The 55,677-nt window shown below is 72.7% G+C and carries 56 protein-coding genes and 1 pseudogene (1 of these 57 running past the window's edge); 32 read left to right on the forward strand and 25 right to left on the reverse strand.

From position 1 onward, the window contains the following. Nucleotides 1-284, reverse strand: the 5' end (the start) of a protein-coding gene (locus tag AB0E07_RS19470) for a lysozyme (protein ID WP_362253142.1). The gene continues 466 nt to the left of window position 1, outside the view; only the first 284 of its 750 coding nucleotides appear in the window; it begins with the start codon at nt 282-284; the stop codon falls past the left edge of the window. 124 nt (nt 285-408) lie between these two features. Here AB0E07_RS19470 and AB0E07_RS19475 point away from each other — a divergent pair, with 124 nt between their 5' ends. The 3 genes from AB0E07_RS19475 (at nt 409) to AB0E07_RS19485 (ending at nt 3,889) form a co-directional block, all read left to right on the forward strand. After that, on the forward strand, nt 409-1,128 hold the full coding sequence (locus AB0E07_RS19475; RefSeq protein WP_362253145.1) for a class II aldolase/adducin family protein: 720 nt from the start codon (nt 409-411) through the stop codon (nt 1,126-1,128). Nucleotides 1,129-1,184: 56 nt separating this feature from the next. Continuing rightward, nucleotides 1,185-2,312 (forward strand): alpha/beta fold hydrolase, encoded by a 1,128-nt coding sequence (locus tag AB0E07_RS19480; protein ID WP_362253148.1) that lies wholly within the window; start codon nt 1,185-1,187, stop codon nt 2,310-2,312. Between the two features lie 176 nt (nt 2,313-2,488). Further along, on the forward strand, nt 2,489-3,889 hold the full coding sequence (locus tag AB0E07_RS19485) for a hypothetical protein (RefSeq protein WP_362253151.1): 1,401 nt from the start codon (nt 2,489-2,491) through the stop codon (nt 3,887-3,889). An 18-nt stretch (nt 3,890-3,907) separates the two neighbouring features. On the opposite strand, the gene AB0E07_RS19490 is transcribed toward AB0E07_RS19485, so the two are convergent. Together AB0E07_RS19490 and AB0E07_RS19495 are read right to left on the reverse strand one after the other, a co-directional pair. Then, nucleotides 3,908-4,321: a VOC family protein gene (locus AB0E07_RS19490; RefSeq protein ID WP_362253154.1), complete on the reverse strand. Its 414-nt coding sequence runs from the start codon at nt 4,319-4,321 to the stop codon at nt 3,908-3,910. A 76-nt stretch (nt 4,322-4,397) separates the two neighbouring features. Next, nucleotides 4,398-5,288, reverse strand: a complete 891-nt coding sequence (locus AB0E07_RS19495; RefSeq protein ID WP_362253157.1) for a neutral zinc metallopeptidase — start codon at nt 5,286-5,288, stop codon at nt 4,398-4,400. A gap of 261 nt (nt 5,289-5,549) precedes the next feature. On the opposite strand from AB0E07_RS19495, the gene AB0E07_RS19500 reads away from it, so the two are divergent. From AB0E07_RS19500 to AB0E07_RS19510, 3 genes are all read left to right on the forward strand, one after another. Beyond that, a complete protein-coding gene (locus tag AB0E07_RS19500) occupies nt 5,550-7,148 on the forward strand; it encodes an ABC-F family ATP-binding cassette domain-containing protein (protein ID WP_362253160.1) in 1,599 nt (532 codons plus the stop codon). Between the two features lie 335 nt (nt 7,149-7,483). Continuing rightward, on the forward strand, nt 7,484-7,702 hold the full coding sequence (locus tag AB0E07_RS19505; RefSeq protein WP_019758351.1) for a helix-turn-helix domain-containing protein: 219 nt from the start codon (nt 7,484-7,486) through the stop codon (nt 7,700-7,702). Nucleotides 7,703-7,841: 139 nt separating this feature from the next. Then, nucleotides 7,842-8,633 (forward strand): enoyl-CoA hydratase/isomerase family protein, encoded by a 792-nt coding sequence (locus tag AB0E07_RS19510; protein WP_362253165.1) that lies wholly within the window; start codon nt 7,842-7,844, stop codon nt 8,631-8,633. A gap of 374 nt (nt 8,634-9,007) precedes the next feature. Here the strand turns inward: AB0E07_RS19510 and AB0E07_RS19515 are convergent, their stop codons facing one another. Beyond that, nucleotides 9,008-9,736 carry a nucleopolyhedrovirus P10 family protein gene (locus tag AB0E07_RS19515; RefSeq protein WP_362253168.1) on the reverse strand — a complete coding sequence of 243 codons (729 nt, stop codon included), beginning with the start codon at nt 9,734-9,736 and terminating at the stop codon, nt 9,008-9,010. Between the two features lie 87 nt (nt 9,737-9,823). Here AB0E07_RS19515 and AB0E07_RS19520 point away from each other — a divergent pair, with 87 nt between their 5' ends. The 5 genes from AB0E07_RS19520 to amaP are packed head-to-tail and all read left to right on the forward strand — an operon-like array spanning nt 9,824 to nt 12,224. Next, nucleotides 9,824-10,315 carry an Asp23/Gls24 family envelope stress response protein gene (locus AB0E07_RS19520; RefSeq protein WP_362253171.1) on the forward strand — a complete coding sequence of 164 codons (492 nt, stop codon included), beginning with the start codon at nt 9,824-9,826 and terminating at the stop codon, nt 10,313-10,315. 31 nt (nt 10,316-10,346) lie between these two features. Then, the gene (locus AB0E07_RS19525) at nt 10,347-10,538 is read left to right on the forward strand and encodes a hypothetical protein (protein ID WP_362253174.1); all 192 of its coding nucleotides are present in this window, start codon (nt 10,347-10,349) and stop codon (nt 10,536-10,538) included. A 5-nt stretch (nt 10,539-10,543) separates the two neighbouring features. Further along, complete coding sequence (locus AB0E07_RS19530) at nt 10,544-10,948, forward strand: Asp23/Gls24 family envelope stress response protein (protein WP_362253177.1); 405 nt, start codon at nt 10,544-10,546, stop codon at nt 10,946-10,948. Then, the gene (locus tag AB0E07_RS19535) at nt 10,945-11,640 is read left to right on the forward strand and encodes a DUF6286 domain-containing protein (protein WP_362253180.1); all 696 of its coding nucleotides are present in this window, start codon (nt 10,945-10,947) and stop codon (nt 11,638-11,640) included. The genes AB0E07_RS19530 and AB0E07_RS19535 overlap by 4 nt, the downstream gene beginning before the upstream one ends. After that, nucleotides 11,637-12,224: an alkaline shock response membrane anchor protein AmaP gene (gene amaP / locus AB0E07_RS19540; RefSeq protein WP_362253183.1), complete on the forward strand. Its 588-nt coding sequence runs from the start codon at nt 11,637-11,639 to the stop codon at nt 12,222-12,224. The genes AB0E07_RS19535 and amaP overlap by 4 nt, the downstream gene beginning before the upstream one ends. Nucleotides 12,225-12,257: 33 nt before the next feature. Here amaP and AB0E07_RS19545 read toward each other — a convergent pair whose 3' ends face one another. From AB0E07_RS19545 to AB0E07_RS19565, 5 genes are all read right to left on the reverse strand, one after another. After that, a complete protein-coding gene (locus AB0E07_RS19545; protein ID WP_362253185.1) occupies nt 12,258-13,013 on the reverse strand; it encodes an SDR family oxidoreductase in 756 nt (251 codons plus the stop codon). A 5-nt stretch (nt 13,014-13,018) separates the two neighbouring features. Further along, on the reverse strand, nt 13,019-14,803 hold the full coding sequence (locus tag AB0E07_RS19550; RefSeq protein ID WP_362253188.1) for a glycoside hydrolase family 15 protein: 1,785 nt from the start codon (nt 14,801-14,803) through the stop codon (nt 13,019-13,021). A 64-nt stretch (nt 14,804-14,867) separates the two neighbouring features. Next, a complete protein-coding gene (locus tag AB0E07_RS19555) occupies nt 14,868-15,662 on the reverse strand; it encodes an SURF1 family protein (RefSeq protein ID WP_362253191.1) in 795 nt (264 codons plus the stop codon). A gap of 49 nt (nt 15,663-15,711) precedes the next feature. Further along, entirely contained in the window at nt 15,712-15,945 is a 234-nt protein-coding gene (locus AB0E07_RS19560) for a hypothetical protein (protein ID WP_362253193.1), read from the reverse strand. 79 nt (nt 15,946-16,024) lie between these two features. Beyond that, nucleotides 16,025-17,005, reverse strand: a complete 981-nt coding sequence (locus AB0E07_RS19565) for a DEDDh family exonuclease (protein WP_362253196.1) — start codon at nt 17,003-17,005, stop codon at nt 16,025-16,027. 159 nt (nt 17,006-17,164) lie between these two features. Here AB0E07_RS19565 and AB0E07_RS19570 point away from each other — a divergent pair, with 159 nt between their 5' ends. The 4 genes from AB0E07_RS19570 (at nt 17,165) to AB0E07_RS19585 (ending at nt 20,627) form a co-directional block, all read left to right on the forward strand. Continuing rightward, complete coding sequence (locus tag AB0E07_RS19570) at nt 17,165-17,875, forward strand: VIT family protein (RefSeq protein WP_362253200.1); 711 nt, start codon at nt 17,165-17,167, stop codon at nt 17,873-17,875. Between the two features lie 127 nt (nt 17,876-18,002). After that, on the forward strand, nt 18,003-18,869 hold the full coding sequence (locus AB0E07_RS19575; RefSeq protein WP_362253202.1) for a sterol desaturase family protein: 867 nt from the start codon (nt 18,003-18,005) through the stop codon (nt 18,867-18,869). A gap of 14 nt (nt 18,870-18,883) precedes the next feature. Next, nucleotides 18,884-19,549, forward strand: coding sequence for a lysoplasmalogenase (locus AB0E07_RS19580; protein WP_362253205.1), 666 nt, complete (start codon nt 18,884-18,886; stop codon nt 19,547-19,549). 34 nt (nt 19,550-19,583) lie between these two features. Further along, nucleotides 19,584-20,627 (forward strand): zinc-dependent alcohol dehydrogenase family protein, encoded by a 1,044-nt coding sequence (locus AB0E07_RS19585; RefSeq protein WP_362253208.1) that lies wholly within the window; start codon nt 19,584-19,586, stop codon nt 20,625-20,627. A gap of 19 nt (nt 20,628-20,646) precedes the next feature. Here the strand turns inward: AB0E07_RS19585 and AB0E07_RS19590 are convergent, their stop codons facing one another. From AB0E07_RS19590 to AB0E07_RS19605, 4 genes are all read right to left on the reverse strand, one after another. Further along, nucleotides 20,647-21,648 (reverse strand): CopD family protein, encoded by a 1,002-nt coding sequence (locus tag AB0E07_RS19590; protein ID WP_362253210.1) that lies wholly within the window; start codon nt 21,646-21,648, stop codon nt 20,647-20,649. Nucleotides 21,649-21,692: 44 nt separating this feature from the next. Next, complete coding sequence (locus tag AB0E07_RS19595) at nt 21,693-23,054, reverse strand: CoA transferase (RefSeq protein WP_362253213.1); 1,362 nt, start codon at nt 23,052-23,054, stop codon at nt 21,693-21,695. Between the two features lie 141 nt (nt 23,055-23,195). Next, entirely contained in the window at nt 23,196-24,704 is a 1,509-nt protein-coding gene (locus AB0E07_RS19600; protein ID WP_362253216.1) for a S8 family serine peptidase, read from the reverse strand. Nucleotides 24,705-24,729: 25 nt separating this feature from the next. After that, on the reverse strand, nt 24,730-26,253 hold the full coding sequence (locus AB0E07_RS19605) for a S8 family serine peptidase (protein WP_362253219.1): 1,524 nt from the start codon (nt 26,251-26,253) through the stop codon (nt 24,730-24,732). Nucleotides 26,254-26,626: 373 nt separating this feature from the next. Here AB0E07_RS19605 and AB0E07_RS19610 point away from each other — a divergent pair, with 373 nt between their 5' ends. The 3 genes from AB0E07_RS19610 (at nt 26,627) to moaA (ending at nt 29,739) form a co-directional block, all read left to right on the forward strand. Further along, nucleotides 26,627-26,983, forward strand: coding sequence for a DUF485 domain-containing protein (locus AB0E07_RS19610; RefSeq protein ID WP_362253222.1), 357 nt, complete (start codon nt 26,627-26,629; stop codon nt 26,981-26,983). Beyond that, the gene (locus tag AB0E07_RS19615) at nt 26,980-28,602 is read left to right on the forward strand and encodes a cation acetate symporter (protein ID WP_362253225.1); all 1,623 of its coding nucleotides are present in this window, start codon (nt 26,980-26,982) and stop codon (nt 28,600-28,602) included. Before AB0E07_RS19610 ends, AB0E07_RS19615 begins: the two co-directional genes overlap by 4 nt. A gap of 147 nt (nt 28,603-28,749) precedes the next feature. Beyond that, nucleotides 28,750-29,739, forward strand: a complete 990-nt coding sequence (moaA, locus tag AB0E07_RS19620) for a GTP 3',8-cyclase MoaA (protein WP_362253228.1) — start codon at nt 28,750-28,752, stop codon at nt 29,737-29,739. A 10-nt stretch (nt 29,740-29,749) separates the two neighbouring features. On the opposite strand, the gene AB0E07_RS19625 is transcribed toward moaA, so the two are convergent. Next, entirely contained in the window at nt 29,750-29,962 is a 213-nt protein-coding gene (locus tag AB0E07_RS19625; protein WP_362253231.1) for a hypothetical protein, read from the reverse strand. 215 nt (nt 29,963-30,177) lie between these two features. Beyond that, nucleotides 30,178-30,576 carry a DUF3099 domain-containing protein gene (locus tag AB0E07_RS19630; RefSeq protein WP_362253233.1) on the reverse strand — a complete coding sequence of 133 codons (399 nt, stop codon included), beginning with the start codon at nt 30,574-30,576 and terminating at the stop codon, nt 30,178-30,180. A 200-nt stretch (nt 30,577-30,776) separates the two neighbouring features. Between AB0E07_RS19630 and AB0E07_RS19635 the strand changes: the two genes are divergently transcribed. Further along, complete coding sequence (locus AB0E07_RS19635; RefSeq protein WP_362253236.1) at nt 30,777-31,055, forward strand: GlsB/YeaQ/YmgE family stress response membrane protein; 279 nt, start codon at nt 30,777-30,779, stop codon at nt 31,053-31,055. Nucleotides 31,056-31,114: 59 nt separating this feature from the next. Here the strand turns inward: AB0E07_RS19635 and tyrS are convergent, their stop codons facing one another. The 3 genes from tyrS to AB0E07_RS19650 all read right to left on the reverse strand — a co-directional run bounded on the left by tyrS (nt 31,115) and on the right by AB0E07_RS19650 (nt 35,415). Continuing rightward, entirely contained in the window at nt 31,115-32,383 is a 1,269-nt protein-coding gene (gene tyrS, locus AB0E07_RS19640; protein WP_362253239.1) for a tyrosine--tRNA ligase, read from the reverse strand. A gap of 43 nt (nt 32,384-32,426) precedes the next feature. Then, on the reverse strand, nt 32,427-33,809 hold the full coding sequence (locus AB0E07_RS19645) for a metallopeptidase TldD-related protein (RefSeq protein ID WP_362253241.1): 1,383 nt from the start codon (nt 33,807-33,809) through the stop codon (nt 32,427-32,429). A gap of 82 nt (nt 33,810-33,891) precedes the next feature. Further along, entirely contained in the window at nt 33,892-35,415 is a 1,524-nt protein-coding gene (locus tag AB0E07_RS19650; RefSeq protein ID WP_362253244.1) for a TldD/PmbA family protein, read from the reverse strand. A 244-nt stretch (nt 35,416-35,659) separates the two neighbouring features. On the opposite strand from AB0E07_RS19650, the gene fabG reads away from it, so the two are divergent. The 3 genes from fabG to AB0E07_RS19665 all read left to right on the forward strand — a co-directional run bounded on the left by fabG (nt 35,660) and on the right by AB0E07_RS19665 (nt 37,649). Next, complete coding sequence (gene fabG, locus AB0E07_RS19655) at nt 35,660-36,364, forward strand: 3-oxoacyl-[acyl-carrier-protein] reductase (protein WP_362253247.1); 705 nt, start codon at nt 35,660-35,662, stop codon at nt 36,362-36,364. 5 nt (nt 36,365-36,369) lie between these two features. Continuing rightward, nucleotides 36,370-37,137, forward strand: coding sequence for an enoyl-ACP reductase FabI (gene fabI, locus AB0E07_RS19660; RefSeq protein WP_362253250.1), 768 nt, complete (start codon nt 36,370-36,372; stop codon nt 37,135-37,137). Between the two features lie 167 nt (nt 37,138-37,304). Continuing rightward, the gene (locus tag AB0E07_RS19665) at nt 37,305-37,649 is read left to right on the forward strand and encodes a hypothetical protein (RefSeq protein WP_362253252.1); all 345 of its coding nucleotides are present in this window, start codon (nt 37,305-37,307) and stop codon (nt 37,647-37,649) included. Here the strand turns inward: AB0E07_RS19665 and AB0E07_RS19670 are convergent. Then, a complete protein-coding gene (locus AB0E07_RS19670; protein WP_362253255.1) occupies nt 37,630-38,319 on the reverse strand; it encodes a FadR/GntR family transcriptional regulator in 690 nt (229 codons plus the stop codon). The two genes, AB0E07_RS19665 and AB0E07_RS19670, sit on opposite strands and share 20 nt — an antisense overlap. Before the next feature lie 82 nt (nt 38,320-38,401). On the opposite strand from AB0E07_RS19670, the gene AB0E07_RS19675 reads away from it, so the two are divergent. The 4 genes from AB0E07_RS19675 to AB0E07_RS19690 all read left to right on the forward strand — a co-directional run bounded on the left by AB0E07_RS19675 (nt 38,402) and on the right by AB0E07_RS19690 (nt 40,955). Continuing rightward, complete coding sequence (locus AB0E07_RS19675) at nt 38,402-39,733, forward strand: MFS transporter (RefSeq protein WP_362253257.1); 1,332 nt, start codon at nt 38,402-38,404, stop codon at nt 39,731-39,733. A 49-nt stretch (nt 39,734-39,782) separates the two neighbouring features. Then, nucleotides 39,783-39,902, forward strand: coding sequence for an SGM_5486 family transporter-associated protein (locus tag AB0E07_RS19680; RefSeq protein ID WP_362253260.1), 120 nt, complete (start codon nt 39,783-39,785; stop codon nt 39,900-39,902). Between the two features lie 258 nt (nt 39,903-40,160). Continuing rightward, a complete protein-coding gene (locus AB0E07_RS19685) occupies nt 40,161-40,367 on the forward strand; it encodes a hypothetical protein (protein WP_362253263.1) in 207 nt (68 codons plus the stop codon). A 66-nt stretch (nt 40,368-40,433) separates the two neighbouring features. Further along, a complete protein-coding gene (locus AB0E07_RS19690) occupies nt 40,434-40,955 on the forward strand; it encodes a histidine phosphatase family protein (protein WP_362253266.1) in 522 nt (173 codons plus the stop codon). 58 nt (nt 40,956-41,013) lie between these two features. On the opposite strand, the gene serB is transcribed toward AB0E07_RS19690, so the two are convergent. Both serB and AB0E07_RS19700 read right to left on the reverse strand, forming a co-directional pair. Then, nucleotides 41,014-42,222, reverse strand: a complete 1,209-nt coding sequence (serB, locus tag AB0E07_RS19695; RefSeq protein ID WP_362253269.1) for a phosphoserine phosphatase SerB — start codon at nt 42,220-42,222, stop codon at nt 41,014-41,016. Between the two features lie 1,460 nt (nt 42,223-43,682). Beyond that, nucleotides 43,683-45,110: pseudogene (locus AB0E07_RS19700) on the reverse strand (streptophobe family protein); the annotation flags it as partial. Between the two features lie 239 nt (nt 45,111-45,349). Between AB0E07_RS19700 and AB0E07_RS19705 the strand changes: the two are divergent. Next, a complete protein-coding gene (locus tag AB0E07_RS19705) occupies nt 45,350-47,896 on the forward strand; it encodes an FHA domain-containing protein (RefSeq protein ID WP_362253271.1) in 2,547 nt (848 codons plus the stop codon). An 81-nt stretch (nt 47,897-47,977) separates the two neighbouring features. Here AB0E07_RS19705 and AB0E07_RS19710 read toward each other — a convergent pair whose 3' ends face one another. The 3 genes from AB0E07_RS19710 to AB0E07_RS19720 all read right to left on the reverse strand — a co-directional run bounded on the left by AB0E07_RS19710 (nt 47,978) and on the right by AB0E07_RS19720 (nt 50,814). Beyond that, entirely contained in the window at nt 47,978-48,733 is a 756-nt protein-coding gene (locus AB0E07_RS19710; RefSeq protein ID WP_362253274.1) for a transglycosylase SLT domain-containing protein, read from the reverse strand. Nucleotides 48,734-49,030: 297 nt separating this feature from the next. Beyond that, nucleotides 49,031-50,119 (reverse strand): S-adenosylmethionine:tRNA ribosyltransferase-isomerase, encoded by a 1,089-nt coding sequence (locus tag AB0E07_RS19715; protein WP_362253277.1) that lies wholly within the window; start codon nt 50,117-50,119, stop codon nt 49,031-49,033. Continuing rightward, a complete protein-coding gene (locus tag AB0E07_RS19720; protein ID WP_362253281.1) occupies nt 50,116-50,814 on the reverse strand; it encodes an SDR family oxidoreductase in 699 nt (232 codons plus the stop codon). Before AB0E07_RS19720 ends, AB0E07_RS19715 begins: the two co-directional genes overlap by 4 nt. Before the next feature lie 219 nt (nt 50,815-51,033). Here AB0E07_RS19720 and AB0E07_RS19725 point away from each other — a divergent pair, with 219 nt between their 5' ends. The 3 genes from AB0E07_RS19725 to chpE all read left to right on the forward strand — a co-directional run bounded on the left by AB0E07_RS19725 (nt 51,034) and on the right by chpE (nt 53,236). Then, nucleotides 51,034-52,197, forward strand: coding sequence for a GAF domain-containing sensor histidine kinase (locus tag AB0E07_RS19725; protein ID WP_362253284.1), 1,164 nt, complete (start codon nt 51,034-51,036; stop codon nt 52,195-52,197). After that, nucleotides 52,190-52,831: a response regulator transcription factor gene (locus AB0E07_RS19730; protein WP_362253286.1), complete on the forward strand. Its 642-nt coding sequence runs from the start codon at nt 52,190-52,192 to the stop codon at nt 52,829-52,831. The genes AB0E07_RS19725 and AB0E07_RS19730 overlap by 8 nt, the downstream gene beginning before the upstream one ends. A 156-nt stretch (nt 52,832-52,987) precedes the next feature. Beyond that, on the forward strand, nt 52,988-53,236 hold the full coding sequence (gene chpE / locus AB0E07_RS19735; RefSeq protein WP_351929548.1) for a chaplin ChpE: 249 nt from the start codon (nt 52,988-52,990) through the stop codon (nt 53,234-53,236). A 111-nt stretch (nt 53,237-53,347) separates the two neighbouring features. Here chpE and AB0E07_RS19740 read toward each other — a convergent pair whose 3' ends face one another. Then, complete coding sequence (locus AB0E07_RS19740; RefSeq protein WP_362253290.1) at nt 53,348-54,136, reverse strand: hypothetical protein; 789 nt, start codon at nt 54,134-54,136, stop codon at nt 53,348-53,350. A 138-nt stretch (nt 54,137-54,274) separates the two neighbouring features. Here AB0E07_RS19740 and AB0E07_RS19745 point away from each other — a divergent pair, with 138 nt between their 5' ends. Then, nucleotides 54,275-55,066 (forward strand): ABC transporter ATP-binding protein, encoded by a 792-nt coding sequence (locus AB0E07_RS19745; RefSeq protein WP_362253293.1) that lies wholly within the window; start codon nt 54,275-54,277, stop codon nt 55,064-55,066. Nucleotides 55,067-55,190: 124 nt separating this feature from the next. Next, nucleotides 55,191-55,622, forward strand: coding sequence for an NfeD family protein (locus AB0E07_RS19750; protein ID WP_362253297.1), 432 nt, complete (start codon nt 55,191-55,193; stop codon nt 55,620-55,622). The last annotated feature ends 55 nt before the right edge of the window (nt 55,623-55,677 follow it).

The raw sequence follows: 55,677 nt of genomic DNA on the forward strand, positions 1-55,677 counted from the left end.
CCGCGGATCAGGCCCGCCTCGCGCGAGCCGTTGTACTGCCGGGCGAAGTAGGGGTTGCGGTAGGTGTGCGACTCGGTCGCCTTGACGTAGACGAACCGGGCCCCCTTCGCCCTGGCGCCCGGCCAGTCCACGTCCCTCTGGTGGGACGAGACGTCGTGGCCCTCGGGCCGGCTCGCCGCCGCGGCCGGGATCTCCGCCAGCGCGCTGCCGCCGATGGCCAGTACGGCCACCGACGCCGCCAGCAGGCGGGCGCGACGGCGGGGCGGTTTGTGATCAGGAACCATGTTTCCCCCCGAATAACGGTGTGTGCGGCAAATCAGCCAGAGAGTAGTGGAAGGCCGGACTCTGTCCGGCGATCTCCGGCCAACCGTCCGTGCCGCACGCCGTCCGGCCTGGCAGGATCGCGGCATGGCTGAGCGGCGAGGTGACCGGCGGGACACGGGGGAAGCGGGGGAAGCGGGCGAGCCGTGGCGCGCCGGTGCGCGGCCCGAGGAGGCGGACGCCTGGGAGGAGCTGATCGCCACCGCCCGCCGGACCGTGTCCGAGGGGCTGGTCGTGGGCACCTCCGGCAATGTCTCGGTGCGCGCCGGGGAGACGGTCCTGGTCACCCCCACGGGGGTCCCGTACGACCGGCTCACGCCGCGGGACGTGACGGGCGTCGACCTCACCGGCCGGCAGGTGCTCGGAACGCTCCGGCCGACCAGCGAACTCCCCATGCACCTCGCCGTGTACCGCGCCACCGACGCGCGCGCCGTCGTCCACACCCACGCGGTGCACGCCACGGCCGTCTCGACGCTGGTACCGGAGGTCCCGGCGATCCACTACGTCACCGCCGACCTCGGCGGCCCCGTCCGGGTCGCCCCGTACGCGACCTACGGCACCGAGGAGTTGGCCGAGAACATGCTGCGGGCCCTGACCGGCCGCACCGCCTGCCTCCTCCAGAACCACGGCACGGTGGCGTACGGCACGAGCCTCACGCAGGCCCACGACCGCACGGCACAGCTGGAGTGGATGTGCCGGGTCTGGCTCGCGGCCTCCTCGGTCCCCGGCCTGACCCCGAGCCTCCTCGGCGCCGACCGGCTGGACGAGGTGGCCGACCGGCTCAGGGGCTACGGCCAGCCGACCTGACGGCGCCGCCGTCCCCTCCACTGGCCGCTCGCGGGGTCCGACAGGACACTGGTCTCGTGCGCACTGTCACCGCGACGGCCGCTGCCGTCACCATGACCCTGGCCGCCGGTGCGGCGAGCGTGGCCGCCGGGCGGCTCGCCAGCGACGCCGCCCTCAAGGCGCCCCCCGGCAGGCCGCTGCCGACCGAACCCCGGCTCACCGTGCACCGCACCGAGGCCGACCGGATCACGCTCACCCGTGACCTGGCCGCCCTGCGCCCCGGCACCTACGGCCTCGGCGGCGACGGCTCCCACGCCGTCGTCGGCTCCGTCCTCGACGACGCGCCCCACACCGCCGACACCGTGGTGCGCCGCCTGGAGCGCGTCACCCATGGCGACCTCAGCCCCGGCGACCACGTCTGGCTCACCCCGAACGTCCACGTCGGCGACCCGGGCGCGGCACTCGGCCTCGACCACGCCGACGTCGACATCCCCGGCGAGCTGGGCTCACTGCCCGCGTGGTTCGTCCCCGGCACCCGCACCACTTGGATCATCGCGGTGCACGGCCTGGGCACCACCCGCGAACTCGCCATGAACGTGATGGGCTTCCTCGCCGGCCGCAAGTTCCCGGTGCTCGCCCTCGCCTACCGCGGCGACCTCGGCGCCCCCCGCTCCCCGGACGGCCTGAACCACCTCGGCGAGACCGAGTGGCGCGACCTGGACGCCGCGATGCGCTACGCCGTGCGCTACGGCGCCGAACAGATCGTCCTGCTCGGCTGGTCGACCGGCGCCACGATGGCCCTGCGCGCCGCCGCCCGCTCCGGGCTGCGCGACCGCGTCTCCGGACTGGTCCTGGACTCCCCGGTCCTCGACTGGGAGGACACCCTGCGCGCCCTCGCCTCGGCCCGCCACACCCCCGCCCCGCTGCTCCCGCTCGCGGTCCGCGCCGCCCAGGGACGCACGGGCCTGTACGGAGACCGCGCCGGCCCCGACGGCAGCCCGGACCGGCTCACCGTCCCCACCCTGATCTTCCACGGCCCCGACGACACGGTCGCCCCCTGGATCCACTCCCGCCGCCTGGCCCAGGCCCGCCCCGACCTGGTCGCCCTCCAGACCGTCCGGCGCGCCCCGCACAGCGCCATGTGGAACCCCGACCCCAAGTCCTACGAGGAATCCCTGCGCCGCTTCCTGACCCCCCTCATGTGAGGACCGCCAACGGGAGGACCCCCGCCGGACCAGGTCCCGGACCTTCCGTTTAAAGCGGTACGACTGGCCTGTTACCGGTCCTCCGGCGCCCGCGAGGACCCGTGCGTTGGCCAGTCCCGTCGCCGCTCGTGACATTCCGTTTGGGATTTCGGACCGTCAACCGGAAGACTGCACCCGTGACGTCCCGTATCCCGCGCGACTCCAGGCTTCGACTCGTCCGCCCGCGACCCCTGGCCGCCGCCCCCAGAGCTGTCAATCAGCGGCGCCCGCGCCGTGCCGCCCCCCGGCCTCCGGAGGGCACCCCGGCCCCCGCCGAACTGGCCGGAATGGCTCGATCCGGCCTGGCCGCCGCCGCCCGTGTCGCCCGCTGGGCCGACGCCACCCTGCGCCCCGCCCGCGACGGCGCGCGCCCCGACGGCAAGGGCACCCTCTCCGACGCGACCGCCGAACGGGCGGCCGCCGACCTCGCCCTGACCGTGGCTCAGGTCCGCGCGGACTGGGACACCGCCCGCCTCGCCGGTCTGATCGAGGTGCACGGCGACACCGCCCGCCCCGGCTGGCGGTTGCGCGCCTGGGACCGGGACGACAGCGCCGTACTGCGCGGCTGGGTCGCCCTCTTCGACGCCTGGTCGCTCGCCTACCCGGAGTCCGCCGACCACCGGCCCGCCGCGGTCGCCGAGGTCGTCTCGGCCATGCCGCAGCTGCTCTCCTTCCTCCAGCTGTCCGCCGGACCCGTCCCGGTGGCCCAGCTCCTGGACCTGCTGGAGCAGCGCGTCACGGAACTGCGCACCGAGCGCTGCGAGATCCCCTACGGCCCGCAGCCCGAGCCGGACCCCGAGGCCCGCGACACCGACACCCCGCTCGCCCCGCTCCTCGACTGGGCCCTGCACGCCCTCGCCTCCGTCGGCGCCCTCACCTGCGGCGACGGCCAGGCCACGCTCACCCCGCTCGGGAGCTGGGCGGTCTGGGTCAAACTGGAGCAGATCTGCGTCGCCGCGCAGAGCCCCGCCGGGAACATCGAGCAGGCCGCCGAGGACATGCTCCGCGGCTGCGCCCAGCTCCGCCCCAACGCCGCCCGCGCCGAGTACCGCGCCTGGCTGGCCGCCCGCCCCGTCGGCGGTGCCGTCACCGAGCTGATCCAGGCCGCCCGCGGCGAGGACGCCCTGCTGCGCGGCCTCGCCTTCGAGGCCCTGCGCGTGGTCGGCGCCCCCGCCGAGCCCGACGTACGGTCCGTGGCCGAGGAGCCCGCGCTCCGGCCGTACGCGCTGCTGTGGCTGGCCGAGCACGACGGGGTGGATCCCGAGGACGCGCACGAGGTGCTCACCCGCCACGAGGCCACCTGGCTCTGGGTCGACACCGCCGCCGCGGTCGCCGACCACGGCGAGGCCCCCATGCTGGTGCGCCACCTGGAGTCCGCGCTCCAGCCGACCGTCCCCGCCCTCCTCGACGAGGTCCGCGCCGTCGGTCACCCCCGCACCGTGCAGGTCCTGGTCGCCCTCGCCGCGGCCCACCCCGACCCGGCGCTGGCCAAGGCCGTCCGCCGCGCCGCCTTCCAGGTGCACACCGGCGGCAGCTAGGCCGCCGCCGACCCCGGGCTAGCCGCCCAGCTCCGGTGTGTACGTGCCGAAGCTCCAGATGTTGCCCTCGGCGTCCCGGGCCATGTAGTCCCGCGAGCCGTAGTCCTGGTCCGTCGGGGGCATCAGGATCTCCACGCCGTGCTCCACCGCGCGCCGGTGGTGGTCGTCCACGTCGTCCACGACCACGTACACCCCCACCGGTCCCGCGCCCTTCATCGCGGTGTCGAACACCCCGCCGCGGCCCTTGGAGCCCACCATGATCGCGCCGTTGCCCTGGGTCAGCTCGGCGTGGAAGACCGCGCCGTCCTCACCCTCGTAGACCGTCAGCTCGGTGAAGCCGAGGCCCTCGGTGAGCTGCTTGAGCGCCGCGCGCGCGTCCGCGTACAGCACCGTCGGATAGATGCTCGGACGCCCGCTGTCCGTGCCTGCCATGGAGACCACTCCCTCGCGACCGACTGTCCGGGATGACCGTTCCCGCCAGTGTGGCAGCGCCCGCCGGCGCCGACGGCTACCGGAAGGTGTCGCAGCGCGCCATGTCCCCGCTCTCGTACCCCCGCAGGAACCACTCCTGGCGCTGCGCCGCCGACCCGTGCGTCCAGGTCTCCGGGGTCACCCGGCCCTGGAACCGCTCCTGGATGCGGTCGTCGCCGACGGCCGCCGCCGCGCTCAGACCGTCCCGGATGTCGGCGTCGGTGAGGCTGGTGATCAGCGGCCGGCCGGTCGACTCGTCCTTCGTCGTGGTCGCGTGGTGCGCCCACACCCCGGCGTAGCAGTCGGCCTGGAGCTCCACCCGCACCGCGTCGCTGCCGGCCCCCGTCCGGCCGTCCCGCGACCGGCCCAGCGTGCCCGTCAGGTCCTGTACGTGGTGCCCGTACTCGTGCGCCACGACGTACGCCGCGGCGAAGGGGCCCCCGTCGGCGCCGAACTTCGTGCGCAGCTCGTCGAAGAAGCCGAGGTCGAGGTAGACCTTCCGGTCGCCGGGACAGTAGAAGGGCCCCACCGCGCTGGTCGCCGACCCGCACGCGGTACCGACCCGCCCGCCGAAGAACACCGTGGGGGAGCGGCTGTAGGTGCCGCCGCGCCGGGCGAACTCCTCGTCCCAGTAGTCCTGCACGCTGTTGACCACGGCGACCACCCGGCAGTCGTCCCGGGCGTTCGCGTCCCGCCCCGTCCGGCACTCCTGCTGGACCTGCGCCAGCGACGACGCCGTGGCCGCGGGCTGCTCCGAGCCGTCGGTCAGGCCCAGCTGGTCGGGGCCGACCCCGAGGAGGAGCGCCAGGACCAGGGCGATCAGTCCGGCCAGCCCGCCGCCCACGGTGGCCCGCCCGCCGGGGATCCGGCTGCCGCGCACGTCCTGCACCTCGGAGGTGTCCAGCCTCGCGTCGTCGTCGAACTGCATCGGCCCGCGCCCTCCGCCGGTGTCGTCCCCCGCGGCCATCCTCACCGGCACCCCGCGCCGGACGCCGGACGAGGCGGCCGAACGGGGGACGACGGGCCGGGGGAGGGCCGCGGCCCAGGTGGGACGCGGTGCGGGACGGAGCCGGAAAAGCGCTTGCACAGCCCCGTTAGAATGGCTCCATGGCCATTCTCCTCGCGCATTAGACGGCGGGAACGTCCTCAGCCGCCCATCCCGCCAACGACCCCGCCCTGGAGTCTGTCCGTGATTTCCGCCACCGGCATCGAGCTGCGCGCCGGCGCCCGCGTCCTCATCGAGTCCGCCACCTTCCGCGTCGCCAAGGGCGACCGCATCGGCCTGGTCGGCCGCAACGGCGCCGGCAAGACCACCCTCACCAAGTGCCTCGCCGGGGAGGGCATCCCCGCCGGCGGCGCCATCACGCGCTCCGGCGAGGTCGGCTACCTCCCGCAGGACCCGCGCACCGGCGACCTCGACGTGCTCGCCCGTGACCGCGTCCTCTCCGCGCGCGGCCTGGACGTCCTGATCCGCAAGATGCGCGAGAACGAGCAGCGCATCGCCACCGGCACGGGCGCCACCCGCGACAAGGCGATGCGCCAGTACGAGCGCCAGGAGACCGAGTTCCTCACCAAGGGCGGCTACTCCGCCGAGGCCGAGGCCGCCACCATCGCCGCCGCGCTCAACCTGCCCGACCGGGTGCTCGGCCAGCCGCTGCACACCCTCTCCGGTGGTCAGCGCCGCCGTATCGAGCTGGCCCGGATCCTGTTCTCGGACGCCGACACCCTGCTGCTCGACGAGCCGACGAACCACCTCGACGCCGACTCCATCGTCTGGCTGCGCGACTACCTCAAGACCTACCGCGGCGGCTTCATCGTCATCTCCCACGACGTCGACCTGGTCGAGACGGTCGTGAACAAGGTGTTCTACCTGGACGCCAACCGCGCCCAGATCGACGTCTACAACATGGGCTGGAAGCTCTACCAGCAGCAGCGCGAGGCCGACGAGAAGCGCCGCAAGCGCGAGCGGCAGAACGCCGAGAAGAAGGCGGCGGCCCTCAACGCCCAGGCCGACAAGATGCGCGCCAAGGCCACCAAGACGGTCGCCGCGCAGAACATGGCCCGGCGCGCCGAGCGTCTGCTCTCCGGCCTGGACGAGGTCCGCCAGTCCGACAAGGTCGCCAAGCTCCGCTTCCCCGAGCCCGCGCCCTGCGGCAGGACCCCGCTGACCGCCGAGGGACTGTCGAAGTCCTACGGCTCGCTGGAGATCTTCACCGATGTCGACCTGGCTATCGACAAGGGCTCCCGCGTCGTCATCCTCGGCCTCAACGGCGCCGGCAAGACGACCCTGCTGAGGCTGCTGGCCGGGGTCGAGCAGCCGGACACCGGTTCCGTGGTCCCGGGCCACGGCCTGAAGGCCGGCTACTACGCCCAGGAGCACGAGACCCTGGACGCCGACCGCACGGTCCTGGAGAACATGCGCTCGGCCGCGCCCGACATGGACCTCGTCGAGGTCCGCAAGGTGCTGGGCTCGTTCCTGTTCTCCGGCGACGACGTCGACAAGCCCGCCGGGGTCCTCTCCGGCGGCGAGAAGACCCGGCTCGCCCTTGCGACCCTCGTGGTCAGCTCGGCGAACGTGCTGCTCCTGGACGAGCCGACCAACAACCTCGACCCGGCGAGCCGCGAGGAGATCCTCGGCGCGCTGCGCACCTACAAGGGCGCGGTCGTCCTGGTCACCCACGACGAGGGCGCCGTGGAGGCGCTCCAGCCCGAGCGGATCATCCTGCTGCCGGACGGCGTCGAGGACCTCTGGGGCTCCGACTACGCGGATCTTGTCGCCCTGGCTTGATCGAATGGTTGATCCACGGCGTATGGATCATTCGGCCGATCGGTGATCCATCATCTGTGTGAGATCTCCTCGTACCGAGGTGTGTCCTACATCCATTTCACGGCCGAGCCCTTTGTCGACAAGGGCTCGGCCGTGGTGCATCCCTGACCAGGAAGTTCGCGGAACGACCCGTTCGGCGGTACGGATTCGCCACCCCGGAATCATCGCTTCCCCTTGTGTGGACCTGCTCCTGTCGTCAAATCCGTGTCTCACGGACCTTGCCGAATGGGTGGCCATCAGGCCCGGGAGGGGTGATCATGAGGAGACCAGAGCGCACTTCCCATGAGGAGGCACGGGTGGCCGAGACTCTGAAGAAGGGCAGCCGGGTAACCGGCGCCGCGCGCGACAAGCTCGCGGCAGACCTGAAGAAGAAGTACGACTCCGGTGCGAGCATCCGGGCGCTGGCCGAGGAGACCGGCCGCTCGTATGGCTTCGTGCACCGGATGCTGAGTGAGTCGGGCGTCACGCTGCGTGGGCGTGGCGGGGCGACCCGCGGCAAGAAGGCCGCGGGCTGATCACGGGCGGCCCATCGGCTCCGACGGTGGCCATCCGGTCGTTCTCCTCCTGGGTCCCGCAGGGACCCGGGGGGACTCCAGACCGGCCGGTTGGTTACTGTGCAGTCACTTAGCTGACCGCACCCCTCGGAGGCACCGCATGGCTTCGCTCGACCCTGCTCTCGACAAGGACGGCGTACGACTCACCGTCGACGACGCGGTCGCCACGGTGACGCTGACCAACCCGGCCAAGCGCAACGCGCAGAGCCCCGCTCTGTGGCGCGCGCTGGCCGAGGCCGGTCGGCTGCTGCCCGGATCCGTCCGGGTCGTCGTGCTCCGGGCCGAGGGCAAGTCCTTCTCGGCCGGGCTCGACCGGCAGGCGTTCACGCCGGAGGGCTTCGACGGCGAGCCGTCGTTCATCGACCTGGCCCGCGGGGACGACGCCCAGCTCGACGCGACCATCGCCGAGTACCAGGAGGCGTTCACCTGGTGGCGGCGCAGCGACATCGTGTCGATCGCCGCCGTGCAGGGCCATGCCATCGGGGCGGGCTTCCAGCTCGCACTCGCCTGTGACCTGCGCGTCGTCGCGGACGACGTCCAGTTCGCCATGCGCGAGACGAGCCTCGGCCTGGTCCCGGACCTGACCGGCACCCACCCCCTGGTGGGCCTCGTCGGCTACGCCCGTGCGCTGGAGATCTGCGCAACCGGGCGCTTCGTCACGGCCGAGGAGTCCGTCGGTACGGGCCTCGCCAACGTCGCCGTGCCCGTGGACCAGCTCGACGACGCGGTGCGCGACCTCGCCGCGGCGCTGCTGGCCGCTCCCCGGGACGCGGTCATCGAGACCAAGGCGCTGCTGCGCGGCGCGACCGACCGCACCTACGAGGACCAGCGCGTCGCCGAGCGAGCCGCCCAGGCCCGCCGCCTGCGCGACCTCGCGGGCGTCGGCGACTGACCGGCCGGCCTCACCCGCCGGCGGTGACCGGGCCCGCCACCGCCGCCGGTTGCCCCACGAGCCGGGCCCGCACCGCCCGCACCGGCGGCCCGACGCCGTGCCCCGGTGGCCGACCGCAGCCACCGCCGCTGACGTGCGGGCCTCGCGGTGTCCGGCGTCCGGCCCGGAGCCCCCACCAGACCTCGTGGGTCGCGGTCGTGGGCGGGCGGGACTCGGCATGTCGGGCGCTCGGCGCTCGGCCGCGGCGACACGGCCTCGCGGGCCGCGGCCCGTGGTCCCGGACGTGGGCGGGCGGGACTCGGAGCGTCAGACGGTCCCGGGACGACCTCGGGACCGTCCGTGGGCAGGCCACCACCGGACGGATCGGCGAGGGCTCAGCCGACCGCCGTGACCAGGACCGCCACCGTGGGGTGGTCCGGGAGCGTCGCGGCCACCGCCGTGCGGACCGTGCGGGCCACCTCCGCGGGGTGGTGGTCCGCACCCACCGCGACCTCCAGGCGGACGTGCCGGGCCGTCAGGGCCGGGTCGGTGCCCGGCCGGTCCTCGATGTGCACCGGCCGGCCGAGTCCGCCCAGCCTGCCGGTCAGCGCGGCCACGCCCGGGACGGCGAGCGCGGCCCGTGCCGCCCGCGCGGCGTCGCCCTCCGTGGGCTCCGCGACCGCCGACGGCGCCCGGAGCGGCGGGGGAGCGGACGGAGAAGCCGGCTCGTCGAGCAGGGCCGTCACCCGCAGATCCACCTCCGTGACCGTCAGCCCGATGTCCGAGGCCGCGGACCCGGCGAGCGCCGACCGCAGCGCGGCCACCACCGCGGGCAGCGGCTCGGACGCCGTCGCCTCCAGGTCCGCCGTGATCCGCAGCGGCCCCGGCGGCAGCGCGCTCGGCGGCGGCGGTACGACCGGCTCGGCCGCCCCCGCCGGGTCGGCGAGCGCCAGCCGCAGCGCGCCCAGTCGCACCCCCGGCACCCGCTCGCGCGCCGCGCGCCGCAGTACCGCCGCGGCGGCCTCCTCCGCGATCCACGCTCCGTCCCGCGGCCCGCCGAGCGGCAGCAGCCTGCCGAGCCCCAGTTGCCGCCGTACCGCCCGCGCCCATCCGTCCGCCGTCATTACCCCAGCCTGCCGCATCCCCGGGGCGGGATGGCGCAACCGCACTTACGGTGGTCGGAGAACGACGAACCGAAAGGGACGTACGGGATGAGTGACACCACCGAGCGCAGGCGGACGCCGGACTCCGATCCGGCCGAGCAGGAGCAGGTCGTCCAGACCCGCAAGCCCACCCGGCGGGGTGGCGGTGACCCCTCCACCAGAGGGCGGACCACCATCGCCGACGGCGTCGTGGAGAAGATCGCGGGCCTCGCCGCGCGCGACGTGGTCGGCGTGCACGCGATGGGCAGCGGGATCAGCCGCACCTTCGGCGCCGTCCGCGACCGGGTGCCCGGCGGCGGCTCGAAGTCCGTCACCCGCGGGGTGAAGGCCGAGGTGGGCGAGGTGCAGACCGCGCTCGACCTGGAGATCGTCGTCGACTACGGCGTCGCCATCTCCGAGGTGGCCCGGGCCGTGCGGGAGAACGTGGTCTCCGCCGTGGAGCGGATGACCGGCCTGGAGGTCGTCGAGGTCAACATCGCGGTGAGCGACGTGAAGCTGCCCGAGGAGGAGGAAGAGGAGCTGGAGCCCCGGATCCAGTGACCGTCCATCGCACCGCTGAGGGGAGCGCACGTTGAACATGGCCGTGATCGGCATGATCGCCGGCATGGCGCTGGGTTTCGCCGGGTACTTCGGCGGCTTCGGCGCCTTCCTGCTGGTGGCCGCGCTGGGCGCCATCGGCTTCGTCGTGGGCCGGTTCCTGGAGGGGGACCTGGAGCTCGGCGACTTCTTCCGTACCCGTGACGACCGCCGCGACCGGCGGTGACCTGAGTGACCGTCGAGTCCGGCCAGGTCCGAAGCGGCCCGGCGGCCGTGCCACCCGCCGAGCGCGGCTCCACCCGGATCGCCGACCGGGTGGTCGCGAAGATCGCCTCCCAGGCGGCCCGGGAGGCGCTCGGCCCGCTCCCGGGCGACGCCGCACCCCCGCACGCGGGTGTAGTGGTCCACCCCCACGCTCAACAGAGTTCGAACGGGGGGACCCCCTTCGGCATCGCCCGGGTCCGCGTCCACCTCGAACTCGACTACCCCACCGACATCGGCGCCCGCTGCGCCGCGGTGCGTCGCAGGGTCGTCGAGCGGGTAGGCGCGTTGGTGGGCATGGAGGTGTCGGAGGTCGCCGTCCAGGTGGAGCGGCTGCACTCGGCGCACGGCACGGTACAGGGGAGGACGCGATGAGCGAGCCCCAGGGCTACGAGGGCTCCGAGAGCTCCGAGGACGGCACACGGCCACTGCCCGTGGTCGAGCGGGCCACCGGCACCGCGACCCTCGACCAGTCCGCCTCGGCGGCCGAGTACGACGCGCCGCCCGTCCTCCAAGGGGACGACAGGGCCGGCCGCTTCTGGTCGGCGCGTCGCGTCCCGGCGGCGATCGTCGCCGTACTCCTGCTGGCCCTGGCCGGTCTGTTCCTGTACGACGTGGTCGCCGTGCGCGCCGACCACGCCGCCCTGGCATGGCGCGGCGAACTGGCCGACCAGCTCGCCGAACGCCCCCTCGACGACACCTGGGTGCTGGTCGGAGCGGGCGTCGCCGCGGCCCTCGGACTGTGGCTGATCGTGCTGGCCGCCACCCCGGGCCTGCGCTCCCTGCTGACGATGCGCCGCCCCCACCCCGAGGTGCGGGCCGCGCTCGACCGGGAGGCCGCCGCGCTGGTGCTGCGGGACCGGGCCATGGAGATCGCCGGTGTGCAGTCGGTCCGGGTGCGGACCGGCCGCAGGCACGCGGACGTGCGGGCCGTCTCCCACTTCCGCGACCTGGACGACGTACGAGCCGATCTCGACGCGGCGCTCGCCGACGCGATCCGGGGGCTCGGCCTGTCCCGGCCGCCCGCGCTCGCGGTGCACGTGCGCCGTCCGGGAAAGAAGGGGTGAGCGGAGTGCTCAGGACCGTCAACCGGGTGCTGCTCGCCGTCCTCGGCGTCGTGCTCGTCGTCCTCGGCGGCTCGGTCCTCGCGGTCGGTCTCGGCCTGGACCCGCCGTCCTGGTGGATCCACCACGGCAAGGACGACGTCCTGCTCGGCGATGCCGAGCGGACCCGCTGGCGGGACGAGGGCTGGTGGTGGCCGGCCGTCATCGCGGTCCTCGCCGTCCTGGTCCTGCTGGCCCTGTGGTGGCTGACCGCGGTCCTCCGCCGACGCCGGCTCACCGAGGTGCTGGTCGACACCGGCGACGGCCGGGGCGCGCTGCTGCGGGGCCGCGCCCTGGAGGCCGTACTCAACGACGAGGCGGCCTCGATGGACGGGGTCCACCGCGCCCACACCCGCCTCAAGGGCCGCCGGAACGCGCCCGAGGCCGACGTACGGCTCCTGCTGGAACCGCACGTGGACCCGGGCACCGCCCTCGCGGACCTCACCACCGGCGCCCTCGCCCACGCCCGCGACTCGGCCGGCCTGGCCGCCCTGCCGACGGAGGCCGTGCTGAGGGCGGCCAAGCACCGCGCGGAGCGGGTGAACTGAGCACCGGCCCCGGCGCTCAGAACCCGTGCCGGCTCAGAACCCGTGCCGGCTGCCCCCGTCGACGGGCAGCATGACTCCGGTCAGATAGGAGGCGGCCGGGGAGAGCAGGAAGGCGCCCGCGCGGCCGAACTCCTCGGGGGCCCCGTACCGCCGCAGCGGGATCCGCGACTCGCTCGCGGCCCGGGTGGCCTCCGGGTCCGCGGACAGCGCGTCCAGCTCTCGTACCCGGTCGGTGTCGATGCGGCCGGGCAGCAGTCCCACGACCCGGATGCCGCGTGGTCCCAGCTCGTCCGCCAGGGACTTGGCGAACCCGGCGAGCCCCGGCCGCAGCCCGTTGGAGATGGTCAGCCCCGGGATCGGCTCGTAGACCGAACCGGACAGCACGAACCCGATGACACCGCCGTTCTCCAGCTCCGCCGCCGCCGTGCGGGCGAGCCGGACCGCGCCGAGGAACACCGACTCGAACGCCGCCTGCCACTGTTCGTCGGTGTTGTCGGCGACGAAGCCCGGCGCCGGGCCGCCGACGCTGATCAGCACACCGTCGAAGCGGCCGAAATGCTCCCGCGCGGCCTCGACCAGCCGGGCGGGCGTCTCCGGGTCGGCGTTGGCGGCGGCGACCCCCACCGCGTTCGGGCCCAGCGCGGCCGCGGCCTCGGCGACGGTCTTCCCCTCCCGCCCCGAGACGATGACTCTGGCGCCGTCGGCGACGAGTTCACGCGCGGTGGCGTTGCCCAGCCCGCGGGTGGCTCCCGTGACGACGTAGACGCGGTCCTTCAGTCCAAGATCCATGGCCCCTATCCTGCATCGTCCGGCCCGAACAGGGCGAGGGCGGAGTTCACCAGGCCGATGTGGCTGAACGCCTGGGGGAAGTTCCCGAGCTGCCGGCCCGTTCGGACGTCGTACTCCTCGGAGAGCAGGCCGACGTCGTTGCAGAGGCCGACGAGCCGCTCGAACAGCTCCCGGGCCTCCTTGGTGCGACCCGTCAGGTGCAGGGCGTCGACGAGCCAGAACGAGCAGACCAGGAAGGTGCCCTCACCGCCCGGCAGCCCGTCCACGGGCGACTCCTCCGCGCTGTAGCGGTGCAGGTAGCCGTCGTGCTCCAGCTCGGCGCGGACCGCGTCGACGGTGCCGATCACCCTCGGGTCGTCCGGTGGTAGGAAGCCCATGTGCGGGATCAGCAGCAGGGAGGCGTCCAGCTCCCGTGAGCCGTAGTACTGGGTGAAGGTGTTCCGCTCGGGGTCGTACCCCTTCTCGCAGACCTCCCGGTGCACCTCGTCGCGCATCGCGCGCCAGGCGTCGAGGTCGCCGTCCAGGGTCGGGTCGTCCTCCAGCGTGCGCACCGCGCGGTCCGCGGCCACCCAGGCCATCACCTTGGAGTGCACGAACTGCTTGCGGCCCCCGCGCACCTCCCACAGCCCTTCGTCGGGCTGGCGCCACGCCGTGGTGAGGAAGTCCATCAGCGCGACCTGGAGCGCCCACATCTGCGGCTCGGAGGGCAGGCCCGAGCTCCGGGCCAGTGCCAGGGAGTCCATCACCTCGCCGTAGACGTCCAGCTGGAGCTGATTCACGGCGGCGTTGCCGATCCGTACCGGCCGGGAGTCGGCGTAGCCGGAGAGCCACGGCAACTCGGTCTCGGGCAGGCGCCGTTCGCCCGCCACGCCGTACATGATCTGGAGGTCGGCGGGGTCGCCCGCGACGGCGCGCAGCAGCCAGTTGCGCCAGGACTCGGCCTCCTCCAGGTATCCGGCGGAGAGCAGGGCGCCCAGGGTGAGGGTGGAGTCGCGCAGCCAGCAGTAGCGGTAGTCCCAGTTGCGGACGCCGCCGGGCTCCTCGGGGAGCGAGGTGGTGGCCGCGGCGACGATGCCCCCGGTGGGGGAGTAGGTGAGCGCCTTGAGGGTGATCAGGGAGCGGATCACGGTGTCCCGGTGCGGGCCGTCGTAGCGGCAGCGGGACGCCCAGGCCTGCCAGTCGGTGACGCTGGCGGCGAGGGACTCGTAGGGGTCGAGGAGCGGTGGGCGGGGCTCGTGCGAGGGGTGCCAGGTGAGGACGAACGCCACCGACTCGCCCTCGGCGACGGTGAACTCCGAGTGCGTCGAGTGGTCCTCGCCCCAGGTGCGCACCTCGGGCTCGCTGCGCAGCCACACCGAGTCGGGCCCCGCGACCGCGACCCGGTGGCCGTCGGCACGCCTTATCCACGGGATGATCGAGCCGTAGTCGAAGCGCAGCCGGAGCGTGCTGCGGACGGTGACGGTGCCGCGCACGCCCTCGACGATCCGGACGATGTCGGGCGCCTTGTCCCGTTGCGGCATCAGGTCGGTGACCCGGATCGCCCCTTCGTCCGTCTCCCACTCGGTGTCGAGCACCAGCGTGTCGGGCCGGTAGGCGCGGCGGGCGCACCGCTCGGCGCCCACGGGGGCGATGCGCCAGTGGCCGTTGTCCTCGTCACCGAGCAGCCGTGCGAAGCAGGCGCCGGAGTCGAACCGGGGCAGGCAGAGCCAGTCGACGGAGCCGTCGGTGCCGATGAGGGCGACGGTCTGTTCGTCGCCGATGAGCGCGTAGTCCTCGATGGGGGGATGCACGGGGTGCGGGTTCCCGGCGAACGGGGCCTGCAATCCGGCCGAAGTGGCAATCCGGCCGTACGGCTCACACGGTGGCGGGTTCGGCCTCCGCCGTGGCCGCTTCGGCCTCCCGCGCCAGCCGGTCGCGCCGTTCGCGCCGGACCAGGACGACCCAGCCGACGGGGACGCCCGCGGCGAACAGCCACCACTGGATCGCGTACGCGTAGTTGAGTGCCGCGTCCTCGTCGCCGGGCTCGCCGAGCTGCTGCGGGGTGTCGCCCTCGGGGTCGGGCGCGGTCAGTACGAGGTAGCCGCCGAGCACCTCGGCGTCCAGCCGCCGCGCCTCCTGGGCGCTGTCGATCAGCATGATCTGCCGGTCCGGCAGGCCCTGGAGGTTCTTGATGCCGCTCGCCTCGGTCGTCTCGTCCGGCATCAGCCGACCGGTGACGGTCAGCTCGCCGGCGGGCGGGGCGGGGATCTCGGGGAACGCCGTCTGGCTGGTCCGGTCGGCCGGGATCCAGCCGCGGTTGACCAGCAGCACCTTGCCGTCGTTGAGCACGAACGGGGTCAGCACGTGGTAGCCGATCTCGTCGTCACCGTTGGTGCGGCGCCGGACGACGACCTCGTCCTCGGTGTCGAAGCGCCCCTTCGCGGTGACCGTGCGGTAGCGCTCCGCGGAGGTGACGGTGTGCCCGGGGGAGGTCAGCCGCTCCACCGGCACCGGGTCGGCGGAGAGCGCGTCGGAGACCAGCTGGTTGCGGGCCGTGCGCTCGTCGTAGCGGTGCATCTGCCAGATGCCCAGCCTGATCATCGTGGGGATGAGGAGGAGGGCGACCAGCGTGAGGATCACCCACTGCCGGGACAACAGGAAGCGGTACACCCCACGACCGTACAACTCGGTCGTGGGGTGCGTTCGGGCGGGTACCGGGTCACACCTTGTCGACGATGCCCACCTTTCCCTCCGCGCGGGCGCAGTGGGCCCCGCAGTACCAGTGGCCCTCGGCCTCCACGCCCTGTCCGATGATCTGGACCCGGCAGTGCTCGCAGACCGGGGCCATGCGGTGGATCGCACAGGCAAAGCAGTCGAAGACGTGCACGGCGCCCTGCGCGCGCACTTCGAAGCTCATTCCGTAGTCATTGCCACAAACTTCGCATCTCGCCATGCGCCACAGGGTGAGCCGTCCGCGCGGCGCGGGCGAGCGGACGGCGGGCGAGTCGCGTCGTTATCACCCGTCCGTACGGTTATCGCTCCGCGGCCGGTTCCACGTCCCGCAGGAGTTGGCCGAACGCCGCCTCGTCCACCACCGGGGTGCCGTACTGCCGGGCCTTGACCACCTTGGAGGTGCCGGAGTCCGGGTCGTTGGTGACGAGCAGGCTGGTCAGCCGGGAGATGCTGGTGGCCACGTGCAGTCCGGCCTCGGTCGCCCGGTCCTCCAGGAGGTCCCGCTCCACGGACGTGTCGCCCGAGAACGCGATCCGCATGCCCTGTTTGAGTCTTTTGCCCTCTTCGTAGCGGCCCGGGTTGGGATGCGGGCATGCGGGCCTCTTGCGGGAGGGGCGCCAACTCGTGGGCCGGTAGCCGCCGTACCCGCCCTGCTGCCTCGGCACGGCCCGGTCCGTCCACTCGGTGAGCGGACGGCACTCGTGCAGCGGGAGCCGTACGCCGCCCTCGGCCGCGGCCCGCAGGCTCGGCCGGAACGCCTCCGCCAGCACCCGGGCGTCGTCCAGGGCGTGGTGCGCGCGCTGCTGGACCACGCCGAAGTGCGCGGCCAGCGACTCCAGCTTGTGGTTGGGCAGCGGCAGGCCCAGCTCCTTGGAGAGCGCGATGGTGCACAGCCGCTGGCGCACCGGCGCCTCGGACCGGGCGCGCGCGTACTCCCGGGAGATCATCTGCCAGTCGAAGACGGCGTTGTGCGCGACGAGCACCCGGTCCGCGAGGCGCGCGGAGAACTCCTCGGCGATGTCCGGGAAGAGGGGGGCGCCTTCGAGTGCCTCGCTCGTCAGGCCGTGGATCCACACCGGGCCCGGATCGCGCTCGGGGTTGACCAGCGTGTACCAGTGGTCCTCGACCTCACCGCGCGCGTCCAGCCGGTAGACGGCCGCCGAGATGATCCGGTCGTCCCGGGCCAGTCCGGTGGTCTCCACGTCAACGACCGCGTATCCCTGCGGATACGCGGCCGGCCACGGTGTGGGGGACGCTGCGGTCGTACGGTCTTCGAGCATGGTCACTGAGGATACGGGCCGCGACTGACAGCGTGGTCCCATGGCCCCGGCTCGTACCCCGTCAGGGGACCGCCCGCGCCCGTCCGTTCGAGTGCCGGCCGGGGGATCGGGCCAAGTCCCTTCCCGCACCGGGCTGTCCGGAATGTCATCCTCCGACGTGTGACGGAATCTGCGCGGGACGAGAACGACGGCGGCGCCCTCGGGGAGCGGCTGAACTGGCTGCGGGCCGCGGTCCTCGGCGCCAACGACGGCATCGTCTCCACGGCCGGCCTGGTGGTCGGTGTGGCGGGCGCGACCGACGAACGGGCCTCCCTGTTCACGGCCGGGATGGCGGGACTGCTCGCCGGGTCGATGTCGATGGCGGCGGGGGAGTACGTCTCCGTCTCCACCCAGCGCGACTCCGAACGGGCCGCCCTGGCCGAGGAGAAGCGGGAGCTGCGCGAACGGCCCGAGCAGGAACTCGCGGAGCTGACCGAACTCCTCGAACGGCGCGGGCTGTCCGCCGACGTCGCCCGGGACGCGGCCGTGCAGCTCACCGAACGGGACGCGCTGCGGGCGCACGCGCGCGTGGAGCTGGGCATCGACCCGGACCGGCTGACGAACCCCTGGCACGCGGCCTGGGCGAGCTTCCTCGCCTTCACCGCCGGCGCCCTCCTCCCGCTCCTCGCCATCGTCCTACCCCCGGCCTCCGCCCGGCTGCCGGTCACGGTCTGCTCGGTCCTGGCGGCCCTGGCCCTGACCGGCTGGAGCAGCGCGCGGCTGGGTGCCGCCGCGCCGGGGCGGGCGGTCCTGCGCAACGTGGTCGGCGGCGCGCTGGCCATGGCGGTCACCTACGCGGTGGGCTCCCTGCTGGGCGCGGCGGGTGTCTAGGCGCGTCCGGGCGGGGTTTGACCGGAGCGCGTTGGCGGAGATCACCAACAAGTAAGCGCGTACCGCGGGTAATACTTGTGAGTAACAACGTCTAGCCGTGGCCGGTCGGCGGTCCTACGGTGCGAGCATGCCGAACCTGCCCGATGTCGTGCTCTGGTCGATACCCGCCTTCGTGCTGCTCTCCGTGATCGAGATGATCAGCGTCCGCCTCCATCCCGACGAGGACGCCGCGGGGTACGAGACGAAGGACGCCGCGACCAGCGTCGGCATGGGCCTGGGCAGTCTGTTCTTCGACTTCCTGTGGAAGATCCCCATCGTCGCGATCTACACCGCGGTCTACGAACTCACCCCCCTGAAAGTGCCCGTCCTGCTGTGGACGGTCCCGCTGATGCTGCTCGCGCAGGACTTCTTCTACTACTGGTCCCACCGCGGCCACCACGTCGTGCGCATCCTGTGGGCCTGCCACGTCGTGCACCACTCCAGCCGCAAGTTCAACCTCACCACCGCGCTGCGCCAGCCCTGGACGTCGCTCACCGTCTGGCCGTTCTACCTGCCCCTGATCGCCTGCGGAGTGCACCCGGCCGCGCTCGCCTTCTGCTCCTCGGTGAACCTCGTCTACCAGTTCTGGATCCACACCGAGCGCATCGACAGGATGCCCCGCTGGTTCGAGTTCGTCTTCAACACGCCCTCCCACCACCGCGTCCACCACGCCTCCCAGGGCGGCTACCTCGACCGGAACTTCGGCGGCATCCTCATCGTCTGGGACCGGCTCTTCGGCTCCTTCGTCGCCGAGACCGAGCGGCCGGTGTTCGGGCTCACCAAGAACATCGACACCTACAACCCGGTCAGGGTCGCCACCCACGAGTACGCCTCCATCGCCAAGGACCTCAGGAAGGCCCGCAGTTGGCGCGACCGCGCCGGGCACCTCTTCCGCGGCCCCGGCTGGCAGCCCGCCACCGGGGAACCGGCGGCCCGTGAGAGCGTGTCGGCGTGAGGGACCCCCGCAGCGTGAGGGACCCCCGCCCCCTGCTCCTCGCCTTCGGCCTGGCCGCCACCGTCGACCTCGGCTCCCTCGCGGCCGGCTTCGACGCGGGGCACACCGTCGCCAAGCCGCTGCTGATGCCGCTGCTCGCCGGATACGCCGCCCTGTCCGGGGCACCCCGGATCCTCGTCGCCGCCCTGCTCTTCGGCTGGGGCGGCGACGTGGCGCTCCTCTTCGACGCCGAGCCCGCCTTCCTGCTCGGCATGGCCTCCTTCGCGGCCGGGCACGTCTGCTACCTGCTGCTGTTCAGGGCACCCGGAACGCACCGCGCGTTCCCGTTCCTCTGCTACTCCCTCGCCCTGACCACCACCGTCGCCTCGCTCTGGCCGGACCTCCCGGCCGACCTGCGGATCCCGGTCGCCGGCTACAGCCTGCTGCTCACGGCCATGGCCTACCGGGCCGGCGCCCGCTTCGGCGCGGTCGCCGGGGCCGGCGGCGCGCTCTTCCTGCTCTCCGACACCCTCATCGCGGCCGGTGTCGCCGAGTGGCCCGAGCCGCCCCGGCCCGACCTGTGGATCATGCTCACCTACATCGCCGCGCAGTTCCTGCTGGTCCACGGCTCGCTCCGGGCCCTCGAAGCGCGCCCGCACCCGGCGGCGACGTACGGTGAGGTGCGCTCGACCACCCCCTGAGCGCACCGTCGACACCGCAGGAGAAGACCTCGTCATGCGCGCCACCACCCTTCACGCCCCGTACGACATACGGGTGGCGGACGTCCCGGACCCCGTCGTCCAGCTCCCCACCGACGCGGTGGTCCGGGTGCTGCGCGCCTGTATCTGCGGCAGCGACCTGTGGGCCTACCGCGGCGAGGCGGCCCGGCAGCCCGGCCAGCGGATCGGGCACGAGTTCCTCGGCATCGTGGAGGAGACCGGCTCCGAGGTCTCGGGGGTCCGGACCGGTGACCTGGTCGTCGCGCCCTTCATGTGGTCCGACGGCGTCTGCGACTACTGCCGGGAGGGCCTGACCACCTCCTGCGAGCACGGCGGCTTCTGGGGCAGCGTCGGCTACGACGGCGGCCAGGGCGAGGCCGTGCGCGTGCCCTTCGCCGACGGCACCCTCGTCCGGCTGCCCAAGGAGGCGGCCTCCGACGAGCGGCTGCTGGCCGCCCTGCTGACCCTGTCCGACGTCATGGGCACCGGCCACCACGCCGCCCTCGCCGCGGGCGCCCGCCCCGGCGCCACGGTCGCCGTGGTCGGCGACGGGGCCGTCGGCCTGTGCGCCGTCCTCGCCGCCAAGCGGCTGGGCGCCGAGCGGATCGTCGCCCTCGGCCGCCACCAGGTCCGCACCGACCTCGCGCGCCGCTTCGGCGCCACCGACGTCGTCGCCGAGCGCGGCGAGGCCGCCGTCGAGGCCGTGCGCGCCCTCACCCGCGGCCAGGGCGCGCACGCGGTCGTCGAGGCGGTCGGCACCGAGCAGTCCATGAGCACGGCCGTGAACATCACCCGCGACGGCGGCGCCATCGGCTTCGTCGGCGTGCCGCACGGCAGCGGCACCGGCCTCGACCTCGGCGTCATGTTCGACCGCAACATCGCTCTGCGCGGCGGCGTCGCCCCGGTCCGCGCCTACCTCCCCGAGTTGCTGCCCGACGTCCTGGAGGGCCGTATCGACCCCTCGCCGGTCTTCGACATGACGGTCGGCCTGGAGGGCGTCCCCGAGGGCTACAAGGCGATGGACGAGCGGGTCGCGCTGAAGGTGATGGTTACCGTCTGACCCCCGGGGCGGCCGGCGCCTACCAGCGGATCGGGATCGGCAGCGCCGTCAGCAGGCCCGACACCGCCACGACCAGCCCCAGCGCGACGACCTCCACGCGCGCGGGCACACAGGCCGTGAGCGGGTCGGCGGCCCGGCGCAACCGGGTCCGCGCCCACAGCGCGAGCCCGGCGACGGCGGCCACCAGCAGCACCTTGGCGAACAGCACCCGCCCGTACGCCGTCTCCGTCAGCTGTTCCAGGACCGTGCCCGGCGGCATCCGGCGCAGTGAACTGCACACCCCGGTCGCGGTGATGGCGGCGAGCAGAACGGCCGCCACGCGCGCGTAGAGCCCCAGCAGCGCGGCGCCCGCCGGGCTGTCGCGCCGCAGGCCGCGCAGGACGTGCAGCAGCCCGCCCGCCCACAGCGCGGCACAGGTCAGATGCACCAGCGTCAGCGCGGAGCCGAGCAGGGGGGAGTGCTCGGTCGGCGGATGGGCGCGCAGCGCCTCGGCCACGATCACCGCGGCCAGCGGCCAGACCTGGGTGCCGGGCCGCCGGGACAGCGCGCACAGACCGGCCACGGCGAACGCGTTGACCTCCAGCAGCGCCAGCCGTCCGTCGCGGGTGGCGTACAGGCCGCCGACGTCCAGGTCGGAGAGGCTGTCCGGGACGAGATTGCCGGTCGACACCACCGAGGCCAGCCCGAGGGCGGCGAGGAAACCGGCGGCGGCCGCCCAGGGCGCCCCACTGCGGGGAGCCGTCGGGGGAGTGCCGGGTACGGAGCGGGCCAGCCGGTTCACGAACAGCTCGCCCACCGGGACGCACAGCGCCGCGAACAGCACCGTGCGCAGCAGCGCGATGCCGGCGGTGCCGGGGGCGGCGGCCTCACCGGTGCCGTGCAGGGCCGGGGACGGCCCGAGCAGGGGTATCAGGGCGCCGACGAGCACCAGGGCCAGGACGGACAGGGCCCGTGCGGTGCCGGGGCGCCACCGGGGCGCGTTCGCGTCGGCCGCCTCCGACGTGGGTCTCGCCAAGGTCACCTCGTCATTCCGTCCGTGAGTACGTTCTCCGGGCCCACCAGGTCTCACGTCCACCGCGCCGGGTCGGTTCCGTACGCGCCGGGCGGCCGCGCCCAGTCCGCCGGGCCGCCCGCGTACGCCACCGGCGGCAGGGCGTACCGCAGCCGCCCGAGCGCGCCGTCCCGCTCGCGCAGCCACGGCCCCGGGCCCTCGTACGGGAGACCCGCCGGGGCGTCCGCGCCGGTCCCGGTCCCGGTCGTCAGCCAGTGCGCGGTCCGCGCCAGCGCCAGCCGTACGACCCGGCTGCCGCCCTCGTCGTGCCGCTTGCTCAGGGCGCGCAGTACGGCCGCCGCCAGCAGGTACCCGGTGCCGTGGTCCAGCGCCTGCGCCGGCAGCGCCCCCGGGGCGTCCGGCGCCCCCTCCAGCACGGAGATCCCGGTGGCCGCCTGCACCAGGCTGTCGAAGCCCCGCCGCCCGGCCCACGGCCCGTACGCGCCCCAGGCCGACAGCTGGGCCACGACCACCCCGGGCCGCCGCTCGGCCAGTGCCGCGGGGGCCAGCCCGAAGCGGTCCAGGGCGCCCGGCCGGTACCCGGTGACGACCACGTCGGCCCGCGCCAGCAGCTCCTCGAAGGCCCGCCGGTCCGTATCGAGGCCGAGCACCGCGGAGCGCTTCCCGAACCCCGTGTCGGCGTGCTGGTCGGGCAGTTCGGGGTGGCGCGGCGGGTCCACGCGCAGGACGTCCGCGCCCAGCAGCGCGAGGGTGCGGGTGGCGACGGGCCCGGCGATGACCCGGGTGAGGTCCAGCACGCGGACCCCGTCGAGCGGGAGGGCGGCAGCGGCGGGCGGAAGGGCGCGCGCGGGGGCCGAGTCCAGCCGTTCCCGCTCCACCAGCGGCCGCCCGGCCACCGCGGCCGCCTGCGGATGCCGCGCCCACTCCTCGGCCCGCCGCACGGCGAAGGCGAGCCCTCCGGCCGCGCACACCGCCTCCTCGACCTCGGCGGCCGACCGCTCGGCGAGCACCGCTTCGAGGGTCTCCGGCGGCCCCAGCACGGTGAGCAGCCGCTCCCGGTGGTGCGGGTAGTTGGCGTGGGTGCGTATCCAGCCGTCCGCCGTGCGCCAGAACCGCGACAGCGGAGCGAAGGCGACCGGAGCCCGCCCGTCGATCAGCAGATGCCGCTCACTCACGAACGCCGTCGCGACGGCCCCGTCGTCCACCCGCACGCCCGGCACCTCGGCGAGCCCGGCCCGCCGCGCCCCCAGCTCGGCGGCGGCCAGCGCGCACGCGCCCACACAGGCGCGGGCCAGCTCCCGCACCGGCAGCCGGGACGGCAGGGCGCCCTCCCGGGCCACCGCGGTCACCCGCGACGGCAGCCCGGGGTCACCGCCCACCGCGGCCCAGGCGTACTCGATGTCGATGTCGCTCATGACTGCACTATGCGTCATGGGCCGGAGCGACAGGCCATGCGGCCGTGCCACCACGCACGCGTGCCGGGGCCCGGGGATCCGCTCCCCGCCCCCGGCACGCGCCGAACCGCTACCGCGGTACCGCCGTTCCGTCCCTCGCGGCTACTTCGTCACGGCGTCCAGGGCGTCGGCCGTGCCCCAGCCGTAGAAACCGTTGCGGAACTTGGAGCCCTCGCACACCGCGTCGACCGTGCCGTCGGCGTCGATGTCGTACGGGTCCGTGCACGCCGTGGCGTCCGCCTCCGCGTACAGCAGGGCCTTCACCAGGGCCGGCGGGGCCTTCGGGTGCGTCGACTTGATCAGCGCGGCGACACCGGCGACATGCGGGGACGCCATCGACGTACCGGCCATGTAGCCCCACTTGCCGCCGGGCAGCGTGCCGAGGATCAGGCCGCTGGTGGCCGGCGGGGCCGGGGTCTGGTAGCGGGTCGAGTCGCCGCCGGGCGCGGCGATGTCGACCACTCCCAGGCCGTGGTTGGAGAAGGACGACTTGATGCCCTTGGCGCCGGTCGAGGCGACCGTCACGACACCCGGCAGCTGCGTCGGTATGTCCAGGCACTCGGACGGGTCGATCACCCGGTCCGAGGGCGTCGCGTCGTTCGGGGACACCGGGTCGGTGATCTCGTCCGCCGCGAGGTCGTAGTTCTCGTTGCCGGCCGCGGCGACGTTGACCGCGCCCTTCTTCTCCGCGTACCGCGACGCCCGGGAGACGGCCTCGACGAGCGCCTTCTGGTCCGGGTCGTTCTTGCAGTTGAAGTACCACGGGTCGGTGTAATAGCTGTTGTTCGTCACGTCGACGCCGTGCTCCGCCGCCCACACGAAGCCGCACACCACGGCCTCGGTGTAGAAGTACCCGGCGGTCGTGGACACCTTGATGCCGGAGACCTTCACCCCGGGCGCGACACCGGTCATGCCGATGCCGTTCTTGGCGGCCGCGATCTCACCGGCCACGTGCGTGCCGTGCGCGCTCTCCGTCGGGCCGGGCCGCCAGGCGCCCTCGGTGGTGTCCGGCTTGCCCGTCACACAGTTCACCGAGGCGTCGCGGTCGAAGTTGGCCGCGAGGTCGGGGTGGGTGTCGTCGACGCCGGTGTCGATGACGGCGACCGTGACCTTGCTGCTGCCGAGCGACTTCTCGTGCGCCTGGTCCGCCTTGATGGCGGGCAGGTCCCACTGGAGCGGCTGCAACGGGTCCTGGCCCTCGGCCGCCTCGACGGCGGCGGCCTCCGCGGCGGTGAGCACCCTCGGGGTGCCGACCTCCGTGGTCGACTGCGCGGGCAGCGGCGCGTTGCGGGTGTTGCCGGCCGAGTCCACGCCGGGCACCTTGCGCAGCGTCTTCGCGAAGTCGGGGTTGGCCGAGTGGACCACGACCACGCCGATCCGGTCGTACGAGGTGAGAATCGTGCCGCCCGCAGCGGCGATGGCCCGCTCCACCCGGGACGAGGGACCGTGTCCGGGGCTGACGTTGACGACGTAGCTGAGCGAGGTCGCCTCGGCGGGCTCCTCGGCCTCGGCGGCCGCCGAGACGTTCGGCAGCAGGGCCAGTGCCGTCGCCACGGCCATCCCCGCGGGGACGGCGACCAGGCGGCGGGAGCGCGGGGAGTGCGCTGTCATGGTGTCAGTCTCTCCTGTCCGAAGGTCACTTGACCGCGCGCAGCGCGTTGACGATGCCGTACCCGTAGAAGCCGTTGCGGTACTCGGAGCCCTCGCACACCGCGTCCTGCGTACCGTCGCCGTTCTGGTCGTAGGACTCCGGGCAGCCCGGGTTGTCCGCCTGCGCCTTCAGCAGCGCCTGGAGCGTGGCCGGGCCCGCCCACGGGTGCTTCGACTTCAGCAGCGCGGCCACACCGGCGGCGTGCGGCGAGGCCATCGAGGTGCCCTGGAGGAAGGCGTACTGCCCGTTGGGCATGGTGGACAGGATGCGGCCGTTCTTCGAGGGCGTGTCGGGTATCTGGTACAGCCGGTCGCCGCCCGGCGCCGCGACGTCCACGACCCCCTTGCCGTACGAGGAGTAGTACGACTTGAGGTTCTGCACGCCCGTCGCGCTCACCGTGACGATGCCCGGCAGCTGGGTCGGCACGTCGTAGCACTCGTGCGGGTCGATCGTGCGCTCCACCGGGGTGGAGTCGTCGGGGCTGGAGGCGTCCACGATGGCGTCGGAGTCCAGGTCGTGGTTGGAGTTGCCCGCCGAGGCCAGGTGGAGCGTGCCCTTCGTCCGGGCGTACAGCTGCGCCCGGTTGACGGCGTCCACGATCGCCCGCTGGTCGGGGTCGTCCATGCAGTTGTACAGCCACGGGTCCACGTAGTAGCTGTTGTTGGTGATCTCCACCCCGTGGTCGGCGGCGAACACGAAGGCGCACACGACGCTCTCCGGGTAGAACAGACCGTTGTCCGGGTCGCTCACCTTGATGCCGGAGACCTTCACCCCCGGCGCGACACCCGCGACACCGACACCGTTGCGGGCGGCGGCGATCTCACCCGCGACGTGCGTGCCGTGGTAGTCGTCCGCGGTGTACGGCCGCCAGGCGCCCTCGCTGGTGTCCGCGACCCCGCCCACGCAGTTGGCCGACTGGGACTTGGAGAAGTTCGGCGCGAGGTCGGGGTGGGTGTCGTCGACGCCGGTGTCGATGACGGCGACGGTCACCTTGCTGCTACCGGGGTTGATCTTCGCCGCCTTGTCGGCGCCGATCGCACGCAGGTCCCACTGATCGGCCTCAAGAGGCTCGCTGTCCGGGGCGGCGGCGCTCGCGGCCTTCGCGGCCTGGGCCTCCGTCAGGTACTCGGCGGCACCCTGGTCCGTGGTGCCCGCGGCGGTCAGCGGAGCCGTACGCGTCGCACCCGCCGACTGCACCCCGCGCACCGCGCGCAGCTGCTTGCCGAAGTCGGGGTTGGCCGAGTGGGCGACGATCACACCGATCTTGTCGTACGACGCCACGACGGTTCCCTGGGCCGCGGCGACGGCCTTCTTCACCGACTCAAGGGTCCGGCGGTCCGTCTTCGTGTTCACCACGTACGCCAGCTTCGGCGCGTCCGCCGCCTGGGCGGTGGTCTCCGCGGCCGGGGCGGCACTCGCCGAGACCGGCAGGAAGCCGAGCGAGGCGGTCAGTGAGAGCACGACGGGGACGGCCAGGGCGAGCCGGCGTCTGGAAGGCAGATGAGCCATGGGATCTCCACATCATCCAAAACGAAACTGCCCGAGACACAGGTGGTGCTCGGGCAGGTACATGACGGGCGTGCAGGGTGAAACTATCTCCCCGCCTCGCTGGCCAGCAATGACCTTCGGGAAGTCAGTTCGGAAAGAAGTGATCGGTGTTGAACCGGTTCTCGCGTGGCGCCGTGACGTTGGACAGGAGGCGCGAGCACGATCGAGCCCCCTGTCGGATCACGCCCCGGTGGCACGCTCCCCGCCGACCGGCCCGCGCGATCCACGTCACTGTGAGGTCAGAGCCGTCATGTCCGTCGTTCCCAGCCCGTCCCCCACGCCCGAACCGCACCCGTCCACTGTCGCGACAGCGCCCGCAACGCGAGGAGACTCCGTGGCCACCGAGACACCGCCCCCCTCGAAAGAGCAGCGTCGACTCCCCACCACCGAGGAGTTCACCGAGGTGCAGGAGAGCGCGGAGTTCGGTGAACTGCGCCGCTCCTACCGCTCCTTCGCCTTCCCGCTGACCCTCGGCTTCATCGTCTGGTACCTGCTGTACGTCCTGCTCTCGAACTACGCGGGCGGCTTCATGGGCACCAAGCTGTTCGGCAACATCAACGTGGCCCTCGTCCTCGGCCTCGCCCAGTTCCTCACCACGTTCCTCATCGCCTGGTGGTACGCGCGGCACGCCGCCGCCCAGCTCGACCCGAAGGCCGACGCGATCAAGTCCCGGATGGAGGGCGGCGCATGAGCTCCGCGCACATGATCCTCGCGGCCGACGCGGCCAGCGAGCACCGCACGCTCATCATCAGCCTGTTCGGTGTCTTCGTCGTCGCGACCCTGTTCATCACCGTGTGGGCGGGCCGGCAGACCAAGGACGCCGCCGACTTCTACGCGGGCGGCCGCCAGTTCACCGGCTTCCAGAACGGCCTCGCCGTCTCCGGCGACTACATGTCCGCCGCGTCCTTCCTCGGCATCGCGGGCGCCATCGCCCTCTTCGGCTACGACGGCTTCCTGTACTCCATCGGCTTCCTGGTCGCCTGGCTCGTCGCCCTGCTGCTGGTCGCCGAGCCGCTGCGCAACTCCGGCCGCTACACGATGGGCGACGTCCTCGCCTATCGGATGCGCCAGCGCCCGGTCCGCACCGCCGCCGGCACCTCCACCATCGTGGTGTCGATCTTCTACCTGCTTGCCCAGATGGCCGGCGCGGGCGTCCTGGTCTCGCTGCTCCTCGGCATCAGCAGCGACGCCGGGAAGATCGGCATCGTCGCCCTGGTCGGCGTTCTGATGATCATGTACGTCAGTATCGGCGGGATGAAGGGCACCACCTGGGTGCAGATGGTCAAGGCCGTGCTGCTGATGACCGGCGCCCTGCTGCTGACCTTCCTGGTGCTGCTGAAGTTCGACTTCAACGTCTCCGACCTGCTCGGCACGGCCGCCGACCAGAGCGGCCACGGCGCGGCCTTCCTGGAGCCCGGCCTGAAGTACGGCGCCACCGGCACCACCAAGCTGGACTTCATCTCCCTCGGCATCGCCCTGATCCTCGGCACCGCCGGTCTGCCGCACATCCTGATCCGCTTCTACACCGTGCCCACCGCTAAGGCCGCCCGTAAGTCCGTGATCTGGGCGATCGGCCTCATCGGCTCCTTCTACCTGATGACCCTGGCGCTCGGCTTCGGCGCCGCCGCGCTGATCACCCCGGAGGAGATCACCACCTCCAACAAGGCAGGCAACACGGCGGCACCCCTGCTGGCGCTGCATCTCGGCGGCGTCGACTCCACCTGGGGCGCCATCCTGCTGGCCACCATCTCCGCCGTCGCCTTCGCGACGATCCTCGCGGTGGTCGCGGGTCTGACGCTCGCCTCCTCCTCGTCCTTCGCGCACGACATCTACGCCAACGTCATCCGCAAGGGCGAGGCCACCGAGAAGGAGGAGGTCCGCGCCGCCCGCTGGGCGACCGTCGGCATCGGCGTCGTCTCGATCGGCCTCGGCGCCCTGGCCCGCGACCTGAACGTGGCCGGCCTGGTCGCGCTCGCCTTCGCGGTCGCCGCCTCCGCCAACCTGCCGACGATCCTCTACAGCCTCTTCTGGAAGCGCTTCACCACCCAGGGCGCCCTGTGGTCGATCTACGGCGGTCTGACCACCGCCGTCGGCCTGGTGCTGTTCTCGCCGGTCGTCTCCGGCAAGCCCAGCTCGATGTTCCCGGACGTCGACTTCCACTGGTTCCCGCTGGAGAACCCCGGCATCATCTCGATCCCGGTCGGCTTCCTGCTCGGCATCATCGGCACCTACCTGTCGAAGGAGGAGCCGGACAAGGGCAAGTACGCCGAGCTGGAGGTCCGCTCCCTGACCGGCACCGGCGCCCACTGAGCACACCCCCCGAAGCGGCCGCGTCGTAGATCCCTACGACGCGGCCGCGTCTTACCTCGTGGGATCGGGCCCTGTCGATGTCAGCGGGGTCACGTAGGCTCGCAGACGACGGGAAACGATAGCTCCGCGACGAGGGAGGGGGCCCACGTGCTCATCGACACCTACGGCCGAGTGGCCACCGACCTGAGAGTGTCGCTGACCGACCGGTGCAATCTGCGCTGCACGTACTGCATGCCCGAGGAGGGCCTGCAGTGGCTGGCCAAGCCGGACCTGCTCACGGACGACGAGATCGTCCGCCTGATCGACATCGCGGTCACCTCCCTCGGCATCGAGGAGGTCCGCTTCACCGGCGGCGAGCCCCTGCTCCGCCCCGGTCTGGTGGGCATCGTCGAACGCGTCGCCGCCCTCACCCCCCGCCCGCAGATGTCCCTGACCACCAACGGCATCGGCCTCAAGCGCACCGCCGCCGCGCTGAAGGCGGCGGGCCTGGACCGGGTGAACGTCTCCCTGGACACCCTGCGCCCGGACGTCTTCAAGACCCTCACCCGGCGCGACCGGCACAAGGACGTCATCGAGGGCCTGGAGGCCGCCGGCGCCGCCGGTCTGACCCCGGTCAAGGTCAACTCGGTGCTCATGCCGGGCCTGAACGAGGACGAGGCCCCCGACCTCCTCGCCTGGGCCGTCGAGCACGACTACGAACTGCGGTTCATCGAGCAGATGCCCCTGGACGCCCAGCACGGCTGGAAGCGCGACGGGATGATCACGGCCGGCGACATCCTGGCCTCCCTGCGCACCCGCTTCACCCTCACCCCCGAGGGCTCGCAGGAGCGGGGCTCGGCCCCGGCCGAGCGCTGGCTGGTGGACGGCGGCCCGCACCGCGTCGGGGTCATCGCCTCGGTCACCCGCCCGTTCTGCGCGGCCTGCGACCGCACCCGGCTCACCGCCGACGGCCAGGTCCGCACCTGCCTCTTCGCCCGCGAGGAGACCGACCTGCGGGCCGCCCTGCGCTCGGGCGCCCCCGACGAGGAGATAGCCCGCCTCTGGCGCCTGGCGATGTGGGGCAAGAAGGCGGGAGCCGGTCTCGACGACCCCTCCTTCGTCCAGCCGGACCGCCCCATGTCCGCCATCGGCGGCTGAAACCCTACGGTTAGGCCGGAGCTTCCCACTCCGAGAACCGCACCACGTCCTTCAGGAACCCCCGCACCCCCAGGAACTGCGACAGATGCTCCCGGTGCTCGTCACAGGCGAGCCACGTCTTCCGCCGCTCCGGGGTGTGGATCTTGGGGTTGTTCCAGGCCAGCACCCATACGGCGGTTTCCCGGCAGCCCTTGGCGGAGCAGATCGGCGTCTCGTCAGTCACGGAATTCGTCTCACAGAGTCAAGAAAAAAAGCGACGCCGAGCAGCCACGGGGGGAGCTGCCCGGCGTCGGTCCGTCGCTCCGACGGGGGATGCGGAGCGCCTACGAAGTATGTCATGGGTCACCCGCCGCCCGGCACCTGAACAACCTTATTGCCCTGAGCTTTTCTTGAGCTTGGCGGGCGGCGCGGATTCCGTTTGCGGGCGTCCCGCCAAGGTCATTTCCGGTCATGTGCGGCGGCGTCCGGACCGCCCGCCGGATCACCGACCGCGTCCTCCGGGCCGCGATCCGGGTGCGGTGCCGCCGGTGCCGGTCCCGTGATCATCGGACGGCTCGGAGCGCCCACGAACGTGGAGGGCAGCCCCGGCGCGTTCTCCCGCCCGGCGTTGGCGATCACGACCGCGATGTACGGCAGGACCGCGCCGAGCACCAACGCCACCACGGCCACGTGCCGTTCGACGTTCCACAGGGTCGCCGCGAGGATCACCGACAGCGTGCGGACCGACATCGAGATCACGTACCGCCGCTGGCGTCCGCGTACGTCCTCCTGGAGGCCCGTCCTGGCCCCGGTGATCCGGAACACCTGGGCGTTGCCCCCGCCGTGCTGCTTCCGCATCACAATCCACCATCCGCCCGCATCGGGTTCTCCCGGCCTCCACGTTACGCCTGGCCTGCGCCGCCCACGAGAGTGGGGCACCTTCCGCACAGGGGGACGACCTGGGCCGTCCCGCGTACGGCCCCACCCGACGTGCGACGTAACCGGTACGGCCCGAGACTGGGCGTACTGCTCACGCGCAGGCGTACAAGGAGGCGGCCATGGGCTGGTTGTGGGCGATCATCGTGGGGTTCGTGCTGGGGCTGATCGCCAAGGCGATCCTGCCCGGGAAGCAGCACAGCCCCCTCTGGCTGACCACCATCTTCGGCATCCTCGGCGCCATCGCCGGCAACGCCCTCGCGCGGGCGTTCGGTGTGGAGGCGACCGCGGGCATCGACTGGACCCGTCACTTCTTCCAGATCGTCGCGGCGGTCATCATCGTCGCCGTGGGCGACATGGCGTACATGGCGACGCTGGGCAAGAAGAAGATGCAGACCTGAGAGCCGGGCACGGCGAAGGGGCGGCACCCCTTGGAGGGAGTGCCGCCCCTTCGGTGCGTCTAGGCGCCGGTGACCTCGACCGCCGCCAGGTTCTTCTTGCCCCGGCGCAGTACCAGCCAGCGGCCGTGCAGCAGGTCCTCCACGGCGGGGACGGCGTCCTCGGCCGTGACCTTCGCGTTGTTCACGTAGGCCCCGCCCTCCTTCACCGTCCGGCGGGCCGCCGACTTGCTCGCCACCAGCTCGACCTCGGCGAACAGATCGACCACCGGCGCCAGCTCGGTGACCTTGATGTGCGGCACCTCCGACAGGGCCGCGGCCAGCGTCCGCTCGTCCAGCTCCGCCAGTTCGCCCTGCCCGAACAGCGCCCGGGAGGCGGCGATCACCGCGGCCGTCTGGTCGGCGCCGTGCACCAGCGTCGTCAGCTCCTCGGCCAGCGCCCGCTGCGCCGCGCGCGCCTGCGGCCGTTCCCGCGTCTGCCCCTCCAGCTCCTCCAGCTCCGCGGGGGACCTGAAGGACAGGATGCGCATGTAGGTCGAGATGTCCCGGTCGTCCACGTTCAGCCAGAACTGGTAGAACGCGTACGGCGTCGTCATCTCGGGGTCGAGCCAGACGGCCCCGCCCTCGGTCTTGCCGAACTTGGTGCCGTCGGCCTTGACCATCAGCGGCGTCGCCAGACAGTGCACGTCGGCCTCGGGCTCCAGCCGGTGGATCAGGTCCAGACCCGCCGTGAGGTTGCCCCACTGGTCGCTGCCGCCCTGCTGGAGGGTGCAGCCGTGCCGCCGGTACAGCTCCAGGAAGTCCATGCCCTGGAGCAGCTGGTAGCTGAACTCCGTGTAGCTGATGCCCTCCTGGGACTCCAGCCGCCGGGCGACCGAGTCCTTGGTCAGCATCTTGTTGACGCGGAAGTGCTTGCCGATGTCCCGCAGGAACTCGATGGCCGACAGACCGGCCGTCCAGTCCAGGTTGTTCACCATCACCGCGGCGTTCTCGCCCTCGAAGGACAGGAACGGCTCGATCTGCGCACGCAGCCGGTTCACCCAGTTCGCGACCGTCTCCGGGTCGTTCAGCGTGCGCTCGGCGGTCGGCCGCGGGTCACCGATCTGGCCGGTGGCCCCGCCGACCAGGGCCAGCGGGCGCAGGCCCGCCTGCTGGAGCCGGCGCATGGTGAGGACCTGCACCAGGTGGCCGACGTGCAGGCTGGCCGCGGTGGGGTCGAAACCGCAATAGAACGTGACGGGACCGTCCGCGAGCGCCTTGCGCAAGGCGTCCTCGTCGGTGGACAGGGCCCACAGACCGCGCCACTTCAGCTCGTCGACGATGTCCGTCACGGTTCTCTTGTCTCCTCGGGAAGGCTCGTGGTCAGGTACGAGGTTATACGCCCTGGCTGACTGAACTCATATTGAAGTCGGGCACCCGCAGCGCGGGCATCGCGGCCCTGGTGAACCAGTCGCCCCACTCCCTGGGCAGGGTCTTCTCCGTGCGCCCGGCCTCGGTGGCCCGCCCCAGCAGGTCCACCGGCGACTCGTTGAACCGGAAGTTGTTGACCTCGCCGGTCACCTCGCCGTTCTCCACCAGGTACACGCCGTCCCGGGTCAGGCCCGTGAGCAGCAGCGTCGCCGGGTCCACCTCGCGGATGTACCACAGGCAGGTCAGCAGCAGCCCGCGCTCGGTGGCCGCCACCATCTCCTCCAGGCCGCGCTCGCCGCCCCCGTCGAGGATCAGGTTGTCGATGCCCGGTGCCACCGGCAGCCCGGTCAGGCCCGCGCTGTGCCGGCTGGTCAGCAGACGCCGCAGCTCGCCCTCGCGCACCCACTCGGTCGGCGCGAGCGGCAGACCGTTGTCGAACACCGACGCGTCGCCCCCGGAGGAGTGCGCCAGCACGAACGGAGCGGACTCCAGGCCCGGCTCGTTCGGGTCGCTGCGCAGGGTCAGCGGCAGCTCGGTGAGCCGGTCGCCGAGCCGGGTACCGCCGCCCGGCTTGGAGAACACGGTGCGGCCCTCGGCCGCGTCCCGGCCCGACGCCGACCACATCTGGTAGATCAGCAGGTCCGCGACGGCCGTCGGCGGCAGCAGCGTCTCGTACCGCCCGGCCGGCAGTTCGATCCGGCGCTTCGCCCAGCCGAGACGTACGGCCAGCTCGGCGTCGAGCGCCGCGGGGTCGACGTCCTTGAAGTCCCGGGTGGACCGTCCGGCCCACGCCGAGCGGGTGCGGTCGGGGGACTTGGCGTTCAGCTCCAGCGTCCCGTTCGGCTGGTCGTGCCGCAGCCGCAGCCCCGTGGACGTGCCGAGGTACGACGAGACCAGCTCGTGGTTGGCGAAGCCGTACAGCTCGCGTCCGCCCGCACGCGCGCGTGCGAACGACTCCCCGAGCGCCGGGGCGAACTCCGCGAACACCGCCGAGGAGGTCTCGGCGGGAGCGTCCGTGAAGTCCGGCGACACCGGCACGCCGGCCACCAGGGGCTGCGCGTCCTCGGCGGGCCCGGCGGCGCGCGCGGCGGCCTCGGCAGCCCGCACCAGCGGCTCCAGCTCGTCCGCCGTCACGGCGGAACGGGACACCACGCCGGAGGCGGTGCCCTCCTTGCCGTCGACGGTGGCGACGACCGTGAGCGTGCGCCCGCGCGTGACACCGTTCGTGGTGAGCGCGTTGCCCGCCCAGCGGAGGTTGGCGGTGGACTGCTCGTCGGCGATGACGACACAGCCGTCGGCCCGGGACAGCTCCAGGGCCCGCTCGACGATCTCGTACGGCTTGCTCATCGACCGGCCTCCTGAGTGGTGTTGAGACTGTGCCTTCCCGGGAGACAACCCCCGGCCCCCCGGCCGATCCTGGTGTCGGCGCTCATCGGCCCGCCTCCTGCGTGGTGTTGAGGATGTTGACGCCCCTGAAGAGGGCCGACGGGCAGCCGTGGGACACCGCCGCCACCTGGCCCGGCTGGGCCTTGCCGCAGTTGAAGGCGCCGCCCAGGACGTAGGTCTGCGGGCCGCCGACCGCCGCCATGGAGCCCCAGAAGTCGGTGGTGGTCGCCTGGTAGGCGACGTCCCGCAGCTGGCCGGTGATCCGGCCGTTCTCGATCCGGAAGAAGCGCTGGCCGGTGAACTGGAAGTTGTAGCGCTGCATGTCGATGGACCAGGACCGGTCCCCGACGACGTAGATCCCGCGGTCGACGCCGCCGATGAGATCCTCCGTGGACATCCCCGCCGGGTCCGGCTGGAGCGACACGTTCGCCATGCGCTGCACCGGCACATGGCCGGGGGAGTCGGCGAAGGCGCAGCCGTTGGACCGCTCGAACCCGGTCAGCCTCGCGATCCGCCGGTCCAGCTGGTACCCGACCAGCGTGCCGTCCTTCACCAGGTCCCAGGTCTGGCCCGCGACGCCCTCGTCGTCGTAGCCGACGGTCGCCAGGCCGTGCTCGGCGGTGCGGTCACCGGTCACGTTCATCAGCTCGGAGCCGTACCGGAGTTTGCCGAGCTGGTCGAAGGTGGCGAAGGAGGTGCCGGCGTAGGCGGCCTCGTAGCCGAGCGCGCGGTCCAGCTCGGTGGCGTGCCCGATCGACTCGTGGATGGTCAGCCACAGGTTGGAGGGGTCGACGACCAGGTCGTACAGGCCCGCCTCGACGCTCGGCGCGCGCATCTTCTCCGCGAGCAGCTCCGGGATCCGCGCCAGCTCGTCGTCCCAGTCCCAGCCGGTGCCCGTGAGGTACTCCCAGCCGCGTCCGACGGGCGGCGCGATGGTGCGCATCGAGTCGAACTCGCCGGTCGACTCGTCCACCGACACGGCGGTCAGCTGCGGGTGCAGCCGGACCCGCTGCTGGGTGGTGACGGTGCCGGCGGTGTCGGCGTAGAACTTGTTCTCGTGCACGGTGAGCAGCGAGGCGTCGACATGGTTGACCCCGTCCGCCGCCAGCAGCCGCGCGCTCCACTCGGCGAGCAGCCCCGCCTTGTCCGCGTCGGGCACCGTGAAGGGGTCGATCTCGTACGAGGAGATCCACGTCCGGTCGGCGTGCACGGGCTCGTCCGCCAGCTCCACGCGCTCGTCCGACCCGGCCGCCCTGATCACCTGCGCGGACAGCTTGGCCATCGCCACGGCCTGGGAGGCGACCTTGGCCGCCGCGTCCATGGACAGATCCACACCCGAGGCGAAACCCCAGGTCCCGCCGTGCACGACCCGCACCGCGTACCCGAGGTCGGTGGTGTCGGAGGACCCGGCCGGCTTGGCGTCCCTGAGCCGCCAGGACGCGCTGCGCACCCGCTCGAACCGGAAGTCCGCGTGCTCGGCGCCCAGGGCACGCGCGCGTGCGAGCGCGGCGTCCGCCAGGGCGCGTAGCGGGAGTGCCGTGAAGGACTCGTCGATGGTATGAGGCACCTGGATCTCTTCCTGTCGCCGTTGCCGTGGTCGCTCCGATCATGTCGTGACGGCCGGGTCGGCGACCACACGTTTGCCCGGCGCGGCCGGTTCGGTTCTGTAGGGACCCGACAGTGACTCCCACCAGCCACTGTCGGTGCCCGCTTCTCCGCACGGGGACCGGGACCGATAGATTTCCGGGGAAGCCGCCTGTCATCCAGGTGTTCGGGCGGGTATGTCAGACCGCTATCGAAAGGGTGATCCGTTGAGCCGCTCGGTTCTCGTCACCGGAGGAAACCGGGGCATCGGCCTCGCCATCGCCCAGGCGTTCGCCGATGCCGGCGACAAGGTCGCGATCACTTACCGCTCGGGTGAGCCTCCGGCGGGCTTCCTCGCCGTCAAGTGCGACATCACCGACACCGAGCAGGTGGAGCAGGCCTACAAGGAGATCGAGGCCGAGCACGGCCCGGTCGAGGTCCTCGTCGCCAACGCCGGTGTCACCAAGGACCAGCTCCTGATGCGGATGTCCGAGGAGGACTTCGCCTCGGTGGTCGACACCAACCTCACCGGCACCTTCCGCGTCGTCAAGCGCGCCAACCGCGGCATGCTGCGGGCCAAGAAGGGCCGTGTCGTCCTGATCTCGTCCGTGGTCGGACTGCTCGGCTCCGCGGGGCAGGCGAACTACGCCGCCTCCAAGGCCGCGCTCGTCGGCTTCGCGCGCTCCCTCGCCCGTGAGCTGGGATCGCGCAACATCACCTTCAACGTCGTCGCGCCCGGCTTCGTCGACACCGACATGACCAAGGTGCTCACCGACGAGCAGCGCGCGAACATCGTGTCGCAGGTCCCGCTCGGCCGGTACGCGCAGCCGGAGGAGATCGCCGCGACGGTGCGGTTCCTCGCCTCGGACGACGCCTCGTACATCACTGGAGCCGTCATCCCCGTTGACGGCGGACTGGGAATGGGTCACTGATCACCATGAGCGGAATTCTCGAGGGCAAGCGCGTCCTGATCAGCGGTGTGCTGATGGAGTCCTCCATCGCCTTCCACGCCGCCAAGCTGGCCCAGGAGCAGGGCGCGGAGATCATCCTCACCGCGTGGCCCCGGCCCACGCTGACGGAGCGCATCGCCAAGAAGCTGCCGAAGCCCACCAAGGTCGTCGAGCTGGACGTCACCAACGACGAGCACCTCGGCCGTCTCGCGGACGTCGTCGGCGAGGAGCTCGGCGGCCTGGACGGCGTCGTGCACTCCATCGGCTTCGCGCCGCAGGACGCGCTCGGCGGCAACTTCCTGAACACGCCGTTCGAGTCGGTCGCCACGGCCATGCACGTCTCGGCGTACTCCCTGAAGTCGCTGACCATGGCCTGCCTGCCCCTGATGCAGAACGGCGGCTCGGTCGTCGGCCTCACCTTCGACGCGCAGTACGCCTGGCCGCAGTACGACTGGATGGGCCCCGCCAAGGCCGCCCTGGAGGCCACCAGCCGCTACATCGCGCGCGACCTGGGCAAGCAGAACATCCGCTGCAACCTGATCTCCGCCGGTCCGCTCGGTTCGATGGCCGCCAAGTCCATCCCGGGCTTCGGCGAGCTGGCCTCCGTGTGGGACGACCGCTCCCCGCTGGAGTGGGACCTCAAGGACCCGGAGCCGGCCGGCCGCGGCATCGTCGCCCTGCTCAGCGACTGGTTCCCGAAGACCACGGGCGAGATCGTGCACGTCGACGGCGGTCTGCACGCCATCGGCGCCTGATCCCCGCCACCGCTCGGAAGGGCCCGCGTCCGCTGCAGGGCGCGGGCCCTTCGGCATGTCGCCCGTTCGGCCCAACCGGCCGGGCGGGGGAGCCCGGCGACCACGCACCCTGGACACAGGTGTTCACCGCACCGTCCCCTCCCCAGCACGGCCGAGGAGGTCCCCTTGTGCGTCTGTCCCGCAGCCTCGCCCCAGCGACCGTCGCCGTAGCCGTCGCCCTGGTGATGTGCCTGCCGTACGAGGCCACGTCCCACGCGCCCGCGCGGGCCGCCGCGCCGGACCTCTCCGGCTCCGAGTGCCGCACGCGCCTGGACGGCTCCCACGTCACCGTCCACTGCCACAACCCCTACGCGGACGTGGACCGGGTACGCCTGCACATCGAGTGCGGACGGTGGTGGGACCTCGACACCGACAGCTCCCCGGTGGAGATCGGCCCGGCGGTGACCGTACGGCTCACCGGGCGCTGCTGGAAGGAGGTCGGCTCGGTCTGGGTCAGCCACCAGCGGCCGTGAACCTCCCCGGACGGCACTGGAACGGATAGCCCGCCGCCTCCGAGGCGGCGGTCGCCGCGTCGCCCGCGCGGATCGCCTCGACCAGCCGGGCGTGGTCCATGTACGTCTCCGGGGTCAGCTCCTCGCCGACGTCCTCGCGCAGCCAGTCCCGCAGCACCTCGCCGAGGTCGGCGTACATCGCCGTCATCGCCTCGTTGTGGGACGCGGCCACCACCGCCAGGTGGAAGGTGGCGTCGGCCGCCACGAACGCCTCCCGGTCGCCCGAGGCCCAGGCCGCCTCGCGCCGCGCCAGCAGCGCCTCCAGCTGCCCGACGTCCTTCTCGGTGCGCCGTTCGGCGGCCAGCTTCGCCGCGCCCGACTCCAGCGTGGAACGCAGTTCGGCGATGTGCCGGGGGTCGGCCCCGGTGAAGCGGCGGTGCATCACCCCGGCCAGCTCACTGGTGGCGACCACATAGGTGCCCGAGCCCTGGCGGATGTCCAGCAGACCGTTGTGGGCGAGGGCGCGGACGGCCTCACGGACCGTGTTGCGGGCCACGCCGAGCTGCTCGACCAGTTCGGGCTCGGTCGGGATCCGGGCGCCGACCGGCCACTCGCCCGAGGTGATCTGGTTCCGCAGCGCGGCGATGACCTGCTCGGACAGCGCCGAACGGCGTTGCTGGCTCAGGGGCATGGCACACCTTCGCACGGAACCGGCGACGGAACGCAGCCGGGGGATGGACAACCATTCATCCCATGATTCTATGATGGGCCACATGGTGAGCGAGGAAACCCGGACGACGAGTCCCACGACCGTGCGCGGTTCGGCCCCGACGGCTGGGCCGTCCACGCCGGGCGGGCCGTCCCAGGCCGCTTCCACGCGCGCGTGGACTGCGCGTCTGGTCGTCGTCGGCATCGTGCTGACCGCGCTCAACCTCCGGCCCGCCATCACCAGCCTCGGCGCCCTCCTGGAGGAGGTCCGGGACGGCCTCGGCATGAGCGGCAGCCTCGCCGGGCTCCTCACCTCCGTACCGCCGCTCTGCTTCGCCGTCTTCGGCGTCACGGCGCCCCGGCTCGCCCGCCGCTTCGGCCCCGGCGCCGTGGTCTGCGCGGGCATGGCCGCGATCACGGCGGGACTGCTGATCCGGCCCTACGCGGGCAGCACACCCGCGTTCCTGGCCGCCAGCGCCCTCGCCCTGATGGGCATCGCGGTCAGCAACGTACTGATGCCCGTCATCGTCAAGCGCTGGTTCCCCGACCGCGTCGGCACCATGACCGGCCTGTACTCGATGGCCCTCGCCCTCGGCACCGCGTCCGCCGCGGCGGTCACCGTGCCGCTCACCGACGCCCTGGGCGGCGACTGGCGGTCCGGGCTCGCCGTCTGGGCCGCCCTGGCGGCCGCGGCCGTCCTGCCGTGGCTCCCGCTCGTCCGGGACCGCCGGAAGGCCGATCCCGGACGGGACGGCGCGTCCCGCCCCGCGCGCGAGGAGGCGCCCGCGCTGCGCATCACCCGCAGCCGTACCGCCTGGGCGCTCGCCGTCTTCTTCGGACTCCAGGCCACCGCCGCCTACATCACCATGGGCTGGATGGCGCAGATCTTCCGGGACGCGGGGGTGCCCGCGAGCACGGCCGGACTGCTGCTCGCCGTCACCATGGTCATGGGCGTGCCGCTCGCCTTCGTCATCCCGCGGGTCGCCTCCCGGCTGCCCCACCAGGGCCCGATCGCCCTCGCGCTCGGCGTCTGCGGCCTCGCCGGATACGCCGGTCTGTACTTCGCGCCGGCCGGTGGCGCCTGGCTCTGGGCCGTTCTGCTCGGCGTCTCCAACTGCGCGTTCCCGCTGGCCCTGACCATGGTCGGGATGCGTGCCAGGACCGGCGCGGGCGTGGCCCAGCTGTCGGCCTTCGCGCAGAGCGCCGGGTACCTGATCTCGATCCCGGGCCCGCTGCTGGTCGGCGTGCTCTACCAGCACAGCGGCGGCTGGGGGCTGCCGATCGCGCTCATGGCCGCGCTGATGATCCCGCAGATGGCGGTGGGCGTCCTGGCCGGGCGCAACCGGATCGTCGAGGACGAGGCGGCGCCGCGCGTGCCCGGACCCCGGACCGGCTGAGCCTGACCCCGGGGGTACGGGGGCGGGCCGCGGGTGCGACACTGGCCGCATGTCGCCAGTGCTCGACCCGAACCCCCGGAACGGCCAGAAGAAGATGCTCCTCGTCTTCGGCTCGTTCTTCGCCATCTTCGTGATCATCGGCATCATCGCGACGATCGCCTCGCCGTGAGCCTCGGCGGGCCCGCCGGCGGTGGCGCTGCGCGTGGTCCGGCTGCCTGTGGTGGGGCTGCCCGTGGTCCGGCTGCCCGTGGTGGGGCTGCCTGTGGTGGGGCTAGCACCCCCATCCCCTAGGGGGTGAGTGTCAGGGTCAACTGGGTGGATCACCGGATGGGTTGAGGGCCCGAGGTTCCGTACCTTCGAGTTGTGACCGCGAGACGCGGACCACGAGGCAGGACCCCGGCCCACTCGAAGACCCGCGGAGGCACCCATGTCGGCCCCTGTGCACACCTCGCCGCGCCCGGCACACCGGGGCGGCGCCGACATCCGGTTGCCGTGGTGGGCACTCGCCCTGCCCGTGCTCGCCTTCGTCGCCCTGCTGGTGCTGATACTCGACCCGGCCGAGGCGCACGCGGCGACCGCCGACCCCACGATCACCCGGCTCCTGGAGCACGCGCAGCACCTGATGGCACGCTGAGACAGGGTCCCGGCCACCGGTCAACTACCTGCGCCCCGTGGCCTGTTTCATGCGAAGCTGGGACCCATGAGCGACGCAGAACCCCGCAGGATTGTCGTCTTCCGGCATGCGAAAGCCGACTGGCCACCGGTGACCGACCACGAGCGGCCGCTCGCCGACCGGGGCCGCATGGACGCCGCCGTCGCCGGCCGCAGGCTCGCCGACACCGGCGTGGACTTCGACCTGGCCCTGTGCTCCACCGCGACCCGGACCCGCGAGACCTGGAAGCTGGCGGTCCACGAGTTCTCGCACCGGCCGAAAACAGTCTACGAGGAGCGGATCTACGAGGCCTCCCCGGGCGAACTGATCACCGTGCTCAACGAGACCCCGGACGACGTCCGCAGCGCCGTCCTCATCGGCCACAATCCCGGCGTCCAGGGCCTCGCCGACGTCCTGTCCGGCGCGGCCGAGCAGGACGCCCGTACCCGGATGAAGCGCCACGGCTTCCCGGCCGCCGCCTTCGCGGTGCTGACCTTCACCGGGTCCTGGAAGGGCCTGGAGCCCGGCGTGGCCACTCTGCTCGACTACTGGGCTCCGACGGAGGAGTGACCCCACCCGTGCGAAGGGGCCCGGTGCGTCACCGGGCCCCTTCCGCCGTGAAGCGGACTCAGTCCTCGTCGTGCATGTCGGCGGCCTCGACCTCTTCGCGGGTGACCCCGAGCAGATAGAGCACGGTGTCCAGGAACGGCACGTTCACCGCCGTGTGCGCGGCCTCCCGCACCACCGGCTTGGCGTTGAAGGCCACCCCGAGCCCCGCCGCGTTCAGCATGTCCAGATCGTTGGCACCGTCGCCGATCGCCACCGTCTGCGCGAGCGGAACGCCCGCCTCGGCGGCGAAGCGCCGCAGCAGCCGCGCCTTCCCCGCCCGGTCCACGATCTCACCGGCGACCCGGCCGGTCAGCTTCCCGTCCACGATCTCCAAGGTGTTGGCCTGGGCGAAGTCCAGCCCGAGCCGCTCCTTCAGATCGTCCGTGACCTGGGTGAACCCGCCGGAGACCACGCCGACTTGGTAGCCGAGCCGCTTCAGCGTCCGGATCAGGGTGCGCGCTCCAGGCGTCAGCCGCACCTCGCTGCGCACCTTCTCCACGACCGAGGCGTCCAGGCCCGCCAGCAGTTCCACCCGCGCGTGCAGCGACTGCTCGAAGTCCAGCTCGCCGCGCATCGCCGCCGCGGTCACCTCGGCGACCTTGTCCTCGCAGCCCGCGTGCGCGGCGAAGAGCTCGATCACCTCGTCCTGGATCAGCGTGGAGTCCACGTCCATCACGACCAGTCGCTGCGCCCGCCGGTGCAGTCCCGCCGCGACCACCGCGACATCCACGCCGAGCTTCGCGGCGTCCGTCACCAGCGCGGTGCGCAGCGGTTCCGTCTCCACGCCGGAGACCGCGAACTCGACGGCGGTCACCGGGTACTTGGCGAGCCGGAAGATACGGTCGATGTTGCCGCCGGCGTGCGTGATCTTCGCGGCGATGGCCGACGTCGCCTCCGCGGTGAGCGGATGCCCGAGCACGGTGACCAGGGAACGGCCGAGTCCGCGCGGGCGGTTGTCGCCGAGCCCGGAGATGATCTCGGCTTGCATCTTCATGGACTCCGCCCAGCTGTGGACGGTGGCCCGCAGATCCCCCTCCATGCCGCGCGGCGGCTCGGTCACGAGGGCGCACAGCACGATCCGGCCACGGGTGACGACCTGCTCGATGTCGACCACGTCTACGGAGTAGGCGGCGAGGGTGTCGAAGAGTCCGGCCGTGATGCCCGGCCTGTCCTTCCCGAAGATCTTGACGAGAAGAGTGGGGACGTCAGAGGTCTGCGAAGCGCTCATGATGGTTCCACCGTATCCGGCACGCAGTGCCTCCCGCCCCGGTGGTCCGCCTGACGGACACGGAACACTGGGTGTCGGCCCGGTGGCCCACGCCTTACATGACGATCACGTCTCACCCGTTTCCTGTGAACGCGGGCCCCGGGCATCGGGCTCGCGGCGGCGCCCCGAGCCCGTCAGCCACGTCCCTTGGGGCCCCTCGGCGGGGCGGGCGGCGGCGGTGGCGGGGGCGGCGGTGGCCCGTCGTCCGGCCCCTGCCGGGGCTCGCCGTCGGCACGGCCCCGGGGGGAGCGCCGGGGCGGCGGATCGATCGGGCGCAGCACGGTGGGCGCGCCGTACAGGTCGTCACCGCCCCCGGCCGAGTCATCGGACGGCGCGGCTGGGCCGTGCGGGGGGTCGGCGCCTTCCGGCCCCGCGCCCTCGGGTGCGCTGCGGTGCGGCGGGGGTTCCTGCGGCCCGGGGCGGTGCGGCCACGTGGCCTGTTGGCCGGGGTTTCCGGCGCCCTGCGCTCGGGAGCCCTGTGAGCCCTGTGAGCCTTGCGGGCCGGACTCCTGCTGCCCGGGGCCGTGCGGCCAGGCGTCCTGTTGTCCGGAGCTTCCGGCGTCCACGGGGCCGTACGTCTGCCCAGGGCCCACGGGTGTGTGCGGCCCAGGTGTGCCGGGGTCGCGCGGCCGGGGGGCCTCGGGGCGGTGCTGCCCCGGTCCCGGCGCTCCGCTTGCCGACGGCCCCCCGGCCCAGGGCGGCCGCGCGTCCTGCGGCCCCTCGTCAGGGCGCTCCCCGTCCCTGGGCGGCGTGCCGGACGGATTTCCCGCGCCTGGTGCGCGCCGGTCCCGTGCCCGCTCCCCGGGGGCCGCGCCCGGCCACGGGCCCTCAGCGTGCCGAGCCTGCCCGCTCCCCGCCGGCCGCCGGTCCTCCGGAGGCAACAGCTCGTCGGGCCGCCGTAGATACGGATTGGTGTCGGGGTTCGGCGCCCGGTACGGCGCTCCCGGGGTGTACGGCCCGCTTCCGGCCACGCCCTCGGCGGCCCCCGTACCTCCCGAGGCCCCCACCGCTCCGGCACCCCCTGACGTCCCGGAACCCCCCGGGGCGCCGACAGCCCCGGCACCGCCCGCGGTGCCTGCGGTCCCGGAGCCCCATGTCGCCTCCGTGCCGCCCGTGGCCCGGCCCGTACCCGAGCCGCCCGCACTCCCCGTACCGCCCGCGGCGCCTGCGGTCCCGGAGCCCCATGTCGCCTCTGAACTGCCCGAGGTCCCCGCCGTACCCGAGCCCCCCGCACCCCTCATACCTCCCGAGGCGCCCGCCGTCCCAGCACCCCGGTGAGCCTCCGTACCGCCCGCGGCCTCCGCCGTCCCAGCGCCCCAGGGAGCCCCCGAACCCCCCGCGGCCTGCGTCGTCCCCACGGTCCCGGCGCCCCCCGCACCACCCCGACCTCCCACGCCCCCCGGGCCGGCGGAGCCCCCCGCACCCGCGGACACCCCCGCACCCCCCGCCCCCAAGGCGCCCAAGTCACCCAAGGCACCCCGTGCCAAGGGCGCCGCCCTCTGACCGGCCGCGCCCGTCGTGCGGGCGAGCAGCGCGCCCGCGGCTCCCGCCGCCGCGCCCCACAGGGCACCGAGGAGCAGGGCGAGGCCCAGCCGGCCGCGCAGTTCGACACCCGCGTCGAACGCGTCCACGCCGAGGACCGCGAGGGACGCGTCCACGGACACCTCCGTCAGCCACGCCAGCAGCGGCAGCCCCAGACCGGTGACGATGCCGAGCCGCAGCGCGCAGCGGCCCGCGAAACCGGCGGTCCCGGTCTCCACCGGCGTCCGCACCGCGGTCAGCACCCCCGCCAGCAGCATCGCCACCGCCGCCGCGACGCCCAGCAGCCAGACCCGTCCGTCCAGCTCGGCGAGGCGTCCCAGCGTCACGGCCCGGTCGGAGTCGACCAGCAGATCGTCCAGCGGGTGGGGCAGGAACTGCGCGAGGGGGCCCGACGCCTCACCGTCCCAGGGCACGAACAGGCCGATCGGGAGGCCCAGCCACACCCCGTTCGGCGCGCCGAGCAGCGCGGCGCCCGCGATGCGCCCGGGGTTGTCGTCGCCGATCGCCGCGTACGCCGCCGCCGCGAACCCGGCGAGGACCGCCAGCAGCAGTACCGAGACCAGGGCGGACACGGCGGGCCGCACCACGCGGTGCAGGGCCGTCCAGCCGGCCGGCAGGGGAGTGCGCCGGGAGGCCAGCAGCGCGATCAGCAGAATCCCCGCGCACCAGCAGGCACCGCCGAGCAGGGTCGGCGCCGTGTCGACGGTGAAGCCCACCGCCGCCTCGGCGTCGACGAGGTCGCCGATCCGGTCGGGCAGCAGCCCGCCGATGTCCCCGACGTCCCCGAGCCCGGGGAGTTCGATCCCGCCGGCCCCGCCCCCGCCGGGCAGGTCGTCGAGTCCGAGGGCACCGCCGTCGAAGGTGATGACATCGTGACCCGCCCACGCCAGACCGCCCAGCATCGCGACGAACATCGCGACCACCGCGCCCGCGCGCGCCAGGAGTTCGGCCGGGGCGATCACAACTCCCGCCGTGCGCAGGGACCGCAGGAAGAACCAGCACAGCAGCAGCGCGCCGACCAGGCTCACGCCCAGTGGCGCGATGTCGATGGCGGTCGTGGCCTCCGCGCCGGTCAGACCGAATGCGGACACATCACCGGAAGGCGTCACGGAACCACCGGCCCCGAGCGCCACGACAGCCGCGGTCATGGGCCCCAGGGAGCCCGCCGCGTCCGCCTCCAGCAGGTGCAGGCCCAGCGCGGCGGTGCCCACCATCCCGATCAACGCCCAGCTCACCGCGGCCACCGCGGACAGCAGGACGTCCACCCACGGCACCCTGACGTTCCCGGCGTTCCTGGCCAAGCTCATGGCAGACCCCCCGATCCGCAGGCGGCGAACTCGCCGCGCATGTCCCCCCTCGCGTGGATTACCACTCTCCGGGCCGGTTTCAACCCCGTCAACGGAACCGGCCGATGCGTCCGCGCACGGATTTCACAAGGCCCGACTTTCGGTCAGGGGGCCGAGCCTGAAATAGTTCCCGACGATGTTCGACATCCCTAGACTCCCTGCGATGGGGGTAACTCGGGGGACTACTCAGTGGGGCTGGAGTGCCGGAACTCGTACTGGAATTGAACGGACAAACCTGGACGCTCGATCCGTCCAGGACATACACCCTCGGCCGCGATCCGCAGGGTGACATCGTGCTGGACGACGCCAGGGTCTCCTGGCGGCACGCCACGATCAGCTGGAACGGCCGGAGTTGGGGCATCGAGGACCACGGCTCCACCAACGGCACGTTCGTGCAGGGCCACCGGATCCATCACCTGGAGCTCGGCGCCGGCTCGGCGGTCCACCTGGGCAACGCGACGGACGGACCACGCCTGAGCATCTCGGGAGCGGGAGCGGGAGCGGGAGCGGGAGCGGGAGCCGGTGCCTCCGTCGCCCAGTCCCAGCAGCAGCCGCACGCCGCGCAGGGAGCACAGGGAGCCAACCCGGGCTGGGCCCAGCCCCCGCAGCAGCAGGCTCCGCAGGCCCCGCAGGCCGGCTGGCAGCAGCCGCACCAGGGCGCGCCGAACATCCCCCAGCAGCAGGGTCCCGGCGTCGGCGCGGGGGCGCCGCCGGTCTACGGCGACCGCAGCCCCACCACGTTCCACCAGTTCTCGCTGGGCCGTGTCATGCGGATCGGACGTGCCCTGGAGAACGACCTGGTCGTCTCCGACCTCCAGGTCTCCCGCAACCACGCGGAGTTCCACGCCACCCCCGACGGCCGCATGGAGATCCGCGACCTCGGCTCGCACAACGGCACGTACGTCAACGGTCAGCCGATCACCAAGGGCGGCGCGCAGGTCCTCGGCCCCACCGACATCGTGGGCGTGGGTCACTCCACGTTCCGGATCGTCGGCGACCGCCTGGAGGAGTTCGTCGACACCGGTGAGGTGTCCTTCTCGGCCCGCCATCTGACCGTCACCGTCGACGGCGGCAAGCAGATCCTCAAGGACGTCTCCTTCGGCGTCCCCGAGAAGTCGTTGATCGCGGTCATCGGTCCGTCCGGTTCCGGCAAGTCGACGCTGCTCAAGGCGCTCACCGGCTACCGCCCCGCCAACCAGGGCGATGTCCTCTACGACAACCGGAACCTCTACAAGCAGTTCGCCGAGCTGCGTCAGCGCATCGGTCTGGTCCCGCAGGACGACATCCTGCACAAGGAGCTGACCGTCAAGAAGGCCCTCAAGTACGCGGCCAAGCTCCGCTTCCCCGCCGACACCACGGCGCAGGAGCGCGAGGCCCGGATAGACGAGGTGCTGCGCGAGCTGAAGCTGGACATCCACAAGGAGAAGAAGGTCACCTCCCTCTCCGGTGGCCAGCGCAAGCGGGTCTCGGTCGCCCTGGAGCTGCTGACCAAGCCCTCGCTGATCTTCCTCGACGAGCCCACCTCGGGCCTCGACCCGGGCATGGACCGCGATGTGATGCAGTTGCTGCGCGGTCTCGCCGACGACGGCCGTACGGTCCTCGTCGTCACCCACTCGGTGGCCGAGCTGGCGATCTGCGACAAGCTCCTGGTGATGGCGCCGGGCGGCGCCGTGGCGTACTTCGGTCCGCCCGAGGAGGCGCTGAACTTCTTCGGCTACGACACCTGGGCCGACGTCTTCTCCGCCTTCGAGAACTACCGCGACTACGACTGGGCGGGCCGCTGGAAGGGCTCGCAGCACTACCAGATGTACGCCGCGGACATCGACGCCATCGCGCCGCAGTCCGTACAGATGCCGCCGATGCAGGCGATGAGGCCGCCCAAGCCGCAGGGCTGGATGTCCCAGTTCGGCACGCTGGTGCGCCGCTACATCTCGGTCATCGGCTCGGACAAGGGCTTCCTGGCCCTGTCGATCATCCTGCCGCTGGTCCTCGGTTCGGTGAGCCTGCTCATCGACTCCGGCAAGGACCTGCTGGTCAACACGGAGATCAACCCGAACACCGGTAAGCCGGTCGCCAACGGCACGGCCCTGACGGTCCTGCTGATCCTCGCGGTGGGCGCCTGCTTCGCCGGCGCAGCCAACTCGGTCCGCGAGCTGATCAAGGAACGGGTGATCTACGAGCGGGAGCGCGCGACCGGCCTGTCCCGTTCCGCGTACCTGATGTCCAAGGTGTTCGTGCTCGGTCTGATCACGGTGCTTCAGGGCCTGATGGTCGGCGTGATCGGCTTCTCCAGCCGGACCATCCCGGACGAGGGCCTGATCCTGGGCAGCCAGATCATGCTGGAACTGTGCATCCCGATCATGGCGCTGGGCTTCACCGCCATGATGTTCGGCCTGATCATCTCGGCTCTGGTGAAGACCGCCGAGAAGACCATGCCCCTGCTGGTCATGTTCGCGATCGTGCAGGTGGTCTTCACCGGCTGTCTGTTCCCGCTGGCCAACTCGGTCGGCGTCAACGAGCTGTCGTACCTGATGCCGTCGCGCTGGGCGGTCGCCGCCGCGGGTGCCACGCTCGACTTCAACAACATCAGCCCGCCCGCCAAGGGCGACAGCAACGACCCGTTGTGGGAGAACACGGTCGGCGCCTGGGGCATGGACATGGCCGCCCTGATCGTGCTCGGCGTGATCTGCGGCATCCTCGTGGCGCGCTTCCTGCGCCGCCACGAGCCCGAGGTCATGCGCAAGTAGCAGCTCCGTGGCAACCCCGAAGGGCGGCACCCGTCAGGAGGTGCCGCCCTTCGGCGTTCCGTACAGAGGTCCGCGCCGACCTCAGTACGCGCTGTTGACGTTGTCGATCGAGCCGTACCGGTCGGCCGCGTAGTTGGCGGCGGCGGTCAGGTTGGCGACCGGGTCGTACTGGCTGTGGGCGGTGCCGGGCACGTGGTACGCGTCGAAGGTGGGCTTGATGACCTGGAGCAGACCGATCGAGGGCACACCGTTCTGGGCGTTGATGTCCCAGTTGTTGATCGCGTTCGGGTTGCCCGAGGACTCGCGCATGATGTTCTTGTACAGCCCGTGGTAGGTGCCCGGGATGTTGTGCTTGTCCATGATGGCGAGGGCGTTCTTGATCCAGCCGTCCAGGTTGTTGGCGTAGGTCTTGGTGACCGGCTTGACCTGGGTGCGGGCGGCGGACCGGCTCGCGGCCTCCTTGGCCTTGCGTGCCTGCTCGGCCTTCTTCTTCGCGGCAGCGGCGGCCGCGGCCTTCTTCTTGGCGGCCGCCTGCTCGGCCGCCTTCTTCTTCGCCGCGGCCTCGGCGGCCGCCTTCTTCTTCGCGGCGATGGCCTCGGCCTTGAGGCTGGCGCTCGCGAGCTGGTCGGTGACGCCGGCCTTCACGTCCTTGATCTTCTCGGACTTGAAGGCCACCGGGGCGGCGGCCGGCTCGGCAGTGGTGGTCGACTGCGCGTTGCCCGGAACCGCCGAGAACGCGAGGGCGGCCGCGCCGAGCGTGGCGACGCCGGCGACCGCGATCTTGTGCTGCCTGGTCAGGGTGCGACGACGACCAGGGCTGAGGAAGTTCTTCGGCATGGCAGTGGGACCTCTTCGAATAGCGCGGAGGTCGCTCGCTGTCCGCTGAGGACACGGGTGCTTCCGGCACAAACGCCGCGAGCGGAACTCGCGGCGCTGAGCGACGGCAGCCATTGTTAGCGGCCGCAAAATTGCCAGGCAAAGGTGTGACGTACGATCCCCGGTAGTGGAACAGGGATGGGCAAATCGGGACAGAGTGGAACGTCTTTCCCGTTCACGGGGGTGGCTTTATCTCCTATGCCCCCTCGTACGTGACCTGGGCCCTATGCGCGGCCTCACATCGGCACCGCCATCGACTCACTCGCAGTTGCTGGAGCAATGCTCTCCGTGAGGCGTCTCCGCCGGGAGGAGGAGATGCACGTCCCCGAACTCGTGCCACAGGTAGCGCCCGTGCAGCGCCGCCTCGTACCCACGGTCGACCGCCGCCCCGCCCGCGACCGCCTCCAGCATCAGCAGGTGGGAGGCCGCGGGCTCGTGCAACCCGGTCAGCAGCCCCTCCACCACCCGCACCCCCCGCTCCGGTGTCACCACGAGGTCCGTCCACCCCGTACGCGCGCGGACGACCCCGTCCGCCCCGGCCGCCGACTCCACCGCCCGCACGGCCGTCGTACCCACCGCGATCACCCGCCCGCCACCGGCCCGCGCCGCGTTGACCAGCCGCGCGGAGGCCGCCGGCACCGAGAACCGCTCCGGGTACGGCGGCTCGTGCGCCTCGGCCGACGCCACCCCGGTGTCCAGCCGCACCGGCGCGAACTGCACGCCCCGGCTCACCAGCTCCGCCACCGTCGCCGCCGTGAAGGGGCGCGCCGCACTCGGCATCTCCGCGCTCCCCGACCCGTCGGCCGAGGGCAGCGCGAACACCGTCTGGTACGCGGACAGCGGCTGGTCCCGCTCCGTGTACGCGTAACGGATGGGCCGCCCGTGCCTCCGCAGCATCCCCGGCACCCCGGGACCGGACGCCCGCGCCCACCACAGCCGCGCCCCGCCCGCGTCCAGCGGCTCCTCCAGCTCCAGCCGCACCCCGCCGGGCAGCCTCACCCCCGTTCCCGCGGGCCCGCCCGCACGCGCGCGTGTGGTGCCCCGCCCGTCCGGGTCCCGCAGCTCGACCGCCCACCGCCCGTCGTCGCCGCGGGTGGAGAAGTGCACCACCACGCGCGCGTCCCCGCTCTCCCCGTCCACGGCGGCGGCCAGCGTCGGCGACGTGTTCACCACCAGCAGGTCACCGGCCCGCAGCAGCCCCGGCAGCTCCCGGAACGCGTGATGCGTCACCCGCGTCCCCCGCGACACCAGCAGCCGTACGGAGTCCCGGCCGCGACCGGGCCCGCGCCGCTCCGCCGGCACCCGGGCCGACAGCTCCTCCGGCACCCGCACCGGTGTCAGCGTCATCGCTCGGACCCCAGCAGAGCGGGCGCCCCGTACCGCCCGCTCACGGGCCGCTCGTCCAGCAGCCGCAGGAAGGCCGGCACCACGCTCGCCGGCTCCGGGCGCGGCGTGCGGTCCCCGGGCACCGCCGCCGCGTACAGGTCGGTGCCCATGTCCCCGGGATCCACCGCCCACACCCGCAGCCCGGGTTCCTCCACGGCCAGCACCGCCGCCAACTGGTCCAGGGCCGCCTTCGAGGCCCCGTACCCGCCCCAGGTCCCGTACGCCTCCGCAGCGGCGTCCGAACTGACGGTGACCACGGCGCCCGCCGCTGCCGCCCGCAGCAGTGGCAGAGCCTCCTGCACCAGGCCCAGCGCGGCCACCGCGTTCACCTCCAGCGCACGCCGCAGCCCCTCCAGGGGCAGCTTTTCCAGCGGTACGAGCGGTTCGGCGCCCAGCGCGCTCGCGTTGTGCACCAGCAGATCGACGCCGCCCAGCCGCCAGGCCGCCGCCACCAGCGCCGCCCGGTGCCCGGCGTCCGTGACATCGCCCGGCAGCGCCGCCACGCGCGTGCCGTGCGCCAGGACGGCCGCCGCGGCCGTCCTCAGCGCCTCCTCCGTCCTGGCGTCCAGCACCAGGTCCCAGCCCCGCCCGGCCAGCGCCTCGGCCAGGGCCCGGCCCAGCCCCTTCGAAGCTCCCGTGATGATCGCCACCGGCATGATCGCTTCTCCTCGCTCCCCGTGTGTGATGGGACCTCACGCTAGGAACGGCGCCCCCGGACCACCTCCGTCGCGGGTCGCGGATCACCGGGTCCCTTGGACCGGGTCCCTTCGGCCGGGGGCCCGCGGCGGAGGACCACGGACCTAGGTCCACGGGACCGGACCGGGGCGGTCACAGGGCCGATCCGCGCTGTCCCACCCCGCCGGTACGGTGAGGTCATGAATCAAGGTCCGGGGTCCGGCCTGGCCGCGGTGAGTTCCGCGCTGCTGGCCATGAGCAGGCATCTGGAGGTGCGCGACGTCCTCAAGACGATCGTCGCCTCGGCCCGCGAACTGCTCGACGCCGAGTACGCCGCGCTCGGCGTCCCGGACGACCACGGCGGCTTCGCCCAGTTCGTGGTCGACGGGATCAGCGACGAGCAGTGGAAGGCCATCGGCCCCCTCCCGCGGCAGCACGGCATCCTCGCCGCGATGCTGCACCAGGCCAGGGCCGAGCGGCTCGCCGACGTCCGCGAGGACCCCCGCTTCGAGGGCTGGCCCGCCGCCCACCCGGACATGTCCGACTTCCTGGGCCTGCCCATCCGGGACGGCGACGAGATCATCGGCGCGCTGTTCCTGGCGAACAAGCTGCGCCCGGAGGGACACGGCGGCGACGCCGGGACCGGCGGCTGCGGCTTCACCCAGCAGGACGAGGACCTCCTCGGGATCCTCGCCCAGCACGCGGCCATCGCCCTCACCAACGCCCGCCTCTACGAACGCAGCCGGGAACTGACCATCGCCGAGGAGCGCTCCCGCCTGGCGCACGAACTGCACGACGCGGTCAGCCAGAAACTGTTCTCCCTGCGGCTGACCGCGCAGGCCGCCGCCACCCTCGTCGACCGGGACCCCGCCCGCGCCAAGGGCGAACTCCAGCAGGTGGCCGCGCTCGCCGCGGAGGCCGCCGACGAACTGCGCGCCGCCGTCGTGGAACTGCGCCCGGCGGCCCTCGACGAGGACGGCCTCGTCGCCACCCTGCGCACCCACGTCCAGGTCCTCGACCGCGCCCACACCGCGCGCGTGAGCTTCGACGGCCGCGGCGTGCGGGCCCTGCCCGCGGCCCAGGAGGAAGCCCTGCTGCGGGTCGCCCAGGAGGCCCTGCACAACGCCCTGCGCCACTCCGGCGCGGAGGCCGTCGAGGTGTCCCTGCACCGCCGCGGCCCCGGAGCCGTGCTGCGGGTCACGGACAACGGCACCGGCTTCGACCCGAGGACCGTACGCCGGGCCGGACGCCATCTCGGCCTGGTCTCCATGCGGGACCGGGCGAGCGGGGCCGGCGGCACACTGACCGTGGAATCGGCGCCCGGCAAGGGCACCACGATCGAGATGGAGGTCCCCGGTGGCTGAACCGATCAAGGTGCTGCTCGTCGACGACCATCAGGTGGTCCGCCGGGGCCTGCGCACCTTCCTCGAAGTGCAGGACGACATCGAGGTGGTGGGCGAGGCGGGGGACGGCGCCGAGGGAGTCGCCCGCGCGGAGGAACTGCGCCCCGACGTCGTCCTGATGGACGTCAAGATGCCGGGCATGGACGGCGTGGCGGCGCTGCGCAAACTCCGCGAGCTGGACAACCCCGCGCGCGTGCTGATCGTCACCAGCTTCACCGAACAGCGCACGGTGGTCCCGGCCCTGCGCGCGGGCGCGGCGGGCTACGTCTACAAGGACATCGACCCCGACGCGCTGGCCGGCGCCATCCGCTCCGTCCACGCCGGGCACGTCCTGCTCCAGCCGGAGGTGGCCGGCGCGCTCCTCTCCCAGGAGGACACCGGCCCCGGGCAGGGCAGGGCCGGCTCGCTGACCGAACGGGAGCGCGAGGTGCTCGGCCTGATAGCGGACGGACGTTCCAACCGGGAGATCGCCCGTGCGCTGGTCCTCTCCGAGAAGACCGTGAAGACCCACGTCTCGAACATCCTGATGAAGCTCGACCTGGCGGACCGCACCCAGGCGGCGCTGTGGGCGGTGCGCCACGGAGTCGCCGGCTGAGCCGCCGGCCGCACCGCCGCGCGGAAGGTTCCACTCCGGTCTGAGATTCATACCGTCGTGGGAATGTCCCCCGTACGGCGCATCCTTCCCGGATCCCCGCCGTTCTCCTTGCGTGCCGCGGCGACTGCCGCGGTGATCGCTAGGGAGGGCTCAGCAGTGAAGAACCTGAAGAAGGCAGCGGCCGTGACGATGGTGGCGGGCGGCCTGATCGCCGCCGGGGCCGGTATGGCCTCCGCCACCGAGAGCGGTTCGCACGCCGACGGAAAGGCGGTGGGCTCCCCGGGCGTCGTCTCGGGCAACCTCGTCCAGGCCCCGATCCACATCCCGGTCAACGCCGTCGGCAACAGCGTGAACGTCATCGGCGTCCTGAACCCCGCCTTCGGCAACCTGGGCCTCAACCACTGACCCAGGCACACCGACCGCCGGCCCCCCCCACCCCCACCCCGGGGGGCCGGTGAGCAGTTCCGGACGAGGCGTCCGCAGGCGGTGCCCGCAGCGCGGGCACCGCCTCCTCCGCTACCGCACGCCCCGCTCCCGCTCCTCCACATAAGCGTTGTACGCGGCCACCTGCGCCCGCCTGGCCGTCCGCTCCACCGGCCGCAGCGCTGCCGCGCGGGCCGCCATCTCACCGGACGTCACCGCCGCCCCGTGCCCGTTCTCCGAGGCCAGCGACACCAGCGTCCCCACCCGCTGGGCCAGCTCCAGCACCCGCACCGCCCGAGGCGGATAGCCGGGCGCCAGCACCTCACGCCCCCGCTCGGCCCGCGCCCGGTACGCGTCGATCGCCGCCTCCGCCACCGGCCCCGACCCGGCCACGTCCAGCCGGGACAGCACCTCGGTCGCCTCCCGCAGCGCCTCGGCCAGCTCCCGCTCCGCCTCACCCAGCGAGGGCACATCGGCCGGCGGCGCCTCCCGCACCGGCAGCACCCGCCAGACCACCTCGACATGCAGATCCCCTTCGGGCCCCGCCGAGTGGATCTCGGGCACCAGCCCGAACGCGGCACCGTGACAGATCACTGCCTCCTCGGCCTCCAGGGCCCGCGCGTTGAACTCCGGCGGTCCGCTCAGCCCCAGCGGATGCCCCGGCGCGGGCAGCGCGACCCGCAGCCCGGCCACCCCGAGCGCCCGCAGCCGCCCGAGGGCCAGCGTCAGACCGACGGGCCCGGACTCGCCCGGCAGTCCTTCCACCCGGTGCACCGCGTCGTCACCGACGATCGCGAGCGCACTGTCATCCGGTGAGACAAATCCGGCCAACAGGGCATTTCCCCAAGCGGCAAGGCGTCCTGAACGCGGTTCCGAAAGCATGCCTCCACCCTAAGGACCGGACCGATGGAATGAAGCGGCCGACCGGTGGCGTAGATTTCCTAGAGGGCTGCGCACGCAGGCGCACGCGACCACCGAGACGCCGAGACCGGTCACACTGCAAGGGGAGACAACGCGCTCATGAGCGATGTTCTGGAGCTTCAGGACGTATCCGTGGTCCGTGAGGGCCGGGCTCTGGTGGACCAGGTCTCCTGGTCGGTGAAGGAGGGGGAGCGCTGGGTGATCCTCGGCCCCAACGGCGCCGGCAAGACCACCCTGCTCAACGTCGCCTCCAGCTACGTCTTCCCCAGCAAGGGCACCGCCACCATCCTCGGCGACACCCTCGGCAAGGTCGACGTCTTCGACCTGCGCCCCCGCATCGGCGTCGCCGGCATCGCCATGGCCGACAAGCTCCCCAAGGGCCAGACCGTCCTCCAGACCGTCCTCACCGCCGCCTACGGCATGACCGCCTCCTGGCACGAGGACTACGACGAGGTCGACGAGCAGCGCGCCCGCGCCTTCCTCGACCGCCTCGGCATGAGCGACTACCTGGAGCGGAAGTTCGGCACCCTCTCCGAGGGCGAGCGCAAGCGCACCCTCATCGCCCGCGCCCTGATGACCGACCCCGAACTGCTCCTGCTCGACGAGCCCGCCGCCGGCCTCGACCTCGGAGGACGCGAGGACCTCGTCCGCCGCCTCGGCCGCCTCGCCCGCGACCCGATCGCCCCTTCCATGATCATGGTCACCCACCATGTCGAGGAGATCGCCCCCGGCTTCACCCACGTCCTGATGATCCGCCAGGGCAAGGTCCTCGCCGCCGGCCCGCTGGAGCTCGAACTCACCTCCCGCAACCTCTCCATGTGCTTCGGCCTCCCGCTCGTCGTCGAGCAGGTCGGCGACCGCTGGACCGCCCAGGGCCTCCCGCTCTCCTGAACCACCCCCACCCCGGACCAACTGCCTACCCCGGACCAACTGCCCACCCCGGCACGGGCCATCACGTCACGCGAACCGATCTGCGCCCTGTCCGCGGCAGCCTGCGCGGACCTACCATGACCATGTGAACGACATCGACGCATGGGTGTGGTGGCTCATCGGCGCGGCCGCGCTCGGAATCCCGCTCGTCATGACCGCGATGCCCGAACTCGGCATGCTCGCCGTCGGCGCCCTGACGGCCGCCGGCGTGGCCGGACTCGGAGGCGGCATCGTCCTCCAGGTTCTCGTGTTCGCCGCCGTCTCCGCCGCGCTGACGCTGACCGTACGGCCGCTCGCCGCCCGGCACCGCTCCCAGCGCCCCCAACTCGTCACCGGGGTGGAGGCGTTGAAGGGCAAGCAGGCGATCGTACTGGAACGGGTCGACGGCTCGGGCGGCCGCATCAAGCTCGCCGGAGAAGTCTGGTCGGCCCGCGCGCTCGACGGCGGCCAGAGCTACGAAGTCGGCCAGGAGGTGGACGTCGTGGAGATCGAGGGAGCCACCGCGATCGTCATGTGACCTCGCACGACGTAACTACCGGAACGCCCCACGGTGCACACGACGGTCTGTCAGA

The organism is Streptomyces sp. NPDC048002 (assembly GCF_040653275.1).
Taxonomy (GTDB): Bacteria; Actinomycetota; Actinomycetes; order Streptomycetales; family Streptomycetaceae; genus Streptomyces.

Coding starts and splice junctions, on each gene's coding strand:
- AB0E07_RS19475 (WP_362253145.1), top strand. CDS start 409: ATGGCTGAGCGGCGAGGTGACCGGCGGGACACGGGGGAAGCGGGGGAA.
- AB0E07_RS19490 (WP_362253154.1), bottom strand. CDS start 4,321: ATGGCAGGCACGGACAGCGGGCGTCCGAGCATCTATCCGACGGTGCTG.
- AB0E07_RS19495 (WP_362253157.1), bottom strand. CDS start 5,288: ATGCAGTTCGACGACGACGCGAGGCTGGACACCTCCGAGGTGCAGGAC.
- AB0E07_RS19510 (WP_362253165.1), top strand. CDS start 7,842: ATGGCTTCGCTCGACCCTGCTCTCGACAAGGACGGCGTACGACTCACC.
- AB0E07_RS19515 (WP_362253168.1), bottom strand. CDS start 9,736: ATGACGGCGGACGGATGGGCGCGGGCGGTACGGCGGCAACTGGGGCTC.
- AB0E07_RS19520 (WP_362253171.1), top strand. CDS start 9,824: ATGAGTGACACCACCGAGCGCAGGCGGACGCCGGACTCCGATCCGGCC.
- AB0E07_RS19535 (WP_362253180.1), top strand. CDS start 10,945: ATGAGCGAGCCCCAGGGCTACGAGGGCTCCGAGAGCTCCGAGGACGGC.
- AB0E07_RS19545 (WP_362253185.1), bottom strand. CDS start 13,013: ATGGATCTTGGACTGAAGGACCGCGTCTACGTCGTCACGGGAGCCACC.
- AB0E07_RS19560 (WP_362253193.1), bottom strand. CDS start 15,945: ATGGCGAGATGCGAAGTTTGTGGCAATGACTACGGAATGAGCTTCGAA.
- AB0E07_RS19565 (WP_362253196.1), bottom strand. CDS start 17,005: ATGCTCGAAGACCGTACGACCGCAGCGTCCCCCACACCGTGGCCGGCC.
- AB0E07_RS19575 (WP_362253202.1), top strand. CDS start 18,003: ATGCCGAACCTGCCCGATGTCGTGCTCTGGTCGATACCCGCCTTCGTG.
- AB0E07_RS19585 (WP_362253208.1), top strand. CDS start 19,584: ATGCGCGCCACCACCCTTCACGCCCCGTACGACATACGGGTGGCGGAC.
- AB0E07_RS19595 (WP_362253213.1), bottom strand. CDS start 23,054: ATGAGCGACATCGACATCGAGTACGCCTGGGCCGCGGTGGGCGGTGAC.
- AB0E07_RS19600 (WP_362253216.1), bottom strand. CDS start 24,704: ATGACAGCGCACTCCCCGCGCTCCCGCCGCCTGGTCGCCGTCCCCGCG.
- AB0E07_RS19605 (WP_362253219.1), bottom strand. CDS start 26,253: ATGGCTCATCTGCCTTCCAGACGCCGGCTCGCCCTGGCCGTCCCCGTC.
- AB0E07_RS19615 (WP_362253225.1), top strand. CDS start 26,980: ATGAGCTCCGCGCACATGATCCTCGCGGCCGACGCGGCCAGCGAGCAC.
- AB0E07_RS19630 (WP_362253233.1), bottom strand. CDS start 30,576: ATGCGGAAGCAGCACGGCGGGGGCAACGCCCAGGTGTTCCGGATCACC.
- AB0E07_RS19635 (WP_362253236.1), top strand. CDS start 30,777: ATGGGCTGGTTGTGGGCGATCATCGTGGGGTTCGTGCTGGGGCTGATC.
- AB0E07_RS19645 (WP_362253241.1), bottom strand. CDS start 33,809: ATGAGCAAGCCGTACGAGATCGTCGAGCGGGCCCTGGAGCTGTCCCGG.
- fabI (WP_362253250.1), top strand. CDS start 36,370: ATGAGCGGAATTCTCGAGGGCAAGCGCGTCCTGATCAGCGGTGTGCTG.
- AB0E07_RS19670 (WP_362253255.1), bottom strand. CDS start 38,319: ATGCCCCTGAGCCAGCAACGCCGTTCGGCGCTGTCCGAGCAGGTCATC.
- AB0E07_RS19675 (WP_362253257.1), top strand. CDS start 38,402: ATGGTGAGCGAGGAAACCCGGACGACGAGTCCCACGACCGTGCGCGGT.
- AB0E07_RS19680 (WP_362253260.1), top strand. CDS start 39,783: ATGTCGCCAGTGCTCGACCCGAACCCCCGGAACGGCCAGAAGAAGATG.
- AB0E07_RS19685 (WP_362253263.1), top strand. CDS start 40,161: ATGTCGGCCCCTGTGCACACCTCGCCGCGCCCGGCACACCGGGGCGGC.
- AB0E07_RS19690 (WP_362253266.1), top strand. CDS start 40,434: ATGAGCGACGCAGAACCCCGCAGGATTGTCGTCTTCCGGCATGCGAAA.
- serB (WP_362253269.1), bottom strand. CDS start 42,222: ATGAGCGCTTCGCAGACCTCTGACGTCCCCACTCTTCTCGTCAAGATC.
- AB0E07_RS19710 (WP_362253274.1), bottom strand. CDS start 48,733: ATGCCGAAGAACTTCCTCAGCCCTGGTCGTCGTCGCACCCTGACCAGG.
- AB0E07_RS19715 (WP_362253277.1), bottom strand. CDS start 50,119: ATGACGCTGACACCGGTGCGGGTGCCGGAGGAGCTGTCGGCCCGGGTG.
- AB0E07_RS19720 (WP_362253281.1), bottom strand. CDS start 50,814: ATGCCGGTGGCGATCATCACGGGAGCTTCGAAGGGGCTGGGCCGGGCC.
- AB0E07_RS19725 (WP_362253284.1), top strand. CDS start 51,034: ATGAATCAAGGTCCGGGGTCCGGCCTGGCCGCGGTGAGTTCCGCGCTG.
- AB0E07_RS19740 (WP_362253290.1), bottom strand. CDS start 54,136: ATGCTTTCGGAACCGCGTTCAGGACGCCTTGCCGCTTGGGGAAATGCC.
- AB0E07_RS19745 (WP_362253293.1), top strand. CDS start 54,275: ATGAGCGATGTTCTGGAGCTTCAGGACGTATCCGTGGTCCGTGAGGGC.